Annotated in this window: 43 protein-coding genes, 1 tRNA gene and 3 pseudogenes (1 of these 47 running past the window's edge); 24 read left to right on the top strand and 23 right to left on the bottom strand. The window is 54.4% G+C overall.

What is annotated here, in order from left to right:
* From HS105_09100 to HS105_09110, 3 genes are all read right to left on the bottom strand, one after another.
* A partial coding sequence (locus tag HS105_09100; GenBank protein ID MBE7516749.1) for a phage integrase SAM-like domain-containing protein occupies nt 1-554 on the bottom strand: 554 nt, incomplete at its 3' end.
* Between the two features lie 4 nt (nt 555-558).
* Nucleotides 559-813, bottom strand: a complete 255-nt coding sequence (locus HS105_09105; protein ID MBE7516750.1) for a helix-turn-helix domain-containing protein — start codon at nt 811-813, stop codon at nt 559-561.
* 408 nt (nt 814-1,221) lie between these two features.
* A complete protein-coding gene (locus tag HS105_09110; GenBank protein ID MBE7516751.1) occupies nt 1,222-1,704 on the bottom strand; it encodes a MerR family transcriptional regulator in 483 nt (160 codons plus the stop codon).
* A 67-nt stretch (nt 1,705-1,771) separates the two neighbouring features.
* On the opposite strand from HS105_09110, the gene thiL reads away from it, so the two are divergent.
* The 3 genes from thiL (at nt 1,772) to HS105_09125 (ending at nt 5,079) form a co-directional block, all read left to right on the top strand.
* Entirely contained in the window at nt 1,772-2,719 is a 948-nt protein-coding gene (gene thiL, locus HS105_09115) for a thiamine-phosphate kinase (GenBank protein ID MBE7516752.1), read from the top strand.
* Nucleotides 2,720-3,011: 292 nt separating this feature from the next.
* Nucleotides 3,012-3,497 carry an HNH endonuclease gene (locus tag HS105_09120; GenBank protein MBE7516753.1) on the top strand — a complete coding sequence of 162 codons (486 nt, stop codon included), beginning with the start codon at nt 3,012-3,014 and terminating at the stop codon, nt 3,495-3,497.
* A 139-nt stretch (nt 3,498-3,636) separates the two neighbouring features.
* Nucleotides 3,637-5,079 carry a cysteine--tRNA ligase gene (locus tag HS105_09125; protein MBE7516754.1) on the top strand — a complete coding sequence of 481 codons (1,443 nt, stop codon included), beginning with the start codon at nt 3,637-3,639 and terminating at the stop codon, nt 5,077-5,079.
* Between the two features lie 2 nt (nt 5,080-5,081).
* Here the strand turns inward: HS105_09125 and HS105_09130 are convergent, their stop codons facing one another.
* Genes HS105_09130 through HS105_09140 form a run of 3 tightly spaced genes read right to left on the bottom strand, consistent with a single transcriptional unit; the run spans nt 5,082 to nt 9,147 of the window.
* Nucleotides 5,082-6,581 (bottom strand): glycosyltransferase family 39 protein, encoded by a 1,500-nt coding sequence (locus HS105_09130; protein MBE7516755.1) that lies wholly within the window; start codon nt 6,579-6,581, stop codon nt 5,082-5,084.
* Nucleotides 6,578-7,153: a cysteine dioxygenase family protein gene (locus HS105_09135; protein ID MBE7516756.1), complete on the bottom strand. Its 576-nt coding sequence runs from the start codon at nt 7,151-7,153 to the stop codon at nt 6,578-6,580. Before HS105_09135 ends, HS105_09130 begins: the two co-directional genes overlap by 4 nt.
* 50 nt (nt 7,154-7,203) lie before the next feature.
* Complete coding sequence (locus tag HS105_09140; protein ID MBE7516757.1) at nt 7,204-9,147, bottom strand: thioredoxin family protein; 1,944 nt, start codon at nt 9,145-9,147, stop codon at nt 7,204-7,206.
* A 381-nt stretch (nt 9,148-9,528) separates the two neighbouring features.
* Between HS105_09140 and pdhA the strand changes: the two genes are divergently transcribed.
* Genes pdhA through HS105_09170 form a run of 6 tightly spaced genes read left to right on the top strand, consistent with a single transcriptional unit; the run spans nt 9,529 to nt 14,495 of the window.
* Nucleotides 9,529-10,458 carry a pyruvate dehydrogenase (acetyl-transferring) E1 component subunit alpha gene (gene pdhA / locus HS105_09145; protein MBE7516758.1) on the top strand — a complete coding sequence of 310 codons (930 nt, stop codon included), beginning with the start codon at nt 9,529-9,531 and terminating at the stop codon, nt 10,456-10,458.
* A gap of 4 nt (nt 10,459-10,462) precedes the next feature.
* The gene (locus HS105_09150; GenBank protein ID MBE7516759.1) at nt 10,463-11,446 is read left to right on the top strand and encodes a pyruvate dehydrogenase complex E1 component subunit beta; all 984 of its coding nucleotides are present in this window, start codon (nt 10,463-10,465) and stop codon (nt 11,444-11,446) included.
* A 1-nt stretch (nt 11,447) separates the two neighbouring features.
* Entirely contained in the window at nt 11,448-11,849 is a 402-nt protein-coding gene (locus tag HS105_09155) for a GIY-YIG nuclease family protein (protein ID MBE7516760.1), read from the top strand.
* A 53-nt stretch (nt 11,850-11,902) separates the two neighbouring features.
* Nucleotides 11,903-13,195, top strand: coding sequence for a pyruvate dehydrogenase complex dihydrolipoamide acetyltransferase (locus HS105_09160; GenBank protein MBE7516761.1), 1,293 nt, complete (start codon nt 11,903-11,905; stop codon nt 13,193-13,195).
* 35 nt (nt 13,196-13,230) lie between these two features.
* Complete coding sequence (locus HS105_09165; protein ID MBE7516762.1) at nt 13,231-14,187, top strand: DMT family transporter; 957 nt, start codon at nt 13,231-13,233, stop codon at nt 14,185-14,187.
* A 26-nt stretch (nt 14,188-14,213) separates the two neighbouring features.
* Entirely contained in the window at nt 14,214-14,495 is a 282-nt protein-coding gene (locus HS105_09170; GenBank protein ID MBE7516763.1) for a hypothetical protein, read from the top strand.
* Between the two features lie 81 nt (nt 14,496-14,576).
* On the opposite strand, the gene HS105_09175 is transcribed toward HS105_09170, so the two are convergent.
* The 5 genes and pseudogenes from HS105_09175 to HS105_09195 form a co-directional block, all read right to left on the bottom strand.
* Nucleotides 14,577-16,850 carry a hypothetical protein gene (locus HS105_09175; protein ID MBE7516764.1) on the bottom strand — a complete coding sequence of 758 codons (2,274 nt, stop codon included), beginning with the start codon at nt 16,848-16,850 and terminating at the stop codon, nt 14,577-14,579.
* Nucleotides 16,851-16,928: 78 nt separating this feature from the next.
* Nucleotides 16,929-17,018: pseudogene (locus HS105_09180) on the bottom strand (energy transducer TonB).
* A gap of 621 nt (nt 17,019-17,639) precedes the next feature.
* Nucleotides 17,640-17,723 (bottom strand): annotated as a pseudogene (locus HS105_09185) (chitin deacetylase).
* Between the two features lie 1,605 nt (nt 17,724-19,328).
* Nucleotides 19,329-20,207: pseudogene (locus HS105_09190) on the bottom strand (hypothetical protein).
* A 338-nt stretch (nt 20,208-20,545) separates the two neighbouring features.
* Nucleotides 20,546-23,512 (bottom strand): InlB B-repeat-containing protein, encoded by a 2,967-nt coding sequence (locus HS105_09195; protein ID MBE7516765.1) that lies wholly within the window; start codon nt 23,510-23,512, stop codon nt 20,546-20,548.
* Between the two features lie 252 nt (nt 23,513-23,764).
* On the opposite strand from HS105_09195, the gene HS105_09200 reads away from it, so the two are divergent.
* Nucleotides 23,765-24,205, top strand: coding sequence for a hypothetical protein (locus HS105_09200; protein MBE7516766.1), 441 nt, complete (start codon nt 23,765-23,767; stop codon nt 24,203-24,205).
* Nucleotides 24,206-24,291: 86 nt separating this feature from the next.
* Here HS105_09200 and recA read toward each other — a convergent pair whose 3' ends face one another.
* Nucleotides 24,292-25,308: a recombinase RecA gene (gene recA, locus HS105_09205; GenBank protein MBE7516767.1), complete on the bottom strand. Its 1,017-nt coding sequence runs from the start codon at nt 25,306-25,308 to the stop codon at nt 24,292-24,294.
* Between the two features lie 329 nt (nt 25,309-25,637).
* On the opposite strand from recA, the gene HS105_09210 reads away from it, so the two are divergent.
* From HS105_09210 to HS105_09225, 4 genes are all read left to right on the top strand, one after another.
* Nucleotides 25,638-27,764: a carboxypeptidase regulatory-like domain-containing protein gene (locus HS105_09210; protein ID MBE7516768.1), complete on the top strand. Its 2,127-nt coding sequence runs from the start codon at nt 25,638-25,640 to the stop codon at nt 27,762-27,764.
* A 269-nt stretch (nt 27,765-28,033) separates the two neighbouring features.
* Entirely contained in the window at nt 28,034-28,963 is a 930-nt protein-coding gene (locus tag HS105_09215) for a lamin tail domain-containing protein (protein MBE7516769.1), read from the top strand.
* Between the two features lie 290 nt (nt 28,964-29,253).
* Entirely contained in the window at nt 29,254-32,019 is a 2,766-nt protein-coding gene (locus HS105_09220) for a carboxypeptidase regulatory-like domain-containing protein (protein MBE7516770.1), read from the top strand.
* Nucleotides 32,020-32,293: 274 nt separating this feature from the next.
* Nucleotides 32,294-33,205 carry a ChaN family lipoprotein gene (locus HS105_09225; protein MBE7516771.1) on the top strand — a complete coding sequence of 304 codons (912 nt, stop codon included), beginning with the start codon at nt 32,294-32,296 and terminating at the stop codon, nt 33,203-33,205.
* A gap of 56 nt (nt 33,206-33,261) precedes the next feature.
* Here the strand turns inward: HS105_09225 and HS105_09230 are convergent, their stop codons facing one another.
* The 3 genes from HS105_09230 to HS105_09240 form a co-directional block, all read right to left on the bottom strand.
* A complete protein-coding gene (locus HS105_09230) occupies nt 33,262-35,604 on the bottom strand; it encodes a S9 family peptidase (protein MBE7516772.1) in 2,343 nt (780 codons plus the stop codon).
* Between the two features lie 62 nt (nt 35,605-35,666).
* Nucleotides 35,667-36,101, bottom strand: a complete 435-nt coding sequence (locus HS105_09235; GenBank protein MBE7516773.1) for a YraN family protein — start codon at nt 36,099-36,101, stop codon at nt 35,667-35,669.
* A gap of 11 nt (nt 36,102-36,112) precedes the next feature.
* Nucleotides 36,113-37,771, bottom strand: coding sequence for a methylmalonyl-CoA mutase family protein (locus HS105_09240; GenBank protein ID MBE7516774.1), 1,659 nt, complete (start codon nt 37,769-37,771; stop codon nt 36,113-36,115).
* Between the two features lie 150 nt (nt 37,772-37,921).
* On the opposite strand from HS105_09240, the gene HS105_09245 reads away from it, so the two are divergent.
* Together HS105_09245 and HS105_09250 are read left to right on the top strand one after the other, a co-directional pair.
* On the top strand, nt 37,922-38,407 hold the full coding sequence (locus HS105_09245) for a hypothetical protein (GenBank protein MBE7516775.1): 486 nt from the start codon (nt 37,922-37,924) through the stop codon (nt 38,405-38,407).
* Nucleotides 38,408-38,473: 66 nt separating this feature from the next.
* The gene (locus HS105_09250; GenBank protein MBE7516776.1) at nt 38,474-40,981 is read left to right on the top strand and encodes an LPS-assembly protein LptD; all 2,508 of its coding nucleotides are present in this window, start codon (nt 38,474-38,476) and stop codon (nt 40,979-40,981) included.
* A gap of 75 nt (nt 40,982-41,056) precedes the next feature.
* Here HS105_09250 and HS105_09255 read toward each other — a convergent pair whose 3' ends face one another.
* Both HS105_09255 and HS105_09260 read right to left on the bottom strand, forming a co-directional pair.
* Complete coding sequence (locus HS105_09255; GenBank protein MBE7516777.1) at nt 41,057-42,016, bottom strand: branched-chain amino acid transaminase; 960 nt, start codon at nt 42,014-42,016, stop codon at nt 41,057-41,059.
* A 231-nt stretch (nt 42,017-42,247) separates the two neighbouring features.
* Nucleotides 42,248-44,878 carry a PD40 domain-containing protein gene (locus HS105_09260; GenBank protein MBE7516778.1) on the bottom strand — a complete coding sequence of 877 codons (2,631 nt, stop codon included), beginning with the start codon at nt 44,876-44,878 and terminating at the stop codon, nt 42,248-42,250.
* 218 nt (nt 44,879-45,096) lie between these two features.
* On the opposite strand from HS105_09260, the gene lpxB reads away from it, so the two are divergent.
* Both lpxB and HS105_09270 read left to right on the top strand, forming a co-directional pair.
* A complete protein-coding gene (lpxB, locus tag HS105_09265; GenBank protein ID MBE7516779.1) occupies nt 45,097-46,254 on the top strand; it encodes a lipid-A-disaccharide synthase in 1,158 nt (385 codons plus the stop codon).
* A 159-nt stretch (nt 46,255-46,413) separates the two neighbouring features.
* A tRNA-Phe gene (locus tag HS105_09270) sits at nt 46,414-46,489 on the top strand.
* Between the two features lie 72 nt (nt 46,490-46,561).
* Here HS105_09270 and HS105_09275 read toward each other — a convergent pair.
* From HS105_09275 to atpD, 4 genes are all read right to left on the bottom strand, one after another.
* Nucleotides 46,562-47,452 (bottom strand): EamA family transporter, encoded by an 891-nt coding sequence (locus HS105_09275; protein ID MBE7516780.1) that lies wholly within the window; start codon nt 47,450-47,452, stop codon nt 46,562-46,564.
* A 111-nt stretch (nt 47,453-47,563) separates the two neighbouring features.
* Entirely contained in the window at nt 47,564-48,604 is a 1,041-nt protein-coding gene (locus tag HS105_09280) for a 2Fe-2S iron-sulfur cluster binding domain-containing protein (GenBank protein MBE7516781.1), read from the bottom strand.
* Between the two features lie 188 nt (nt 48,605-48,792).
* Nucleotides 48,793-49,194: a F0F1 ATP synthase subunit epsilon gene (locus tag HS105_09285; GenBank protein MBE7516782.1), complete on the bottom strand. Its 402-nt coding sequence runs from the start codon at nt 49,192-49,194 to the stop codon at nt 48,793-48,795.
* 14 nt (nt 49,195-49,208) lie between these two features.
* On the bottom strand, nt 49,209-50,720 hold the full coding sequence (atpD, locus tag HS105_09290; protein ID MBE7516783.1) for a F0F1 ATP synthase subunit beta: 1,512 nt from the start codon (nt 50,718-50,720) through the stop codon (nt 49,209-49,211).
* A 188-nt stretch (nt 50,721-50,908) separates the two neighbouring features.
* Between atpD and HS105_09295 the strand changes: the two genes are divergently transcribed.
* The 3 genes from HS105_09295 to zwf all read left to right on the top strand — a co-directional run bounded on the left by HS105_09295 (nt 50,909) and on the right by zwf (nt 54,093).
* The gene (locus tag HS105_09295) at nt 50,909-51,877 is read left to right on the top strand and encodes a PhoH family protein (protein ID MBE7516784.1); all 969 of its coding nucleotides are present in this window, start codon (nt 50,909-50,911) and stop codon (nt 51,875-51,877) included.
* Between the two features lie 59 nt (nt 51,878-51,936).
* Entirely contained in the window at nt 51,937-52,428 is a 492-nt protein-coding gene (gene ybeY, locus HS105_09300; protein ID MBE7516785.1) for an rRNA maturation RNase YbeY, read from the top strand.
* 156 nt (nt 52,429-52,584) lie between these two features.
* Nucleotides 52,585-54,093, top strand: coding sequence for a glucose-6-phosphate dehydrogenase (gene zwf / locus HS105_09305; GenBank protein ID MBE7516786.1), 1,509 nt, complete (start codon nt 52,585-52,587; stop codon nt 54,091-54,093).
* Between the two features lie 28 nt (nt 54,094-54,121).
* Here the strand turns inward: zwf and HS105_09310 are convergent, their stop codons facing one another.
* On the bottom strand, nt 54,122-55,090 hold the full coding sequence (locus HS105_09310; protein ID MBE7516787.1) for a radical SAM protein: 969 nt from the start codon (nt 55,088-55,090) through the stop codon (nt 54,122-54,124).
* Nucleotides 55,091-55,301: 211 nt separating this feature from the next.
* Between HS105_09310 and HS105_09315 the strand changes: the two genes are divergently transcribed.
* The 3 genes from HS105_09315 to HS105_09325 are packed head-to-tail and all read left to right on the top strand — an operon-like array spanning nt 55,302 to nt 57,323.
* Complete coding sequence (locus HS105_09315; protein ID MBE7516788.1) at nt 55,302-55,463, top strand: hypothetical protein; 162 nt, start codon at nt 55,302-55,304, stop codon at nt 55,461-55,463.
* Nucleotides 55,464-55,465: 2 nt separating this feature from the next.
* A complete protein-coding gene (locus tag HS105_09320) occupies nt 55,466-56,776 on the top strand; it encodes an HlyC/CorC family transporter (GenBank protein ID MBE7516789.1) in 1,311 nt (436 codons plus the stop codon).
* A 43-nt stretch (nt 56,777-56,819) separates the two neighbouring features.
* The gene (locus tag HS105_09325) at nt 56,820-57,323 is read left to right on the top strand and encodes a biotin attachment protein (GenBank protein ID MBE7516790.1); all 504 of its coding nucleotides are present in this window, start codon (nt 56,820-56,822) and stop codon (nt 57,321-57,323) included.
* Here the strand turns inward: HS105_09325 and HS105_09330 are convergent, their stop codons facing one another.
* Nucleotides 57,324-57,671 carry the final stretch of an ion transporter gene (locus HS105_09330; protein ID MBE7516791.1) on the bottom strand. The gene runs 477 nt beyond the window's last position, so the window shows 348 of its 825 coding nt (coding positions 478-825); its start codon lies off the right edge, out of view; the stop codon is at nt 57,324-57,326.

Here is a 57,671-nt window from a genome sequence, read left to right on the forward strand (position 1 = left end):
AGGCGCTTTCTTGGTGGTGGCTCTGGTAGGGCCTTCACGTACTGCATTGGGTTGCGATCGAGAACGTCCTCTTCGCAAGCGAGACTGAAGATCTTCGACAAAGTCGACATGATCCTATTGATCGAGGACGGAGATATCGAACTTTTCTTTTTTCGCTGGTTTTTCCCGTATTGGAGTTTGTTCCTGCAATCGCGACAATCCTGTGGTGTGATGGTATGCAGAGGTTGATCTTTTAGGTGTTTCAAGAGCAGTTTTATGTAAAGTTTCTTCGCTCCCTTGTTGACATTGTTTTGCTCCACATATTTTCGATAGGTTGATTCGACAAAATCTCCGAAGGTTACAGTCGTATCTGCTTGTCCGAATGATCTGTCGAACAGTTGCTTGACCAGTTGTCGCTCGGCGAGTTCGGCTTCCTCCTTGGTACGAGCTGTCGGAATAACCTGATGAATGGTCTTATGTCCTTTGACGCGTCTGTAGACCCACCAACGAGCGGTCGAATACGCCGAGTGCTTCGCGTTTATCCGCTTACCGTTATATTTCTTAAAAACTGACATACGCTCAATAATTTGCTAACCAGGCATCCACCTCAGTCCTGTTGAAGGTTGGTCGGCCCACTCCATGAAACGGAAGGCCGTTGTATCTCATCCATCGATTGATCGTTGCGCTGGATTTCTTCAAGTACTTCGCGACTTCGGACTTCGTCATGATCTGCGGCGGCTGTGATGAATGAATAGCTTTCTCGATCGCTCCGGCGACCGAACTGTCAATCAAACGAATCAGCTCAGTTTTTTCAATCGTGATAATTTCAACCATTTCCCTAACCTCCGATTACCACATGGCAAAGGATGTGCCTTAGCCGATAAGCCTTAAAAATGGACTTTCTCGACGCCCAAAGTAGCGAAAATGCGCCACTCGGCGCAGTTTTGCACCAGCCCTAGAATTTTTATGAACCAGCGTGATCTAAAGTGATGATTTATGAGAGTTTTGAGCGGAAAAAAGAGGACAAAAAAAATACTGCAACCAACCTGCAACCAAGTCACAAAAATGGAGCTTCCAGCAATCGCTGAAAGCCCCATGTTTATTGGTCGGGACGGCGAGATTTGAACCAGCGACCTCTCGCACCCCAAGCGAACGCGCTACCAGACTGCGCTACGTCCCGGATTGTAATGATTTAGCTTAGGTTCGCGGCCGGCGGATGTCAACTTCGGCATCGCAGCCTCGTCATTGGCCGGATCGCTTCAACATATCACGAAGTTCCAAAACCTGCATTGCAAGCCGCTTCAGCACCTCAGCTTGAATGCCGTTCAATGGTTCGGCAGCCTCGGGTATGGGCGAAGTGTCGAAGAGCATCGGGGCCTTGCTGTCCCGCTTCGGAGCCGCAGCTTTCGGCGTTCGATCGGCAGCTACCGCAGGTGCCGGTACAACCGTCTTCGCTCCGGCGGCCTCACGGGCATCGATCTGCAGCTTCTTGCGTGCTCCGGCAATGGTGAACATTTCGTTGTAGAGGAGCTGCTTGATCTTGACCGCTACTTCAACATCCTTTTTCCGATAGCTCCGCTGGCCGGAAGAGTTCTTTTGCGGGGAGAGCATCGGAAACTCCGACTCCCAATATCGCAGCACATGCGCCTGAACACCGACGATTTGGCAAACCTCGCCGATCTTGAAGAATATTTTGTCAGGGATCACAACGTCAGATGGTGCCATCAGTTATCCGAATGTGTTAAAGTTCTCTGTAAGATCCTGGCTGTTAGTGTATGTATTTACAAAAGTTGTGTCAACTCCGATCATGCATTCTGAATTCGATCTAATAAATTACATTAAGGCCCGCCACAACCTTAATGCAATAGGTGACGATTGTGCGGTTCTGCCGATGAATTCAAAGAGCGATCTGCTGATCACAGCAGACATGCTTGTGGAAAACATCGATTTTCGACTCGAATGGGCGAAAGCTGAGGATATCGGGCATAAATCACTCGCCGTTTCCCTATCAGATATTGCCGCAATGGGCGGAACGCCGACTTTTGCCATGATCTCGCTTGCCATTCCGGAAAGCGTCTGGAAAACCGACTTTATCGAACGCTTTTATGAGGGCTGGCACGCTCTTGCCGGGAGTTTTGAAGTTGAACTTGTGGGAGGCGACATCTCAAAGACCGAGGGGCCGATCGTTATTGATTCAACGGTAATGGGCTCCTGCGATAAAGGGACCGCGATCCTCCGATCGACAGCAAGACCCGGCGACGGCATCTACGTCAGCGGCGCTCTTGGCGGCGCGGCCGGCGGCTTGAAACTACTCGAAGCCGGAAAAAGAGACGATGCTCTCAGTCAAAAACAACTTCGCCCGAAACCTCACCTCATATTAGGTAATATATTGCGAATACAGCAGTTAGCCGATGCAATGATCGACCTTAGTGACGGAATTTCATCTGATCTTACACACATCTGCCGCGCAAGCCGAGTCGGAGCAAAATTGTATGCAGAACGATTACCGATAAATAAAGGCCTCACGACGTATTTCGATGGTGCGACAGCCCTTGAACTTGCTCTAAGCGGCGGCGAGGATTTTGAGCTATTGTTTACAGGCAATAACGACAAGATCGCCAAAGCGTCGATCGACGGCGTTATTCGAATTGGCGAGATCACCACGAATGCGGGCGTCATCGAATGGGTAACAACCGGGGGCGTCAAGATGTTGAAGCCCCAAGGATTTGTACACTTCTGACAAGAAGGACTAAGTCATCATCAGAACGATTCGCATGCATCGCGGTTTCGCCTGGCCGAATGTTCGCACACGATCTTTCGACAATATGTGGAACCGGCAATATTTGTAACGACAAAATATTGTGCTTGCGTTTATTTCGTGTTTTGTTTAATACTACAAAGTGTATCGGTGTCAGCAGGTCGCGTCGGGGTAACGCCTTTGGGCACAGAGTGAGGATGTCGTGCTAACAGGAAGGGTCTTACTTTTGAATTTTTCCTACGAGCCGCTCGGAACGGTGGGCGTGGCGCGAGCTGTGTGCCTATGGTTTCGCGGAGCGATCTTTGTTGAGGAAAATGACGGCACGAACGTTCTTCATTCGCCTTCGACGACATTCCCGGTTCCATCGGTCATCCGGCTGCGCAACTATGTCCACCTCCGTCGCAACAATCGTGAGACAACGATGAAGCGGGCTCGGATATACATCCGCGATCGTTACCGCTGCCAATACTGCGGTGAACACAGGCATGCCAAAGACCTGACTCTGGATCACATCTTTCCCCGTGCACAAGGCGGCGAGAGCACACCGCAGAACCTCGTTACGGCGTGCGTGAAGTGCAATCAGCGTAAAGGAAATCGTACGCCTGAACAGGCTCGCATGCCGCTGCTGACATCGCAGAAGCTTCTTCGCCTAGGGCTCGACCACGTCCTGCTTTGTCATTACGCGGAAAGCCGTCCGGAATGGAGAAAGTACCTCTTCATTGACGACAGTGACGAAATCGCGTCAACGATCGCAGCGTAACTCATTCGATCACGACATCGGCGCCGAATACCGATCTACGCATTAAAGCGATCATAAGTGTTTTGCGTTCTGCCCTGCTTTGCGTAAAAATTTAAGCCATGCCGCAACAGAAGCCGCTTGGCAGCGGCGCGGCGTATTTATGCTCCGTTTTTTCAACACGTTATCGCGTCGGATCGAGGTATTCCAACCGCTTGAGAGCGGCAAGGTTCGCATGTACATCTGCGGCCCGACCGTATGGAATTTCGCACATATCGGCAATTTTCGCACATTCGTCTTCGGCGACGTTCTTCGGAGATATCTGAAATTCAAGGGCTACGATCTGACACACGTTTTCAACCTTACTGACGTTGATGACCGCATTATCAATGAAGCACACTCGCGCGGCATCACGATAGACGAGTTCACGGCGCCCTACATACAGTATTTCTGGGAAGACTCTGACGCCTTGGGCAATCAGCGCCCTGAGGTCAGCCCGCGTGCAACACAGCATATTGCAGAGATGATCGAACTGATCGCAAAGCTGCTTGCGAACGGCCACGCATACGAATCGGACGGCTCGATCTACTACCGAATTTCGGCATTTCCTGAGTACGGCAAACTATCGAAAATAAATTTTTCGGGCAATATCGCCGGTGCAAGTGAGCGGGTTGACAATGACAAATACGAAAAGGAGGACGCACGCGATTTTGCATTGTGGAAGTTGGTCGGCCCCGATGACGAACCGGGATGGGACGCTCCATTCGGGCGCGGCCGTCCGGGCTGGCACATTGAGTGCTCCGCGATGTCGATGAAGTATCTCGGCGAAACCTTTGACATCCACGCCGGCGGTCAAGACCTTCAGTTCCCGCATCATGAGAATGAGATCGCTCAGAGCGAGGGCGCGACGGGCCACCTCTTTGCAAAGTATTGGATACACAGCGAGTTCCTAAAGATCGATGACGTTACAATGTCGAAATCAAAGGGAAATTTCTTTACGTTCCGCGATCTGACGGCGCAGGGATTTTCTCCGCTTGCCATCCGATATCTGCTGTTGTCGGTTCCCTATCGGAAACAATTGAATTTTACCTTCGAAGGACTGCAGGGTGCGGAATCGACGGTTGAACGACTGCAAAATTTCCGCTCGCTTGTTCGAGAAGCTCGAACGATCGACGGACCGAACGGCAACGGGACTCCGGAGGACGTGACGAGCGAGATCGCCGCAACTTCCGCGATCGATATAGCGCAGCAGGCCCTTGAGCGTTTTGAGGATGCAATGGATGACGATCTCAACACCGCTGTTGCATTGGCTGCGGTGCATGACATGGTGCGGGAGATCAACACCGTGCTTGCTTCCCGAAAGATCAGCAATGAAGAGCGTCTCGCCGTTCTGGCCGTTACAGAAAAGTTCGACTCGGTGCTTGGCATCTTCGGCCCGGAAACGGTTCAGATGCTCGATGTCGAAATTGAAGCATTGATCGAAGAACGTCAGCAGGCCCGAGCGAGCAGAAATTTCACGCGTTCCGATGAGATACGTGACGAACTTGCCGAAAAAGGCGTCATCCTCGAGGATACGAAGGATGGCGTCCGGTGGAAGCGTAAGTAGGCCTACTGCTTACTGAGAGTTCCGACGGCGTCGATCTCAAATTGGCTCGTCGTTGTACGCACGATGTTTACCTGAAAGCCTCTGTCGGCCAACGCTTTTCGAGGATCGCCGTTGCCGTTCGCAATAAGCGTTCGATAAAAGATCATTGCATTGTTCGGCGGCAGTTCGTCCAGATCGACACGGTGCACTTCTTCAAATCCGCGCGGAAGGAAAAATGCTTTATCCTCTGCGCTGTCGGGCAGTCCTTCGACCTTCACGATCCTCGGCCGTACCGCTCGATCCTTTGTTGCGTACCATAATTGGTATGCGATAAGATCTTCAAATACATAAACCGTGGCCGGCTCCTTCTCAGGGATCTCGTTCGCAAGGCCCTCCCAATTACACCATGGCATTTTTGGCTTTGGAGCAGATGCTTCCGTAATGAATCCAGCTCCTGCGAAAAGGATCAGGAAGGTCAGCGATGCCGTCAAAAGCCATTTTTGGGGCAGCGACGCGATCGCCAATGAGAACAACGCCAATGCCGGGCCGAAAATGATTATCAAATGCCGCGTGCCCCAGATCGAATACGAAAGGATCCAACTCAGCACAAACGCCAGCGTTACGGGTACGGCCACAAATGCAGAAAGCAAATAACGGGCGGTCTGCTCGGCCTTTCGTACAAAAAAAATGATCAAGGATACACTAATGATCAATAAAATGGGTATTGACCAGCGATAGGATGAAATAGGTTCGATACTGACCGCTTGGAAATAAAAAGGATCGACCAACCCGAACAGAAGCGTGACGATCTCACGAAGCGCCGGCCGGGACATCCACCCGATATTTTGTCCGATGCCGGAGCGAGAAGCACTCGTTATCACAACTACGACCCACGGCAGGAATGCCGAACCGACGATCGCTGTCATTTTCAACGCGGCACGCCACTTGATCCGCTGACGATGTACGATGACGGCAACCTCGGTCAAGACCACAAACCAGCCGAAATAGTGTGTGTACGTTAATAGGATATTGACGACGATCAGCAGATTGAGGTCCTTGCCTTTGTTAAAGTATCGCGTGAAGAGCCATAAAGAAAAAAGTGAGATGCACATCAAGGTACTGTACATCCTGACCTCTTGAGAATACTTTAACAAAGAGCCGTTAACTGTAAGTAACAAAAGGGTGATAGCTGATGTCCATTTAGGAAGGCTAAGCTCTTTTACCAGCATCAGCAGCGGAAGTAACGACAGGATCGCGAAGACGGCGGAGAACGAGCGAAGCCAGACGGCTGCATCACCTCCGATACCGATCCATATTTTAAGAATTATGTAGAAAAGTGGCGGATGGATAATGTCCAGGGCTACGAATCTGAGCAGTTCGATCCATTGGTGCTCGGCGGCATGGACGCTGAATATCTCGTCGAACCAGAGGCATTGATCACCGATACGCCAAAAGCGAGAAACGGCAAATGCGGCGGCCAACACTGCCGAAACCGCATATCTAAGCCGGCCCGCTCCCATCACTCAAGGCTGACGCCATTACACAGTTGGCCGTCAATACTTGTGTAGGAGAGAAGGATCTCCTTGAAGGAATTCGTTTCAGGCATGTAGATCCTGCATCGGTCGTACGGTTTCGAATAGATATGCACGCTTACGGTGCGATCGGTGTCCGAGGCGTTCCAAACTTGATGAACCGGCTCACCGAGATCGACCATTGCGGCCTGCTGCAGACTTAGCTCAAATGATGCTGTTTCGCTTAGGCGGCAATAGCCTTTCTCGACATCCAATTCGTCTATGGCAAAGTTTCTTCCTTTCAAGAGCCCCATCGCAACGGTCATCCAACACTTCTGATCCGAATGGTCATGTATTGTCGAAACCTGCCCTTTCTCCCAGCAGATCGCCATAACCTCAAATCGCTCATCTTTGTAGATGAGATTTCGCGTATAGTAACTGTCGCTCCAGAAGAGGTATTTTTGCAGTGAATCTATATCAACCGGGCGATCGTTCAAATATTCGTGAACATCCGCCGACCCGAAATCGTCGTCGCTTCGCTCGCGCAGTCCTCTAATAAGGTCTTGGATCGGAATTTGATTCATTGCTCAAACGTGGCGGAAGTATTGCAGACAAAATAACAGAGGCCGAAGATTTAATCAATTGCTCCCGTCAATAAGGTCGAAGCCGAACGTGAACGCTGAAGAAAAGCAAGGAATTCTGCTTTGTCACGCGTTAATCCCGAAAAGCTGGCAACGACGCGGCCATCAGGCTCGACTATCGCATAGAAAGGCAATGCAACAGTGCCGAACATCTCCTGCTCCATCTGCTGCTGACGCTGATACACCTCACCATCGCCGTCGGTATAAAGGCTCGTGAGCACGAATCGCTCCATCTCAGCCCGAACCTCGGGCTGTACGAACATATTTGCCTCCATCCAGCGGCAATTCGTGCAAGTGTAGCCGGTGAAATCTATCAGTATGCGCTTATTTTCCTGCCGTGCTTTTATGACCGCACCTTCATAATCGTTCACGATCCATTCGAGTTCACTTCTTCGGTCGCCGAGAATATTGAAGGCCGAGTCCTTATTCTTCGGCGGCAGGAATGATTCAAGCTCGCCCAGCTTCTTTCCGAGCAGGCCGTAGCCCATATAGACACATAGGACACCGAACAACGCAGCGATGGCGACGCGCGTCGGCGTTACCTTCTTTACCGGCGAGTCATTGCGAAACCGGAACATCCCCAGGACGTAAACGATAATCACCAAACCGATCACGATCCAGATCATCAGCACTACCTCGCGCGTCAGTAGCGTACCGAAGTTCAATGCTCCGCCGTCTCGCAAACGGGCGCCCCAGACGAGATCGACGTTGGAGAGAAATTTCATCGCTGCTGCGACCTCCAGAAGGCCCATTACGACCTTGACCGAATTCAGCCAGCCGCCCGAGCGCGGCAGCGACGAAAGTAGCCTCGGCACCGTTGCGATAACAAAGAAAGGTACCGCAAAGACCGTCGAGAAGACCAACATACCGAGGAGCGGCATCTTCCAGTCACCTTGCGCGGTAGATACAAGAATGGTACCGACAAACGGCGATGTGCACGTGAACGATGTAAGTGTAAAGGTCAGCCCCATCAGAAGCACCGCGATGTACGTGCCGCCTCTTCCCTGTTCCGCCCTTGATATTGAGTCCAGCTTGGTCAGCAGGCTTGCAGGCACCGCGATCTCATAAAAGCCGAGCAGGTTGAAGGCAAAGGCCAGAAAGATCGCGGCGATAACAAGATTGACCCAAGGATTTGCGGCAAAGAGATTTATCCCGGAGGCTCCAAAAAGCACTGCGAGCAGCATTCCCAGCATCGAAAATGTTGCAATGATGCCTACCGAATAGACAAATGCGAGCTTTATTGTGCGGGTATGATGCCCGTCAGAGCGTTTCATAAAGAATGACACCGTTATCGGTATCATCGGAAACACACATGGCGTCAGAAGCGAGATCGCACCGAATGTTGCGGCCAGCCAGATGAACGCCCAAACGTCGGTTGTTGCGTTCGATACCGTCGGCGGAGTTTGCTCCGGTGCATCTTGCACTACGGCTGCGACCGGCGCTTTATTCGCATCACGAAAACCCGCGGACGTAACGACAACGGTCTTCGGCGGCAGGCACATCGTGTCATTACAAACCTGAAAGCGAACATCCAGGGAAAGCTCCGATGCCGCAGCGTCCTGAGCGGCCGCAAGAGGCACCTTAAATACTGCGGTCTTCTCAAAGTACTGCGTCTCAAGCGGTTTGCCGTCAATAACAAAGTTCGGGTCTGCCTTTATCTTAGGGTTCTGAGACGTTGCTCTCCCTGCCGTGATGAACGGGCTTCCGGGACTGACCTTGATGGTGGTTGCATAAGGGCCGCCTTCCGCCTGCTCCAACGCGTAAAGGCTCCACGGCTCGGCGATCTCAGCATGGAGTTCTGCCGTGAGCTTTGCCGCCGCGGGAAAGCGATCTTTCGCAGGTTCAATTCTCAATCCCCAACTGACGGGTGATTGCGCGGCCAAGCCGGCCGCCATCGAGATCATCAATAAACCTGCCGAGATGAAAGTTCGGAGCATGATGTAACGTCCAATTACACCCTAACATATTCGGCCCCAAAAATGCCCGATCAGAGGCGTCCATAGGTGCTAAACAGCAGTTTAGAAAGTGTTTTTGCGGTTTCTGCTGCGGTTTCATATAATGTTGTTTTTACAACAATTGCGGCCGTGCGATCACTTGTGCGGCGGCGGAGGAACGTAACTTTGGCAAGAGCAGCTACGAGATCAAAAGCTACAGTAAAGAGCGCCGCGGCAAAAACAACGCCCAAGGCAATAACCGAAAAGAAGACCCCGACTGCATCGAAATTCCGCGATGTCGATCTGGAGATCAAGGAATATAACACCCGTAAGGCCTCACAGCTAAAGGTCATCAAGAAAACCGGCAAGGCCGTCCTTCAGGAGATGCTCTATCAGATGGTGCTTGGCCGCCATTTTGAAGAAAAGTGTGCCGAAGTTTACCGAATGGGTAAGATCGGCGGCTTTTGCCATCTCTACATCGGACAGGAAGCGATCGGCGTCGGGGCGATGACGGCTCTCGAAAAGAGCGATATGGTTATCACTTCATATCGCGATCACGTTCAGGCAATGGTCAAAGGAATGTCGCCTGAGAGCGTGATGGCCGAGCTTTACGGTAAAGAAGGCGGCTGTGTGAAGGGCAAAGGCGGCTCGATGCACATGTTCTCAAAGGATCTGGAGTTCTTTGGCGGCCATGGCATCGTCGGCGGTCAGATCGGCGTCGGAACAGGTATGGCGTACGCCGCAAAATATAAGAACACGGGCCAGGTCGTCCTGTGCTTCTTTGGCGAGGCGGCGGTCAATCAAGGCATTTTTCACGAATCGCTGAACATGGCACAGCTTTGGAAGCTTCCGTGCATCTACATCTGCGAAAATAATCAGTACGGCATGGGAACGGCCCAAAGCCGTGCAATGTCGGCACGCAGTATTGCGAGAAAGGCCGAATCCTATGAGATGGCAAATGAATTCGTTGACGGAATGGATGTAATGGCCGTTCGCGAGGCCACTCAGCGTGCCATCAAGCGTGCACGCGAAGAGGATCTGCCGACGCTTCTTGAAATGCGTTCGTATCGTTATATGGGCCATTCGATGTCCGATCCCGGCAAATACCGAACGTCGGAAGAAGTGAAGAAATATCAGGAACGTGACCCGATAATTCTTTTCAAGGACAGCCTAAAGGAAGCTAAGGTATTTAACGACAAGGAGTTCGAAGAGATCGAACGGCAGGCGGTCGAAGCGACAGAGCGGGCACTTAAATTCGCGGATGAAAGTCCGCTTCCCGACGGATCTGAACTTTTGACCGACGTTTTGGCTTAGAGATATGGCAATTTTAACTATCCGTGATGCGTTGAACCAGGCGTTGCGCGAGGAACTGGTCAGAGACGAGAACGTCTTTATAATGGGCGAGGAAGTAGCCGAGTACGATGGCGCGTACAAAGTTACTCGCGGCCTCTGGAAAGAATTCGGCGACAAACGCGTGGTCGATGCTCCGATCACTGAACTCGGTTTTGCGGGGCTTGGCGTCGGAGCCGCAATGGCAGGCCTTCGGCCGGTGATCGAATTCATGACATGGAATTTCTCGATCCTTGCCGCCGATCAGATCATCAACCATGCGGCAAAGATGCTTTATATGTCGGGCGGTGAATTCAAAGTACCGATCGTTTTTCGCGGGCCGACCGGTTCGGCTTTCCAAGTATCTTCGCAGCACTCGCAGGCACTGGAATCGCTCTATGCAAATTTTCCCGGACTGAAAGTCGTAATGCCGTCAACGCCGGCGGATGCAAAGGGCCTGCTCAAATCAGCGATCCGCGATGACAACCCGATCGTATTTATGGAGCAGGAGCGTATGTACGGCATAAAAGGCGAAGTGCCGGAGGATCCGGATCTGACGATCCCGCTTGGCGTTGCCGACGTAAAACGCGAGGGTACGGACTGCACCATCGTTGCCCGTTCGATGACCGTGCCGATGGCTCTTGAAGCAGCGGCAAAGATCGAAGAGCAGCTCGGCGTTTCGGTCGAAGTGATCGATCCGCGTACCATAAAGCCTCTCGATATCGACACGATAGCCGCATCGGTGAAGAAGACGAACAGACTCGTCATTGCAGAAGAGTCTCACGCATTTGCATCGGTCGGAGCAGAGATATCATTCCAGGTCATGGAGAATGCTTTCGACTATCTTGATGCTCCGATACGGCGCATCTCGACCGCTGAATGCCCGATGCCTTATGCTAAGAATCTCGAAACGCTTGCGTTGCCCAGCGTCGATAAGATCATAGATGCCGTAAAGGACGTTTGCTACTTATAAAGTGGATCGAAAACAGGCAATTCGTGAATACAAGCTGAATGCTCAGCCAATGGGCGTTTTCCAGATCCGCAATATCGCGAGCGATAAGGTATTCGTTGATTCGAGCACGAACGTGCCCGGGAAAATTAATCGGCACAAGTTCCAACTCAATGCGGGCGTGCATCCTGCCAGAGGCCTTCAGGCCGACTGGAACTTTCTTGGCGAGCAATGCTTCATTTTCGAGGAGCTTGAGGCCTACGAAGCACCGAAGGACCGAGTTGTGGATATCGCGAAGGAACTCGAAGTACTCGAAGACCTTTGGCTCGAAAAGATCGAGCCGTATGGGTCGCGCGGGTACAATACACAAAAACTCTCACGCGAGGAACGGCTGCGAATGATCGCGGCCAAAACCCGGAGTTCATAGTACGCCGTGCGTTGCCGCTATGGCAGGCTGCGTACGATTTTATAAGATCAAGTATGGCTGAAAAATTCTTAATGCCGAAATTGTCACCGACGATGGAAGAAGGGCAGATCTCGCGTTGGGCAATGAATGAGGGCGACTCCTTTGCTGCCGGAGACACACTGGCCGAGGTCGATACGGACAAGGCGACGATGGAGATGACCGCGTTATCGCCGGGCACCTTGCTGAAGATCCTAAAGCAGGCCGGCGATACAGCGTTGCTTGGCGAAGCCATCGCGATCACGGGCGAAAAAGGTGAGGATATATCTGCACTGCTAAGTGAGGCTGCATCCGCAGCAAGCAGCCCTGCACCGGAAGCGGAAGCGGTAGCGACACCTGCATCTGAGCCGGCAAAACCTGCTGTTCCGGCCGCACAACCCACGCAACCCACTTTAACAGCCAACCCGCCCGCGGCCCTTGCGGCAATAAAGCCTACTGACGGGAGGTTGCTCGTCTCGCCTATTGCCGCACGCATGGCAGCGGAGAACGGCCTTGATCTGAAGGCCATCGGCGGAAGCGGCCCGAACGGCAGAATAATAAAGCGTGACATTGAGGCGGCACTTTCGCATGGTACAACGGCTGTACATCCGGCAGCATACACGCCGTCACTGCAGGTCGGATCGGCCGGCTATCGCGACGAGGTCACATCGCGTATGCGGCAGGTGATCGCATCGCGACTTGCCGAGTCGATCGGCCCGATACCTACATTTTATCTAACTGTCGAGATCGAAATGGATGCCTGTCTGGAACTCCGAAAACAGGTCAACGCATCAGTCGGCGAAGATCAGAAGATCAGTGTCAACGATATTATCGTCAAGGCCGCGGCGATGGCCTTGATGAAGCATCCGTGGGCAAATTCGTCGTATCAGGACAAGACGGTGCGCTTCTACGATCAGGCAGATGTGGGTGTTGCAGTTGCCATCGAGGACGGCCTGATCACACCGGTCGTTCGCGGGGCCAATTACAAAGGTTTTCTCGATATTTCGGCCGAGATCAAGGATCTTGCCGCTAAGGCTAAGGCGAAAAAGCTCCAGCCGGAAGAATATACGGGCGCTACATTCTCGATATCGAATCTCGGAATGTTCGGCATAAAGGAATTCACTGCTATCATCAATCCGCCCGAAGCGGGTATCCTCGCGGTCGGTTCTGCAACTCCGACGCCGGTCGTTCGTAACGGCGAAGTGGTGGTCCGTAACATAATGAATGTTACGATGAGCTGCGACCACCGAGCGATAGACGGTGCGACCGGGGCAAAGTTCCTTCAAACCTTCAAACAGATGCTCGAACAGCCGGGCATGATGTCGGTCTAGCGAGGCACTTCTGAAGCAATTATTTGGGCGGCGCGATGCCGCCCACTTTTATAAAGGGTTCCTCTGCGAGTTGCGGCTTAATTCATACCATCGAAAAGGCTAAAGAAAATTCGTTCCTGCCGTTCGCTGCCCTGCTTGGCGTTCAGGCTTTGTTCGGTTCGCTTCCTGTGATCGCCAAGGTAGTACTTGCAAGCGTTCCGGCAATGAGCCTCGTCGGCCTGCGGGTTGCTATTACGGCGATCGTGCTGCTTGCCGTTCAGGCGTTTCGCGGACGCATCCGGCTAAAAGAACGCTATGATTACTTGCGCCTTGCGGTTCTGAGTATTTTCGGCGTTACGCTAAATCAGCTTTTCTTCATCGGCGGGCTTGCACGCACGACTGCATCAAATGCTTCGCTGCTCGCCGTTACGATACCGATATTTGCCATTACGGTCGGCGTAATTGCGGGTACCGAACGTCTGCGGATCGCAAAGGCGGCAGGTATTTTGATCGCGATGGCCGGAGTGCTGCTGATCATCGATCCGCGGAACGCCTCATTCTCGTCAGACACGACACGCGGCGATCTGATGATCATTCTTAACTCGTTCTGCTTCGGTACCTACGTTGCGACGTCAAAGAACGTTGTCCTTCGTAACGGGCCTTTTCGTTCAATGATGTGGGTGTTCATTTTTGCCGCTGTTGTCTGTGTTCCTTTGGGCATTTCGGCATTTGCGGAAGCGGCGCCCGCGGCGATATCGACGAAGGTTTGGGTGCTCGTCCTTTACATAGGCATTGGGGCCACGGCCGTCCCGTATCTGCTGAACGCATGGGCGATACAACATGTCGACCCCTCGACCTTGGCGATCTTCATTTATCTTCAGCCGATCATCGGCGTTCTGCTCGCTGCCGTCTTTCTTGGCGAAAGGCTCCGACCATCATTCATTTTGGCAACGGCTCTTATCTTTGCGGGCGTAGCTCTTGTTACCCGAAAATTCGTACCGAGTGAAACTTAATGCGCTCCAGTTCGTTTCAATACTGAATGCCGACAGAGATCACGCTGATCAATGAGGAAGCTGCACCGATATCTACATTTCGCATCAAGGGCGAGATGCTGCTGGCTGATGCGCGGCTCGTCGGGCGGATCGCGCTCAGCCACAAAGCCAAAACGGGCTACGGCGTACGGATCGACCTGGCAGACGTGGATCTTATTGACAGTGAGGCCGCCTCATATCTTCGCGGCCTTGAACAAGATAAAGAGATCACGTTGATCGGAGCCGAGATATTTCTTCAGCGGATCATCCGATCGATCGAAGGCTCGTAGCCGCATTCTTTACCGGCAATATAAAAGAGGCTTGAGTGCCGGAGCACTCAAGCCTCTTTGTTCGGCCTTTGCCGACCGCCGTTATTGCGGTACGGTCGTTGATGCGATCGGTATGTCACCGGGCAGGCCCCAATGCAGGCCTGTCATTGTGTTCGTTCCGCTTTGCAGCACGAACCAGTCTCCCAGCGACGGACGGAACACCGTCACATCCGTTGTGCCATCGGCATCATAGTCTGCCGGTGCCGGTATGTCCGTAGCCACACCCCAAGCAATCACCTGAGATGTACCTCGGAGCGATCCGAGTATCCACCACTTGCCGTTGCGATACACCGTGAGATCGGTCATGCCGTCGCCGTCGAAATCGCCCACAAGCGGCTTGTCCGTTGCGTTGCCCCAGCTGCCGACCGTCACATAGCCGCCGTTGCTCAGATGTATCCACCATGCACCGTCGCGGTAGATGGCAACGTCGGTCTTGCCGTCGCCGTCATAGTCGCCCGGTACCGGCGTATCCGTCGAAATACCGAAGATTTCTTGTGTCGTCGTGCCGTCGGCGATCGAGTACATCGTCCACATTCCCGTTGCGGGATGATATGTGGCAAGGTCTGTCACACCGTCGCCGTTATAGTCCGCCGGAACAGGCTTGTCATTCGGCGAGCCTACCGTCAGCCCCTTAACGACACCATCGGAACTTCTAAGAACGTACCATGTCGAAGTGGATGCGCGATACACTGCAATATCCGCCTTTCCGTCGCCGTCAAAGTCCCCGGTAACAGGCTTATCGGTACCGAGGCCGAAGTCCGCAAGAAACGCCGATATATCTGTCGATCTGCGTATGTACCAGCGGGCCTCACTCGGACGGAACACGCTGTAATCGGAGTGCAGGTCGCGGTCATAGTCCTCAGGATAGGCCCTATCCTCATCGACTATGATGCCGATACCCTGAAAGTTAAGGATCGTCGCTCCGTTCGTCGGTGCCGACAAGTTCAAGTAGAACACCTCGTTCGGCTCCTTGTTCGTGTCACCGACCACAGGCACCGATACGGTCTGTGTCTGATCCGAACCCGATGCCGGGAACGTAAGCGTACCGCTCGTTGCCGTGTAGTCAACACCCGCGGTCGCGGTACGGTTCCCCGTCCCATACGAGACACTTGCACCCGCTCCCTGTGTATAGGTTACGGTGAAAGTTGCCATTGTCGTTCCTGAGTTGCCTTCCCAAAGCCGTACATCATTCACCGAGAACGAATGGCTCGGCGTCGGCGTAGGCGTTGGCGTCGGCGTCGGCGACGGACACGGGCCGACACCTTCGATAATGATGTCGTCCACTGCCCAGTACCATATCCAGCCGCCCTGGTAGTGGAACCTTATCTGCACGTCAGGCTGTCCTGCGTATGCATTAAGGCTCACCGTCGCATTGGCGAATGCTGATGCCGTACCCTGGGTCGAACTATACGTCTGGATAGTCGTCCATGTACTGCCGCCGTCGGTCGATGCCTCGATCACCTGCGGATTGGTGAGATATCTCAGATAGTGCTTGAACTTCAAGTTGGCTCCTGAGAATCCTGCCAGCGAGAATGACGGTGATGTCAGCGTCGTATTGACCTGAACACCGCTACCGCCCGCATCGGCATTAGTGATAGCGAACTGTGCTCCGCCGCCGCTGTTGATGGTCTCACTGCTGGTGTGGCCCGGCGAATGCGGATTCGTTACCACTGTCCACGCGGTAGCATTCGGATCAGTGCCGCCGGTCGAATTGTTCGCCGTTGTCCAATCTCCGAATCCTGCCTCAAAGTCTTGTGAAACTATCGGACAGGTCTCAGGCGTCGGCGTCGGCGTCGGCGTCGGTTGGCCGCAGAGCTCGACATACTCGAACGAATCGATACCGATGTAGTTCGAGCCACTGCCTGTCGGACCGCCATCCTGTACGAAGTAACGGAATGCAAAGCGTCCGGTCGTCGGCGTCGGAACACCCGTTACCGTTACCGTGTACTGCGTCCAAACCTCAGGATATTGACCCGTCGTCTCTGTCGGGTTGATCTCCAGCAGCAGATTGGTGAAGTCACCCACATCCGTTGCCGAGGTACCGACGTTCGTTGACGAACCGTTGGTGCTCATCCTCACCTGCAGGCGATCCGGATAGAGATCCTGATCGATCGATCTCGTCCAGAACTTCATCACTGAACCGTTCTGGATCGTCACTTCCGGCGTCAGCAGCCAGTTGCTTATCATTCCGGCTCCCGCAGTGTTGTTGAAGTTTGCACCGATGTACGATGTCGATGGCCCTGCCTGTGCCGGGAATACCGTATCGTTGCCCTGGAACCAACCCGTGGTGCCGACCGGTGCACTGTTGTTCTGCATGAACCAGCCGCCGGGAACCAACGTCGTGATGTCGTCGAACCCTTCCGTGATCAGCGACGGGCTGCACGAAGGTGTCGGACTCGGTGTCGGTGTTGCCGTCGGCGTTGGCGTTGCCGTCGGTGTTGCCGTCGGCGTCGGCGTCGGCGTAGGTGTAGGCGTCGGTGTCGCACATCCGCCGGTTCCCTGGATAGTGAACGCAGCATCCTGCGCCGTATTGTTGCCCGTATCGAGAGTGGCACCCCACGCCGTACCGTTCCACTGGATACTGTTCGAACCGGTCTTCTGCGTCTGTCCGAGCACGGTTACAGGAACCATCCACGGGCCGGAAGCGAGCGAACCGCCGAGCTGATAGTCAACCCAATACGTTCCCGCCGGAAGCGTCGTATTGATCGTTGCTACCACTTGCATGATCGGACGTTGATTATTGGTCAACCCCGTATCAAGCACGCGATAGATGTTCGTGAACGATGTCGAAGCCAAACGGTTCGTCGTCGTATCTCCGAACACAATCGTACCGCCCGCATTCGGTGCACCATTCCATATCTGTACACGTACGTCGTTGATCGTACTCGTTGTTGTCGAGCCGGTCTGATACGTATAGAACGTGATGGTAGCTATGTTGGCTCCGCCGGCAGGTATCGTAAAGTCATCTGCAATGCGGTATCCGCTCGACACAGCAACGCCGAATCCATACGTACCATTACCCAATCCGGTCTGTACCGCACTTGCGTCGGCACCGCCGGCGCCGCCTGCCGGATGCGTAACCATCGGCCCGTTATCATAACTGAAGGCGGGCGTACACGTTGGCGTCGGACTCGGTGTCGGAGTTGCCGTCGGAGTTGGAGTTGCCGTCGGTGTCGGTGTCGGAGTTGCCGTCGGTGTCGGTGTTGGCGTTGCTGCCATCACCTCATCAGCGCCGATATCATATGCAGTACCTTGCGGCCTTGCGTCACCGTCTATGTCATCCGTGACAGATGCGATCGCGGCTCCCGCGTCGTACTCAGGTGCAGCACTCGAAATATGCAGATCGTCGGCACTCGTGAACGGCACTGCTCCCGTTGACTCGATCGAAGCACCGTCATTCGTAGCATTGCCGAGCGTACTTGTATATGCCTTCAGCAGTGCGAGGTTCGTAAAGAAGTTGGTCCCCGCTGTCGTTCCGGCCTGGCCTGCTCCCGCACTGGCGGCATCCGTACCGTAGTAGTACGAGTTGCTGTCATCGAGCAGGTTCATTGCCGCCGTGCCGCCTGACGGGAAATAAACGGCAACGTGAGCGATCGAGGTCGTACCGCCTGTGATGTTGTTCGCAAATATGTTGTTGCGTACATCAAGCCCCGTCTGCGTCGTTCCGCTCACGGCAAATGCCGCTGTCAAATGGCTTGATGTAGGTGTACCAGGCATCGCTCCATACAGGTTGACCGAGTTGTTGTAAACCTTATGGTCCGTTCCGCCTTCGATCTGTATGCCGAATACGCCGTAGGTCGGCGAGAAAGCGATACCGCCCGACATATCGTGATTGACATCGCTGACGAAGTTGTTCTTTATCACGACATTCGACGTTCCTGTACCGGTACTTATATCGATACCAGTCGCACCATAGGTTCCCGTGTATATCTGCTTGATGTCACGAACACGATTCTTCTCGATCGTGCCGCCGTTGACGACAAGGCCGATCTGTATGCCGGTCATCTTCGCGGTGCTTGTCGGCGTTGACACAACACCCGCGATCGTATTGCCGCGGATAACAAACCCTGTCGTGTTACCGACGAATACTCCTCTGAACGTGTTCTTATCCGCTGCAACCGTTGAGCCCACATCATTGCCTTCGATAAGAAGCCCCGTATCGCTTCCGGCAACCGTGCCGCGAATGTATGCACCATTCTGGACACGGAACAATGCATTGTTGCGGATCGTGATGTTATTATTCGGTGCCGTCGCATCGGCTCCGAGCGACGCCCCGCTGCTCGCAAGGATCGCGCTAACCGCCGTAACACCCGTGCCGCCTGAGATGATGCAGTTCTGAATTGTCGTGTTATTCGCGCCTACACCACCGTTACTTGCGATCCAGATGACAGTGCCGCCTGCAGTGCCGTTGGTGATCGTCAAACTCCTGTCCGTCCCGCCCGAAAGCGAACCGTCGATCGTAACATTATCAGTACCGTTAAGCTTGATCACTCCGCCGGCAGAAGAGCCGCTGATCGTACGTGCCGCACCGGACGGTTTGATAACCAGCGTGTAGCCGCTGGTGAACGAATTCAGAGCCACCGCACCTGTTTCGCCCGTTAGGTCAGCCGCGATATTGATCGTGATGTTGCCTGCGAGGCCGGACAGGTTGATCGCCTCAAATATGCCGCCGGCATTTGTGAGTGACGGATAGTCGCCCGGGATGTTATAGCTTCCGCTAAGCGGCGGAGGCACGTCCGTGATCGTAACCGTTGCGGGGTTGTTCGCCCCGATCGTCGCTCCTCCTGTTACGTTAGATAGTGTGAAGTTAAATGTCTCGCCCGGATCCGGCATGGCATCGGAACAAAGCTGGACAGCAACGATCTTAGCAGTCATATCTTGATCGGCCCAGTTGAGTGTGCCGCTTGCCGCTACATAGTCGCCGCCGCTGCCGCAAGTGCCTGCGGTCGCCGTGCCGCCGCCGGTCGCATAATCGACCGAAACGGCACCATCCATACCGCCTGTCCTGTTGACCTGTACAGAAACAACGGTTCCTTCATTTCCGGAATAGGCGTTCGAACTCAGGTCTATCGTACCCGGCCCTGAAGGTACGTTGTAAACGAACTGGATATTGGGTCTGTTGTTCGAACGGGTACCAACGCCGGTCGGCGGGCTATTATCCGTCATCCAGTATTGATGTGCATTGGCCGCTGTCGAGTACCGCAGCAGCTTAGCCGCACTGCCCTCGCCGCCGGTGCCGCCGTAGTTGGTCTCAACAAGGACTTCAAGGTTGTCGGAGGTGTAGGAAAACGCCGTATCCAATGTAAAACAGTTCCAAGCGTTCGCCGTAAGGCTTGCCGCGGGTACCGTCTGCGAGAAGACCTGCGTCGCACCCGCGATCTCACTGGCGAACGTCGTGGCCGCCGGAAAGTCCGCGGCCGTTGTCGTCTTAAAACGAATGACGACGGGTGTATCAGCCGGCGTTGAGAGCGAGTTGATATACCAGCAAACGCCTGTGATACTCGCGCCGCTTGTCATTCCGTGTTCCGCCGCGGTATAGATCGCAGCACTGCGCTCGTAGCCAAAATATGCCCCAAGAGGGTACCGTTGACCGCCGCCATTGGTGTTGGCTGACGGTATCGTAACCGTCGCCGCCGTAACCGTGCCGGCGACAAGCGCCAGCGCCATCATCATTGCAAAAACAAGTCTTGATATTCTCCTCACAATTTCCTCCAATTACGAACAAAAACACGCCAAGCCATAGGCCAAAATGCCTATCACCCGCGTGTCAGCAACTCTCTTATTTGTTCCATCCTCATTGCATTACAAAATGCAAGCGTGATGTCAGCAATGCGGCATTACCGCAAAGGAACTCAGGTTTCAATCGAATTGATCGCCGTTAGTATCTACCCAAAGTGCCTTCAAAGTCAAGCCCCATTTTTCAACGAAACGTTCGGAGCGTATGCAGTCCGCCCGCAGAACGGCTCCGAAGGCCTTTCGTCTCGCTCTTACGGGAACGATAGAATGCCGCGCTAAGGCTCGGCAATAAAGTCGATATCCGTTACGCTGTCATTGACAGTTACCACCCGCGTAGGCGCCGCGAAAGTGTAGCGCTTTGCGTTTACCATCACGACGTAAGTATGGCCGGCCTCCAGCCCTTCAAGACTGTAATAACCGAAGGACGACGTCCTCGCTGTCACGCGCTGCACCAGATTTCCGCCGGTTACCGACACAACCGCATTCCTGATACCGTAGCCGTCAGCGGTCGTAACTCGCCCTGAGATCGACGCGGGTGCCGCCGTTGTACAATCAGTTCCGTAACGCGCAAGAGCAAAATCGAAGTCCGCCCCGCCATAGGCAAAACCTGCGGCCACGATCCTGCCGTCACCCTGAACCGAAACCGCGCTCGCCATGCTGAATGAGACCAGAACCGGCGTTATTACCTTGCCGGTGCCGTTGAATGACGTGTCTAGTGAACCGCCGGCGTTATATCGCACAAGTGCAAAGGAAGCGCCGGCGCCATTATCCGTCCATCCGGCAGCTACGATCTTGCCGTCTGGCTGAATGGCAACTCCGTTCGCCTGATCGGACGCGGCAAGTATGGCGGTTGTCACCATTCCGGTGCCGTTGAATGACGTATCGAGGGAACCGTTGCTGTTATATCGTGCCGCTACGAAATTTACATCAAGGCTGACGCTTGCCGATCCCGCAACAACTATCTTGCCGTCGGGCTGCAGGGCAGCCGCAAAACCATAGTCCTGTGAAGTCGCGACATCTGTTGTTACGATGCCGGAAACGCCGAACGAGGTATCAATGGAGCCGTCCGCATTGTATCGAACGAGCGCGAGGTCGTAGTCACTAACGCCGTCCCACGCAAATCCGGCAGCCACGAGCCTTCCGTTCGACTGAATTAGCACCGAAGTGGCGCGAATGTCGCCGCTTCCGACAGCCGTTACGACCATGCCTGTCCCGTTGAACGAGGTATCAAGCGAGCCGCTCGCATTGTAACGTGCAACCGCTACCTCAAAATTGGTACCGTCAAAACGATACCCCGCCGCCACGATCTTACCGTCCGGCTGGATCGCCACTGACTGTACATAGTCGTCAGCAAAACCAAGATCCGTCGTTACTATACCCGTTAGGTTGAATGACGTATCGGGCGTTCCGTTCGCATTGTAGCGGGCCAAAGCAAAATCCGAATTCGAGCCACTGAAGGTCGAACCCGCCGCCACGATCTTTCCGTCCGGCTGGACAGCGACCGAGTATGCAATATCGCTTGAACCGGATGAAAATGCAGTGGTCACTTTGCCGGTACCGTTAAATGACGTATCGAGCGTGCCGTTCGTGTTGTAGCGTGTGAGTGCAAAGTCGTCGTCTGAGCCGTTCGACGCAACACCTGCGACCACGATCTTGCCGTCAGGCTGCAATGCCTGCGCGTAGCCGTAGTCCTGCGAACCGGCGATATTAGTACCGACTTTGCCACCCGTTCCGAACGAGGTGTCGAGGCTGCCGGTCGGATTCTGCATAAAGCAGAGGCTCTGCGTCCATTGCGCGTAGAGAGTTGTATCGGCCGTTACGGCAAAACTCTGGCCCGGCATATAACGTGTTCCGCTGCCGTCCGCCGCCGTGTTCCACGACCCGAAGATGTTTCCGCTTTTGACCAGCGTCGAAGGCCCGGCAACGCCGGCCCAATCGCCGGAATTGTAGGCATTGCCGTCAACCGGCGGCGTGCCGCCGGTATTGGAGTTGCCGTTATACGTAACGCTGTATGTTGCCAGAACGACGCGAAGCACAAGCTGTCCGCTGCTGATCACCAAACTCGCACTACAGCCCGAACATATACCGTCGCCGGTGATCGTCGGCGCCGCCGCCGGGGCGGTGCCGGTTACTGCGATAGTGTTGCTTGAACCTGAGCCGATCAGCGGATGATCGCCGAGTCCCAGTGGTGTGCCTCCGTTGCTGACGTTGATCGCAGCGGTATTTGTCGATGCGAGAACGATACTGCCGCCTCCGTTGACCTTCAGCGGCGGTGCGGAGCCGCCGTAATTCGGGAACTGCAGGTCCGTATTCGCTCCGGTTGTAAGCAAGCGTGTCGAACTCGTGTTCACAAAACCGGCGAGGGATGTTGATGACGACCCGATCAGGTCTTGGTCGGCTGCAAGCGTATAACCTGCGGCATTCTCGCTGACATCAAAATATCCGCCGCCTTGGATCTCAAGAGAGCCGGAATTTGCGATCGATCCGCCCGCCAATATTGACAATGCTCCGTTATTCTGTATTACCGTTGTTCCGCTGTATGTATTTGCCCGCGACAAGCGCAAAAGATTTAGGCCGGCACCGCGGATCGTGAGGTTCCTCGAAGCGCCGGTGATCACGCTCTCGATCCTGATGTCACCCGCACCGTCAACGCTGACCACGTTCTCGGTGGGATTGCCAAGAGCGACATTCATCGTCTTTCCGCTGCCGGTATCGTAATCGCGAAGCGTCAATCGGTTACCGCTCGCATTCCGAAGGATCACATTTGCCACAGAGTTGACCGTCTCGCCGTTCAGCGTGAGTGTTCCGGCGGCCGCTGTCGAACTATTTCCGATAGCAAGATCGCGTGTGCGGGCCGACGTAATTTCGATCGCCCCGATCGACAATTGGGCCGTATTCATATTGATACCGGCGATCGTTGCACTGCCCGTATTATTGAATTGAGCGATGTCGGTCGTTAGCCACTGAACCGCAGAGGTATTCGGCGTCCAGTTTGCTGCTGTGTACCATGCGGTGCTCGAGCCCGTATTTGTCCAAGCTATAGTCGCGCCGAGGATCGCAGTGTCAAACTTTGCATCTCCCGCCGCGCGCGATCCGGCCGCACCGTTCAATTCTTGTGCCGATGCCTCTGCACCATGTGTAAATAAATGTATGCCGCCCGCTGCGGCGATCGCGATACCGAGAAATGCCGTTAAAGTAACGGCCAACGTGAGCCGACGAGATGCGATGCTTGTCTGTGCCATGGTTAGAATTCTCCTTACATTAATAGGCTTCCGGAATACCAATGGCGGTAACAGCAGCTAGCGAACTGTTAGGACCCGTGAATACCCGGGAACTGTTAAACTGAGTGATCTTCGGGAATAGTACGTCCGCTGTTTCTCGGCTGTCAAGCTTTTTTTAGTTTGGTCATCGGTCGTATGTTTGCCGCCTTTCGGTTCACGCCGGCATATCCTAGACTGTTGTTATTAAGAGCCGGCTCATCCAAGGAAGATATAATGATGAGATATGTTTTTGTTTTGATCTTGGGAGCGATAATAGCTGCGGCATGCGGCGGTGCGGCGGACAGCAACGCGGCGAATGCGAATAAGCGGGCGAACGGCGCCGCGATACTCGATAACAGCAACCTTCCGCCCGGCATATCGGTTCAGCCGATCCGGAACGCCAATGTGAACGTTCCCGGCATTCCGACCGTAACCGCCAACTCGAATATGCCGAAGGGCGCGACGCCGACGCCGGGCATCCCAAGCCCTGAAGAGATCCGCCGCCAACAGAAGGCAAAACCGGGAGCGACGCCGACGCCGGGCATCCCAAGCCCCGAGGAACTGCGGCGGCAGTCGTCGAACTCGCACCCGAATGACCCTTCGACCGCGGCATCGACCGACCCTATACCTTCAAAAAAACGAGCGGCAAACTCGGCTGCAAAACCGGCTCAATAAAGCTGCTGACAGCAAACACCGCTATACGAACTTAGCCGCGAATCTGCGCGGCTAAGTATCGTTTCTCTTTGATCGTTGCTCGGCGGTTACTGTGCCGCTTGTGCGCTTTCGGCCTTTACAAAGCCGAGAGCCGCTTTTACATCGTCCTCGATGCGTCCGAGAAGTTCCTGATTCTCTTTCAGCATCTTCTTGACGTTATCGCGGCCTTGGCCCAGGCGTTCGCCGCTGTATGAGAACCACGCACCGCTCTTTTCAACGATATTGTGATTGACCGCAAGATCTAGCAGGTCGCCCTCACGCGAGATGCCTTCGCCGTACATTATGTCGAACTCGGCTTCGCGGAACGGCGGCGCACACTTGTTCTTCACGACCTTGACGCGGGTGCGGTTGCCGACGTTCTTGTCGCCCTCTTTTATGGCGCCGATGCGGCGAATGTCGAGCCTGACGCTTGCGTAGAATTTCAGTGCCTTGCCACCCGTCGTCGTCTCGGGCGAGCCGAAGAACACGCCGATCTTTTCGCGAAGCTGATTGATAAAGATAAAGCATGTGCGCGAATTCGCAACGATGGCGGTGATCTTGCGAAGAGCCTGCGACATCAGCCTTGCCTGCAGGCCGGGGAGCGAATCGCCCATTTCGCCGTCGAGTTCGGCACGCGGTACGAGCGCGGCCACCGAATCGACCACTATCACGTCTATGCTGCCCGAGCGTATAAGCGTTTCGGCGATCTCAAGTGCCTGCTCGCCCGAATCGGGCTGCGAGATGAGCATATCGTCGATGTTGACGCCGAGCCGCTGTGCGTACTCCGGGTCCATTGCATGTTCGGCGTCGATATAGGCACAGATGCCGCCCATCTTTTGTGCGGATGCCGACACTTGCAGTGCCAGCGTCGTCTTGCCTGAGCTTTCCGGGCCGTATATCTCGATGATGCGGCCGCGCGGAAAGCCGCCGACGCCTATCGCGGCATCGAGGCTCAGGCAGTTGGTCGAGATGGTGCCGGCCTCTTCGTGCGGACGTTCGCCGAGCCGCATTATGGCTCCTTTGCCGAACTTCTTTTCTATCTGCAGCAGTGCCGACTCGATCGCCTTGCTTTTATCCGTACTCATTCTTTTATTCTCCGTTACGATCCTCTACCGCTGAAATGTATCATAGCTGAAACACTGAAACAAAACTCGCAACACAGCTTCTCGGCCGCCCGCTATCCCACTAATAACATCGTCGGAACGTCAATGAGTTTAAGACAATATAGTATGCGGTTGCAATGCTGAATCCGATCGTTCATACGAGGCTTCTTAAACAGTCTGTATTGTGTGCGCATCTGCATTGACCGGCAAAAGGTTTCTGCTACTCTATTAGAGGAAGTAAGATCACGACAAAGAGCCGGTCAGAATAACAGACCGCCTATTATTTTAATAAAGGGAGCATTTCGCAGATGATGAAGAGATTCTTTAGTGTGAGCAGTGTTTTGTTTTTGGCAATTGCTTTCGGCGCCGTGTCAAGTGTTTCGGCAGCTACATTTGTCGTTAATTCGACCGCTGACGTAAACGATGCAGCGCCCGGGGACGGAGTATGCGAGACCGCCGCGGGAAACGGAGTTTGCACGCTCCGCGCGGCGATCACCGAGGCGAACGCCTTTGCCGGTGCTGACATAATTACGCTGCCCGCGGGCACCTATACGATCACGCTGACCGGAGGGAATGAGAATTCGAACGTTTCAGGCGACTTTGACATTACGACCGATATCACGATAAATGGTGCCGGCTCGGGTAATACGATCGTCCAGGGGGCAGCATCGCGCGGCGTTGCGGCCGAACGTGTATTCCACATTCGTCCTGCATCCGGCCAAACGATCAATGTTGGGCTGAATGGTCTAACGGTCCGTTGGGGCCGCTATGCGAGCGGCGTATCCGGCGGCGGCATTAGACTTGATGTCGGAATTCCGAAGGTAACGCTTACAAATGTCGTGGTAACCGAGAACGATGATACGATCAGCGGCGGCGGCATCGCGATATTGAGTGTAGGGGCCGGCACGTCGCTGACGCTGAATAACTGTACGGTGTCGAATAACACGGCTGGTTCCGCTAATGCCGCAAATTCGATCGGCGCGGGCATCTTCAACTACTCAAGCAACAGCACGGTCAATATCACGGATTCGCTCATTACCGGCAACACCGTGTCAAACACCTCGTCTTCCGTAATTGCAATGGGCGGAGGTGTAGCCTCGGCGGGCGGTACGGTCAATATTTCAAACTCCATTATTTCTAACAACCTCGCGACATCGTCCGGGTTCCACGCATTTTCGGGCGGCGTGCATATCACGGGCGGGACAGCGACGATCACAGGATCGACCATCGCGAACAACTCCGCAACCGTTACGGGCGGCGGCGGAGCGGCACTCATCGGCGGCGTCTATAATGAGCAGGCGAGCGTAAGTATCATCGGGTCGAATGTTACTAATAACAGTGTTTCGAACAGCGCAAATCCCGGTAATGCATATCACGCGGGCATACGAACCCTCAGCGGCACAATTGCCGCCGTAACGACGATCACAAATTCGACCATAAGCGGCAACACAGCCGCTGATGAGGGCGGCGGTGTGGTAAATCTTGCAACGAGTACAGCGAATGCGACAACGAACATTACCGGTTCGCTGATCAGCGGCAACAAGGCGACCGGCGCACTTGCACCCGGCGGCGGGATCCAACAATTCCATGTTTCAGGCATTGCGGGCCTCGCTGTTGTAAATATCACGAACTCGACGATCGACGGCAACCAAGCGGGAATTGGCGGCGGCGTTTACTCGAATGGCCCAAATTCGACCGTTAATTTGAATTTCGCGACGGTTACGTCGAACAGTGCCTCCTCGGCAGGAGGCGGAGTGGCTCAAGACACTACCGGTACTGTCAACCTAAAGAACAGCGTTGTCGCTTACAATTCGTCGCCGTCCTCGCCTGACATCCTGGGCGTCATAACCTCGCAGGATTACAACCACGTTCAGGATACTTCGGGCGGCACGTTCCTTGTCGGCGGCAGCAAGGGCGGAACAAAACCGCAGATGACGAGCTTCAATGCCCTCGCGAACGACGTAACGGGAACGGATCCGCTGCTTGGCCCGCTGCAGAACAATTTCGGCCCGACATTGACGCGTTTGCCGGACTTAGCAAGCCCCGTGCTCAACACCATACCGTCGGGAACGAACGACTGCGGCACGACGATCACCACATCGCAGAACTCGATCACGCGGCCATACGGCGCCGGATGTGAGAAAGGAGCTGCGGAACGCTTTATTGTTACAGCGGCGCCGGCAAGCGTATCAGGGCGCGTCGTCACGGCCAACGGCAACGGCATACGCAACGTGCTGATCTCGATCACGGGCGGCAACACGCCTCAGCGGCTGATCGCACGGACAGGTTCATTCGGTTATTACCGGATCGACGGGCTTGAGGCGGGCAACACCTATGTGATCACCATCCAGTCGAAGAATTACACCTTCGCCGAACCAAGCCGTGTCATAACGGTCAACGATTCGCTGACCGATATCGACTTCACGGCCCTGCATTGAACAAGCGGGCGGCGGAAAGGCCGTTCTGACGTCCTTTCCGCAAACCGCCGCGGCCGGATCGCTATGATCCATTGAACCAAAGCTTCAGGCTTTAGGCGCACCCGATCACACTGTGAAAGGTATGGTCGGGTGCGGCTTTTCGAAGGCCTCATTGATGGCCGCGTATGTTATCACACAAGAATGCCCTTGTTTCCGGCCGCATTCTATGTAATTATTATTCGAAATTTGAAACTTGGAATGGCGCTTGGCAGCCGGCCCGTTAATTACGTATGAAAAATTCAAAAAATATTGCAGCGGCGGCATTCGCGGCCCTCGTTATCTGTTTGATGTCGGCATCAGCGGTTTTTGCGCAGCATGGCAGGGCATCGCGGCCGTCAGTCTCAACAACGATAGTCATTAACGAAATATACGGCGGGGCGGGCTGCGGCAGTCCCAACTGCTCGACCTATAAGAACGACTATATCGAGCTAAAGAATATAAGCGGCCTTCCGGTCGATATCAGCGGATGGTCGGTGCAGTACACTAGTGCCACAGGGCCATCCGGTTCCGCCAGTTGGCTAAAAACCGATATTCCTACACCCACGATCCTGCTCGCCGGCGATACATACCTTATTGCTGAAGCATTCGGAACCAATGGGATCAATGACCTCCCCACGCCGAATCTGACCGGAACTATTGCCATGGGGGCCACCGCAGGCAAAGTTGCACTGGTAAATAACACGACCGCGATGACCGGCACCTGCCCGACCGGAAGCCAGATCATTGATCTTGTCGGCTATGGAGCGACGGCGAGTTGCTATGAAACGGCGAGGGCGCCCGCCCCAAGTACGACGAACTCCATCTCACGAAATGCGAGCGGCACGGATACGGACGATAACTCGGTTGACTTCACTGCCGGTACGCCGAGTCCGATGGCCGCGCAGTACCCGACCGCTGCCGAGGCAAGCGTATCAGGGCGCGTCGTCACGGCCAACGGCAACGGCATACGCAACGTGCTGATCTCGATCACGGGCGGCAACACGCCTCAGCGGCTGATCGCACGCACAGGCTCATTCGGTTATTACCGGATCGACGGGCTTGAGGCGGGCAACACCTATGTGATCACCATCCAGTCGAAGAATTACACCTTCGCCGAACCAAGCCGTGTCATAACGGTCAACGATTCGCTGACCGATATCGACTTCACGGCCCTGCCGTAGCTCTGCTTCCTGAGCCTCCCCGAGCGGCATTCTCTCAAGGCGTGGGCACTCGTTGCCCACGCCTTTTTTTGTCGCCTCAGACCGCAATTTACTCTTGACATTATCGAGCATTGTAAGGAATACTACTGCCAATAAGGAATGACCCTATGCGGCAGAGGTGCGTATGAAACGCTTCACCTTTTTTGAGGATCGGCCGCGAATTTACCTGAATGTTTGCCGCTTCTGTTGAAGTGATCAGCATTCTCCCGGCTTATAAGTGCAAATGTTATTAAACGGAGGAACGAGTAGGAATGAGAAAACTTAGATATTTTTTTGGCGTAATGGCCGCATTGGCGGTGATGGCAGGAGCGGCATTAGCGGCAACCGTTACTATCCCGTCAGCCAACACCAATGGAGGCAGTCAACGGTACCCTCTTGGGGCATATTGGGGCTACGAGCGCAGTGCTGCGATCTATACCGCGACGGAACACGGAATGACCAGCGGTGCGAGTATCACAGGCGTTTGCTGGTATATCAACTCGCTCTCAACGCCGGCTGATACACCCGTCGTCATTCGTTTTAAGACGACAACGGCCGCGAACTTCGCGGCGGCCACGACGTTCGCCAGTGAGATCGCGGGTGCGACGCAGGTCTTCTCGCAGACGGTAGCCGGGGCAAGCCTTACGGCGAACGCTTGGAACTGTTTTACATTGGATACGGCGTTTTCCTACACCTCCGACAACCTTGAAGTCCTTGTTGAGGCAAACTACGGCGGCGGCGGCGGCGAGGGCAGTACGGCTAAGCAGGTGCGGTACTCGACAGCGACCAATGCACATCAAACATGGCTGGCGGATAATACCCCGCCGTCCGGTAACGGAAGCCGCAACAGCAGCCGGCCGAATATACAGCTTATTTACACCCCTGCCTCGGGTCCCGGCACGGTACAGATGAGCTCAACCGCCTATTCCGGAAATGAAGGAACCACCGTTCCGATCATCGTTACACGTACGGGCGGTATCGACGGAGCGATCTCGGTTGACTATGCAACAAGCGACGTAACCGCGACCGCAGGCACTTGCGGCAGCGGCGGCGACTATGTAGCCGCAAGCGGCACACTCAACTGGGCCGATCAAGATGGTGCCTCAAAGACCATTAATGTCACGCTTTGCTCGGATCTCGCTGCAGACCCGGGAGAGACCTTTGATTTCACGCTCTCGAATCCCGGCGGCGGTACCTCTATAGGCGCAAATAACCCCGCAACGGTTACGATCACGGACGTGCCTCCGCCGCTTAGCGGAAGCTACGACGTTCCGGGCGATTATCCGTCGCTTACAAATAACGGCGGCATATTCTCGGCGATCAACCTGTCCGGCCTAGCAGGCAACATCGTAATCAATATCACCTCTGACCTAACGGGCGAGACAGGAACGCATGCGCTCAATGAGTTTGCGGGCGGCTATTCGGTGCTTATCAAGCCGAGCGGCGCGGCGCACTCGATCACGGGTGCAAGTGGAACATCGTTGATAAAACTCAGCGGTGCCGATAACGTGCGTATCGACGGCTCAACGGCGGCGACGCTCTTCGACAGCAATGTGAAGGGCGGCGATAATGCTCAGGGCCTTATCGGCGGAACGCCCGCACTGCGTGAGCTTACGATCACAAATACCGGAACCGGTGCGATCATCTGGATCGCTACCAACGGTACAAGCGGTGCGACGAACAACACCATCCGCAACGCAAACCTCGTCGGCCCCGGCAGTTTCGGCGGCCAAGGCATCATCGCGGGCAGCGGTGCAACCTTTGGCGCCGCCGCTGAATCCGGCAGAGAGAACTCGAACAACACGATCCGCAACTGCAGCGTCAAGAGCGTGCAGAACGGCGTCTTCACATCGGGCGATGCGACGACGCCCGATCAGAACTGGACCATCGCTGAGAATAACTTCGGCTCATCCGTTACGGCTGAGAAGCTGTCATACCGCGGAGCTCTCGTACAGGGTGCAAAGGACACCGTAATCACCGAGAACCTCGTTAGCGGCGTCAATTCATCGACGAGTACGAGTGCTACGATGAGCGGTATCCTTGTAGGCGGCACGGTGCATGACGGTGCGACGGTTACAAAGAATATCATCCGCGATATCCGTCAGAACAGCACAATTGGCTGGGGCAGCAACGGGATAATGATCAATACCGGCTCCACCAATGCCAACATCGTCGTTGCGAACAACTTCATTTCGGATGTTGCTTCGTACGGCTATGCATCCGGCTACAGCCAGAGCGACAACGGCTACGGCATAATGGTCGAATCCGGCGGCGGCATCAAGATCTACTACAACTCGATCTCGATGGACACCGACCAAATGGGCGGCATCGGCAACACTGCGGCCCTTAATATCAACGACCTTGTAACCGCCGCCGGCGTGGATGTAAGGAACAACATCTTTTCGAACACGCAAACCGTCGGCAATCCCTTTGGCGTCATCGATCAGAATACAAGCAGCGGTATGTATTCGTTCCTTGACTACAACGATTACTGGGGCAGCGGTGCGGGCTTCAACTTCGGCCGTATAAACAGCGTCAATCACGCAACTCTCGGGGCATGGCAGACGGCAACGGGGCTTGATGCGAACTCGATCACGGGCGACCCGCTGTTCACATCGGCAACGGATCTGCGGCCGCAGTTCTTCAGCCCCGTGCAGGATAAAGCAACGCCTGTCTCGGTGCTTGACGACATCGACGGCAATACCCGCTCGCTCGTCGGCTTTACCGGCGGAACGCCCGATATCGGTGCCAAGGAGATGCTGACGCCGACAGCCTCAGCCGTGTCAGTCTCGGGCCGCGTAACAACGGCGAACGGCAACGGCATACGCAACGTGCTGATCTCGATCACGGGCGGCAACACGCCTCAGCGGCTGATCGCACGCACAGGCTCATTCGGTTATTACCGGATCGACGGGCTTGAGGCGGGCAACACCTATGTGATCACCATCCAGTCGAAGAATTACACCTTCGCCGAACCAAGCCGTGTCATAACGGTCAACGATTCGCTGACCGATATCGACTTCACGGCCCTGCCGTAGCTCTGCTTCCTGAGCCGCCCCGAGCGGCATTCTCTCAAGGCGTGGGCACTCGTTGCCCACGCCTTTTTTTTGTGAATTGCCGCGCTATTCACCGCAGCCTCACCACGGGCTAAAGACCGTGACTATTCGCAGAGCCGAAAATGCCATTTATTCTCGGTCACACCGAAAAGAAGCAGACGCAAAGCACGAAAAGCCTGCGGATCAAAGCTCAACCGGGCTGTGCCGCCGGTTGATGCGGCCTGTTTGGCTTTTTTTGTGATATCCTTTGCACGTTATGCTTCGTATATCTTTCGTACTCTTCACTCTTTCGGCGATCGTACTTGCGGCATCGCCCGCAAATGCACAGATCACGCTCAGCAGTGAGCAATATCGCGTGTTCGACGCAAAAGGCAACGCCGCCGGCCTCGACAAGATCATTGACGCGGCGGGCAATGCCGACGTCATCTTTCTCGGCGAGCAGCACGATGACGCGGTCGCGCACGCCATACAATACGAGATCTTCAAGCGGATCGTCGAGCGCTACGCCGCTGAGCGTCGCGTCGCCCTTTCAATGGAAATGTTCGAGCGCGATGTTCAGATCGTCGTCGATGAGTACCTCAGCGGGCTTATCAGCGAGAGCCACTTTCTGCTCAACTCGCGTCCGTGGGGCAACTATAAGACCGACTATCGGCCGCTCGTCGAACTCGCAAAGCAGAAGCACTTGCCCGTGATCGCCGCCAACGCTCCGCGCCGCTATGTCAATATGGTCTCACGCGGCGGCCGCGATACGCTGAACGCTCTTTCGCCGCAGGCAAAGGCATGGCTGCCAAAGCTCCCTTACGGACAGCCGTCGGCCGCTTACGCCGCAAAGTTCAAGGCGTTGATGGGCCCAAGCCCGGAGGCACAGCAAGGCATCGACAATATCCTCGCTTCACAGGCACTTTGGGACGCCGCAATGGCCGATTCTATCGCCCGTTTTTTGAAAAAGAATAAGAACGCGCTTGTCGTTCATCTGAACGGCGCGTTCCATACCGAGAGCCGCCTCGGCACCGTCGAGCAGCTCCTTGCCGAACGGGGAAAAACCCGCGTCATCGTCGTAACGATGCGCTATACCGATGACGTTGCGAGGTTCGATAAAGAAAAGGACACCGGCACCGGCGATTTTGTGATCCTTACCGATACCAAGGTGCCCCGCAGCAAAAGATAGCTGGCTGTTACCTGTCGGCCCGCGTGCAGCTTAAAGTGCATTCGGGCCGAACCGCATTACTCCTTCGCCCTCTCGGCAGAGAACGGGAACTCGCCAAAGCCCGGACTCGAAAGCGTGCCCGTGATCTTGTCGCCTTCCACCTTCGCCGTTATCTTGAAGTCAACGGCGTTGCCCTCGATCTGAGCCTGAAAGACCGCGGTGAAATTCGAACCGCTGACCTTGCCGTTGACGATCGTGCCGCCGCCGAACGGCGAGGCTGCCGTGCCTGAAAGCGCGGCTCCCGCCTGCTTGAACTCCGCCGTCATCGGCACAGCCTGCCCCATCGCATCCGCAACCATGTTCCACTTCCCTGTAACATCGACCGACGGAGCGGCCGTCATATCGACAGGCTTTGCGAGACGTACCGTCTTCGGATCGACCGTGATCTCAGCAAGACGCTTTGCGACCTCCGGCGACATCGACTCCTGGAACCGCCCGCCCAAGTACTTGGCAAGGAACTTCTCGGAGGCCGCAAGCATCGCCATATTGTTCACCGGCCGCGCAAAGCCGTGCCCTTCGTCGGGCGCAACGATGTACTCGACCGGGAAGCTGCGGTCGCGAAGCGCGATGACTATCTGATCTGATTCGCGCTTGTTCACACGCGGATCGTTCGCACCCTGCACAACCATCAGCGGCGTCCTGATCCTATCCGCCGAGAACAGCGGCGACTGGCGACGCATTTGTGCAAGGCCCTCGGGCGTGTTCGGGTCGCCCATTCGCTTATAGAAGGTTACACGTGCCGCTTCCCAATACGGCGGTATCGATTCGAGCAGAGTCTCGAGATTCGAAGGCCCGACGATAGAAACTGCCGCAGCGTAAACATCCGGCGTAAAAGCGACACCCGCCAGCGTCGCATAGCCGCCGTAACTGCCGCCCATTATGGCAACACGCTTCGGATCGACGATGCCCTGATCCACAAGGTACTTGACGCCAAATGTGAGGTCATCCTGCATCTTTTGGCCCCACTCATTGTTGCCCGCATTCAAGAACTTCTTGCCGTAACCCGTCGATCCGCGAAAATTCGGCTCCAGGACGGCGTAACCGCGATTTGCCAAGAACTGTGCAAAGCCGTTGTAGCCCCACGAATCGCGTGCCCAAGGCCCGCCGTGCGGAAAGACGACGAGCGGCAGGTTCTTTGCCGTCACGCCTTTCGGCAGCGTCAGATACGCGGGGATCTCCAGCCCGTCCGACGATCTATAACGAACCGATGTCATCGGCGCAAGTGCCTTGCGGTCAAGTTTTTCGCGTATTTGATAAAGTGTCGAGAGATTTCCCGTCTTGCGGTCGTAAAGCCAAACCGTCCCCGGATCGGTGTCGCTGTATGTGGCTGCGATGAACTTCGTTTCGTCAGCCGTACTTGAGTTGAAGCTGATCTCGCGGTCGCCAAGCTGTTTTTTGATCTTCTCGTAGTCCTTCTGATACGCCTTGTCCTTCCAGTACGTCCGCACCCTGTCATCATTGTAGCTTGTAAAAATGATGTCGTGCGTTACGTCCGAGAAGCTGACGTTATCGAGGTCAACCTTGCCAAGCGGATCGCTCTCGACCTTTTCCGTCTTTCCGGTCTCGACATCGAGCAGTTGAAGCTCGATCAGGTCAAGATCACCTTTGTTCGTCTGAATGTAAACGCGCTTGTTATCCTTGTGAAAATTAAGCGGCGAACACGTCTCAAAGACATCGCATTTGTAGATCACGGTCGAACTGCCGTCGGCGTTCAGCCGCAGTATCTCAGTATCGCCGTTCTGCGGTGAACGAACCGCAAGTCGGAGTTTGTCAGCATTGTCGAATTTTACCTCTTGCCGCCGATCGTTGTTCTGACTTACCAACGTACGTTCGCCTGTTGATATCTTGACCTTGTAAAGGTCGTGCCACGCCTTATCTCTATCATTTATCCCGACAAAGATCGTGTCCGGATCCGACTTCGGCACGGCTTGGATCACCGCACTGACGCCTTTACCCTCAGTAAGGTTGCGTGCCGCAGGAACGGGCGAACCATCGGCCGCCTTGGCTGACGGATCGACCGCAAAGACATTGAAATTCTCATCACCGCCATTATCCTGTACGAACAATATGTATCTGCTGTCCCGCGACCAGAAGTAGCCGCGTACCGGCCGCTTTTGATCGTTCGTCATTGGCCGCGCAGATGTAAACGGTTCATTGATGCCCTTTACCCACACGTTCATCGTGCCGTTGAGAGGCTTGATGAACGAGATGAACTTGCCGTCGGGCGAGATCTGAGCACCCGAGTATTCCGGATTGCCAAAGATCACTTCCCTGTCGATCAACCCCGGCTGTTGAGCGAATCCGTTGATCGCGATCAGGGATAATAAAAGCAATGCTGCTGTAAGTATTTGTAGTTTCATAATTTGTTAGAGGCCGTTCGGGATAGGTTACGTAACTGCAAAGCAAATTGTTCCAATGAAGATCATTCAAAGTTCTTCCGGCGCCTTTCACGAAAGGCGGATCCCGTGAAAAAGGCTCGTAAAAGCTCGACACGCGGCTTATCGATCTCATTCAGCAGGACCGTTACCGCGTCGTATCGCACAGGCGTCTCGAACAGGTCGAAAAGCCTTCGATAGACCTTTGACGTCCGTATTATCTGCCGCTGCTTGCGAAGATCAATATTCTTTGTGATCGGCACGAAACTTTCGGATCGCCGCGTCTTGACCTCAATGAAACAAAGCGTTTCGCCGTCGAGAGCAATGATGTCGATCTCGCCCGAGACCGATACGCCTTTCCGATTACGGCCGACCGGAACCTTAAAATTGCGGATAATGATGCGATAGCCGTTCTCATGCAGAAATGCCGCGGCGAGATCTTCGCCTCGCCTTCCGAGGAGTTTTGTTGAACGATCGTCGATCTTTATCACATCTAAAATGCCGGCTCCTCGTAAATCCCGTAAACATCACGCAGAGCAACGCTTATCTCTTCGACGGTCGCATACGCGGCGACGGCTTCAATGATCGCAGGCATCGTATTCTCACCAGATACAGCCGCTTTTTTTAGTTTATCGATCGCAATGCCGACCGCGCCGTTGTCACGCGTTGACCTTACATTGTCGAGACGACGCAGTTGATGATCGCGTACATTCTCGTCGATCTGAAGTATCTCAGGCTCTGCCTCGTCCTCCATCACGTATTTGTTAACGCCGACGATCGTTTGATCGCCACGCTCGACCGCTTTTTGATACAGATAAGCCGATTCCTGGATCTCACGCTGCGGAAAGCCGGCCTCGATCGCTTCGACCATCCCGCCAAATCCGTCGATCTTGTCAAAATACTCGAAGCATCCGTCGATCATCTTCTCGGTAAGGGCCTCGACATAATAACTGCCGCCAAGCGGATCGACCGTATTTGCGACACCTGTCTCTTCAGCAATGATCTGCTGCGTCCGGAGTGCGATCAAGGCCGCTTCATCCGTAGGCAAAGCGTGCGCCTCATCATAGGAATCTGTATGCAGCGACTGCGTCCCGCCGAGCACGCCTGCCAATGCCTGTATCGCAACCCGCGCAATATTGATCATCGGCTGCTGTACCGTAAGCGAGACGCCCGCCGTCTGTGTATGAAAGCGCATCTGCATCGTACGCGGATTCTTTGCACCAAAACGCTCTTTCATCGTGCGCGCCCATACAACACGAGCCGCACGGTACTTTGCGATCTCTTCGAAGAAGTCATTGTGTGCATTAAAGAAGAATGAAAGCCGCGGTACGAATTCATCTATGTCCATGCCGCGTTCCACGCCGTAGTGAACGTATTCGACACCGTCGCGTAGTGTGAACGCAAGCTCTTGCAACGCTGTCGCGCCGGCTTCGCGGATGTGATACCCGCTGACCGAGATGGGATTGTACTTCGGCACAAATTTGGTCGTGTACTCAAAGGTATCGATCACCAGCTTCATCGCAGGCTTGATCGGGTATATCCACTCCTTTTGCGCGATGTATTCTTTCAAAATGTCATTCTGAAGCGTGCCTGAGATCTTTTTGAGGTCGGCTTTCTGCCTTTCGGCGACAACGAGATACATCGCCAGAAAGATCGGAGCGGGTGCATTGATCGTTTGCGAGACGGTGACTTCTTCGAGCGGAATGCCGTCAAAGAGCACTTCAAAATCAGCAAGCGACGAAACCGCAACGCCGCATTTGCCTACCTCGCCTTCGCTGAGCGGCGAATCGGCATCAAGGCCCATCAGCGCGGGAAGATCGTAGGCCACCGAAAGCCCTGTCTGCCCCTGCTCCATCAGATATTTGAAGCGGCGGTTCGTTTCCTCAGGCGACGAGAAGCCCGCAAACTGCCGCATTGTCCACAACTTGCCGCGATAGCCCGTAGGATGAATACCGCGTTTATACGGATATTCGCCGGGAAAACCGACATCCGCCGTCGCGCTGTCAGCGGCAGTATAGAGTCGATCCACCGGCACTAAACTGACGCCCTCAAACGATGCCCGACGCTCGGGGGCTTTCTCGAGTACGGGAGCGAGCGTTTCTTTTTCCCAACGCTCGGTCTCAGCGGTCGATCTGGCGGGAATTCCGTTCATATCTGTGATCTTCATTTGCAAATTGTTTCAAGTGAACTAACTGAACAGTTTAAGTCGGACGGCGATGCCATGCAAGACGCTGAATGTGCAGTCTGTGCGGTGTGTGATCCGATTTTTGCAACAAAGCCGGAATACGGATACAATTGCCCGATGCTAAGAGCTTTTTTCGCGATCTTGACCGTTACGTCTGTTTTCGTCTTAGTTTCGTGCAGCACGAAGCCTTCGAACGCCAACGTACCGACAGCGAACATCGGTCGTGATCAGAAAGAAAACTCCGCAAAGACCAACTCAGAAGAGCTCGCGCTTTTGATAAACCTGCCATTTGAGACAGAGGATATTGCCTGGCAGGAAAGCCCCGACCACGCTCGCATAACAGCGGTAATGCGATTTTCGCCGGCAGATGCTGCCAAGATCGTTGCAGAGGCAGAGCGGATCAATGCTCCGACCCCGGTAAGGATTCCGATGGAAACGTGGTTCCCTACCGAGGTTATCGCACAAAGCGAGATCTCAGGCGACGATACGGTCTCAGGAAACTCGTATCCCGCAAATATGTTCTTTCAGCCGCCGTTCAGCACGGGAACGATCACGCATATTGAAAATTCCGACTATTTTGTACTGGAATTATCAACGAAATAGAACGTGTGACCTTACGAAAAGTTCGTGATTCGTGTTAGCATCAAGGCCAGATAACCTATTGATACGATGCGGTTTATAGCAGTCTTTTTAGTTCTATTTGCCCTCTCGCTGCTGCCGCAGGCCGTTACGGGACAACAAACCGACCCGGTGAGCCGCCAAGTGGCTGATCCGATCACAGATACGCCGAATATTAACCCGATCTCACCCGAACAGAGCATTGCCGCCCCAAAACCCGCAAAGAAACCGCTTGTTGAACCCGAAGGCGGCGACGGCAAGCTGATCGTTTATTCCGACAGGTCTGATGCTTCCGAGCAGAACGGCCGTCGGATCGTGGTGCACCAGGGCAATGTGGATGTGCGATACGGCATCTACCGGCTTCAAGCAGAAAAGGTAACCGTTTCGGAAACTGACTCAATGCTTACTGCCGAGGGCGATGTCGTTTTTGACCAAGGCGAGGATCAGCGTATAACTGGCGTAAAGGCAAAATTCAATTACAAGACAAAGGCCGGCATTTTCGAAGACTCGACAGGGTTTACGAATCAAACGAATGACGGAACGGTGATCTACTTCAAAGCGGACCGCGTCGAAAAGACCGGCCCCGAAATCATCGTGATCTACAATGCCGAGATCACGGCGTGCGAAGGCGCCGTCCCGATCTGGAGCTTTACGACGAAAAAGGCAACGATCAAGATCGGCGACAAGGTTAAATTCCATAATGCGAAGTTTCGCGTCAAACGGTTGCCGCTGCTTTACGTTCCCTACGGCTCGATACCCATCAAAGAACGCGACCGCAGCTCCGGCTTCCTCACGCCGACGTTCTCATATTCAAAGCTCAAGGGAGTTCGCCTGTCAGGTGCATACTTTCAGACGCTCGGGCGGTCGGCCGATGCCACCATCCGAATGGATCTTTTTTCGAGCCGCGGCCTCGGCTACGGTATTGACGTTCGTACGCGGGCCAACTCACGCTCATACTTCGACTTCGGTTTCTATTCAGTAAAGGACAGAATATTCGGTGCAAAAAAAGATGCCGCTCATCCCGACCAAGGCGGTACGCAGATCTATGCGAACGGCGTTCATTTCTTCCCGAACGGCTTTACCGCGTCGGTCGATGTTAAGTTGACGTCAAACCTCGCATTCAGGCAGGTGTTCACCGATGGGATCCAGCAGATAATCTCGCCGATCGAGGTTTCACAGGCTTTTGTCAACAAGAGTTGGAACAACTACACGATGAACATCCTTGCACGTTCGCAGGAGATATCTATCCCGAACGTGCATATAAAGGTCCGCAACTTGCCCAGCATAAGCTTCGAAAAAAGGCCCTCGCGACTTTCGTTCTTAAAAAACGTTTACTTTTCGTTCAAGACCAGTGCGGAAGGAATATCACGCCGTGAAACAGCCGACGATCGCACGCTTTACGGAATAATGACAGGAACGATCCCGCTGAAAACGCCCGCCATCGGCCAAAGATTCGATATTTACCCGGAATTGACGATGCCGTGGCAAACGAAATACCTCAATATCACAGCGACTGCGGCGGCACGTGTTACATACTATTCGAACTCCCTTGACGGCATCGGCCGGATCATTGGCCGCGACCTTATTCGCAAATATGGTGAATTCACACTCGACATTCGCCCCGTCGCTCTCGCAAAGAACTTTTACGGCAAGAAGAATAAATTTCGATTTCGCCACGTTATCGAGCCATTCATAACATATCGCCTTGTAAAAGGTATCGACAGCTTTGCGCGGATCATCAGATTTGATCAAATTGACACTGCAACCAACACGAACGAAATAGAGTTCGGCATCACGAACCGCATCTACACCCGCCGATACGGCGAAGCTGTGACGGGCAAAGCCCAAGGTGCCCTGCGCGAACAAGGTGCATCATCATCAGGTCAAGCGGGATTGTCGATCCAGCCTTACGAGGTATTCACGCTGACCGTAAGGGGCAAATATTTCTTCGACCCCAGATTTGGCGGAGCACTGACGCCCGGACGGAGAAATCAGATCGAACCGATGACGGCGCTGAGCTTCTATACCTTTGGCGGCGTGCCTCGGCGTTTCTCGCCATTGAACATCGACGCAACTTACCGGCCGCGAAAGAATATCTGGATCAACGCAAGAATGGATATTGGCGTGCAGGGCGACGGAATACGAGCCGTTTCATCATCTATCGGATACGACACAAAGCTGCTGAAGATCTTCCAGACGTTCTACTACACTCGGGCGGTTACGCTGATACCTTCGTTGTCGCGATATGCCGATGTGAACGGCAAGGAGGCCGGCACACTGCGTGGTGCTCAATGGTCGCCTTCTATCTTTGCGGGAAACCGCGATCGGGGAGTTTACGGCGGAGCGTCGTTCTTCTTCGATTTTGAAAGCAGGCGGGCGCAAGGCCTTTCGCCGCTTATTTCATCTCTCTACACGCTTGGATACGCGTACAACTGCTGTGCCTTGGCCGTTCAGTATTACCGCTTCGATCTCGGAGCCCGTCAAGAAAATCGCTTTGTCTTCTCATTTAGGCTCAACGGTATAGGTACATTCGGTACCGAACAGGTCGGAATCCGCTGAACATTATTTGCGTAAAAATGGCCGCCCGTTGAACCGAGCGGCCATCAGACCGGAGTATCAATGTGTACGAACAGCCTACGCGCTTGCGGTCGTTCGGCCGTCATTCACAAATGTAAGCCAATCGGCACCGAATGGAGCAGGCCGTTTTGCCGTGATGATGTTGAAGAATTCTTCCTGCAGCCGTGCTGTCAACGGCCCGCGATGCCCCTCGCCCACAGTGATCTTATCAACCGAGCGGATCGGCGTTATCTCAGCGGCGGTTCCCGTGAAGAATACTTCGTCAGCAATATAGAGCGCCGCTCGTTGGATATTTGTCTCAACGACCTCGATCCCAAGTTCGCGTGCGATCTGTATAACGGAATCGCGTGTAATGCCGGGAAGCACCGAGGCACCTAGCGGCGGCGTGAAGAGCTTGCCGTTATTTACCAGGAAGAGATTCTCGCCCGAGCCTTCGGAAACAAAGCCGCGGTCGTCGAGGGCAATGCCTTCGCTGTAGCCGCCAAGTATCGCCTCCATCTTGATGAGCTGCGAATTCATATAATTCGCCCCCGCCTTTGCCATTGCCGGCATCGAGTTCGTTGTGATGCGTGTCCAGCTCGAAACGCACACGTCGATCCCTGATTCGAGGGCCTCCTCACCCAGATATTTCCCCCATTGCCATGCCGCCACGTACGCGTCAATTGGTGCCGGAAAAGGATTAACACCAAAAGACGGCTTTTCATCACTAAGGCCGCGAAACACGATCGGACGCAGGTAGCAATGTTCAAGCCCGCTCAGACGCACTAGCTCGACCGCTGCATCGCAAAAGTCCTGTCGCGAGAAAGGCGTCTGCATCCGGTAGATCTTCGCCGAATTGATCAGCCGCTGCATATGCTCGGTCAGGCGAAACACGGCCGGCCCGTTTTCGGTCTCATAACAACGAATGCCTTCAAAGACACTCGATCCGTAATTGACCACATGCGCCATCACGTGGATTTTGGCATCCGCCCAATCGATGAACTCTCCGTTCTTCCAAACCTTTGGTGCGATCTTCATTGTACTAACGTCTTTTTCTGCCATAGTGTATCCGGCCACCTCCGTGGATAAAATAAAGTAATAAATGTTATCGAAATTTTCTTTGGACGAAAGGTTATTCGATTATAACTAAAGGATAATATAGATACGGGTTTTTATCAATTTCGTCACGCGCCGCCGGTCTCGTTGCGGATACAAAACAAAAGGGACGGGTTCTCGCCCCATCCCTTACGAATGAACGATCAAATTCGCTTAAACGATAAATATCCGGGACGCAGTATCATCAAACCGCGATGAGAAACTCACGCCGTCTATCGTAATGGTAACTATGACCGGCACATCGCCCGCACCCGCAAGATCAGGCGGCAGCGTACAGTCGATATACCAGATCCCAGTGTCATACTTTTTCGACTCGGAAACGACCGTCGTACCAATGGCCGATGTGGTGCCTATGCGGATCCGTGTGTTAGCCGGCAGCGACGTCATAATGCCGGTCATATAGATCCGCAGTACCGTCGCAGTACGGCCGAACGGACGGATGCGCCGCGTCGTAACCGTGAATGGTTCACCGGTCGCGGCCGTGTTCGTTACATTAAAGGCCCGAGTCCGCCCGCCGGGCACAGGCAGCATCTGCATATTGAATATATCAGGTCGCGCCGGCACGATCGTCACTCCGGTCGTCATTACCGTACCGTTGTTATTGATGATCATATCGTAGCGCGTACCGGCAGCGGCAGATGCCAGCCCTTCAGGCACAAGGAAGTCAATTCGAGTGCGGCTGACCCGTCTAAGCCCGCATGCCGCTCCGTTTATCGTCATGGTCACACCACTGAGTTCGATAGGCAGTTCAAATCGCCTCTCGATCGAGCCGGTAGTTGAACGTGCGACAACCGGAAATGAAGTTCCGGAGCCGAAATAGAGTGTCGCGAGCATTCCGGGAGCGATCCCGTGTACGGCAGGCGGCGTATTCGGCGGCGGAGTCGGTGTCGGCGACGGAGTAGGCGTTGGGCTGCCGGTCGGTGTCGGCGTAGGCGACGGTGTAGGTGTAGCGGTCGGCGTCGGAGTTGCGGTCGGAGTCGCGGTCGGACTTGGCGTGGGCGTTGGTGTTACTTCTGTCTGTGAGACCGGCATACCGGTCGCACCTGTCGCCATCGTAAAGTTGATCGGCGTCGAATGAATGGCCGTCGGCAGCAAATAGTAATAAACCTCGCTCTGTAGGTCGGGGTTACCAGTGCCTATCTCCGTCAACGCAAGGTTAAAGGTCATCCGCCGGATCGAATTGCTCGGCAAGGCCTGCGTTGAAGCAATGAATGTGAACGGCAGCGGCAACTTCGTAAGCCGCGAGAACCTTGCAGTAGCCGGCGGCTGATCCAGAGGATATGAATAGAGCTGTGTCGGACGCGCCGAATTCGGGTTAAGCCCCTCGGAATTCGTTGCTGCAACTGTTCCGTCATTTTTTATATTCAGCCGTGTCTCAAGGACCATTGTGTACGGCGTGCCATTGGCATCCGTATCGGTAAAGGCAGGATAGCGCACCACATCGCCGCCGGTCGCACTGCTGTCCGCGTCGCTGCGAGGCAGTATCCTTCGGAATGAGTTCGCGGTCGTATCATAGAGGTACAAGGCGAACGATGTATAATTCGTGCCGCTATTTTCGTTGGCAAGGTCTGCGTACGAATCGAACGCAATGTATTTGCCGTCGCGGCTCATTCGGCGGCCGAGGGAATAGATGTTGACAATATCACCCGGATTTGTCGGCGTCGTTACCGTCACCTGCTTCTTTACGGCACCGGGCGCACCCGTACTCGTCAGGTCGCAGTAGAAGACCTCCTCATTACGGCTGCTCGCAGGATTGTCGCCTCCCGTCATCCCTACGATCGGATTGTCGCCGGTACTGACAAAAGACACGCGCAAGCCGTTGCCTGAGATCGAGGGATTCTTGCTGTAGATCGGATTCGAGATCGGACCGCGCGGCGTCTTCGTTACTTGATTCAGAGTGCCCGATGGCCGCAAATAAACAAAGATCTCTTCGTTATCATCAGTTGGAAATGAATTACCTATCGCGGGAACAAGATCTCGTGTCGAACCGAAAGCGATAACCGAACCGTCATCGCTTATGCTTGCGTCGTGATTATCGTCGGCGATAAAGGCTCCTAACGTCGAACTCCCCGATCGCGGAAGCTGGCTTGGCACCGTATTCGTTACAGCAGTAAAAGTACCGACCGAAAGATCGGTTAGCGGAAGATCATCGCCGCTAGAAAGATCGCTGACAGCCGCGTATACCGGTATTTGATACAGCCACATCTCCAGATTGGCGTCATGAGTCAGAGCATTGTCACCAAGCGTGGGCGACGCACTCGGACTTGGACTTGGACTCGGGCTCGGACTTGGACTCGGCGTCGGCGTCGGCGACGTATAAGCATTGCCGTCAAAACTGCCCGGATTTGTCGAACTGATCACCGGCGGGTAGTTAACATCGCCCGGGTAAGCGATTGTCGCGTTCGAGCTGAATGCGATCCACTTCCCGTCATTGCTTATCACGGGACGCGTATTGGTTATCTCAATGCGCACGTTATCAAAGGTAGCCGCCTTTGTCGTATCGATGAGCACCGATTTGGTATCAGTTATCTGGAAGATCCGCCGTTGGGCATAATCAAATAAAAAGATCTCATTGTTACCATCCTCATTGCGAGGGTTGACGGTAGCCACGTTTCCGCGTGATTCGAAAACGACAAAGCGGCCGTCGCCGCTCATCGCCCCTGCGTAAGATTCGGCCGGCGAATTCGACACCTGCCCGATCACCGAATCAACTTGTGCAGCAACTGTGGCGGCCAAGAAAAGAAGTGCGACAAAAGAAAGAATTATATTAAAACGAAAGGTCACGAACGCCTCCGAACAACACGGTCTGAACTATATCAACAACGGCCCGTTTAGGACATCAAAACATTGAATTTTAAGTGTTTAGACTAGTTTCTGCAAGCAAGTGCGATACTGTCGCATCAAGTTTCCGATTTCTACGCTGCTTTGGATGCCTCCCACAGCACCTTGGGTTGTAATTTTTGCGATCGAATATATCATTTAGCTTTAAGTAATTCGGGACTATGAGCAAAGGTCTCAGCTTCTTTATTTCGGCCGGCGAGGTGTCGGGTGACGCTCACGCGGAAAGGCTCGTCCGTGCCGTTATGGAACGCGCCGGAGCCTCGAACTGCCATTTTTCCGGTGCAGCAGGACCGAAAATGCGATCCGCAGGGGTGGAAGCGGTAGTGCGCTCGGATGAAATGGCCGTCATGGGTGTCGCCGAGATCGCGGCGGCATTGCCGATGTTCATCCGTGCATACAGGTCGCTGAGGGATTCAGCGATACAGCAAAAGCCCGATGCTGCGATACTTGTGGACTTCCCCGACTTCAATCTCCGGCTTGCGCGTTCGCTTAAGAAGGCTGGCATTCCGGTCATCTACTATATTTCGCCTCAATTGTGGGCGTGGCGAAGCTACCGCAGCCGCACGATCGGCAGGTACGTCGATCTGTTGCTGACGATACTTCCGTTCGAAAAGGATTGGTACGCACAGCGAGGAATACACCACGTCGAATATATCGGCCACCCTTTGACGGGTGAAGTGCGGCCGAAAATGGACCGAGCGGCGTTTCGTGCGTCGCACGGACTGAACGACGAACGGCCGCTGGTCGCACTGCTGCCCGGAAGCCGTCATGGCGAGATCGAACGCCACCTTCCGATCATTCTTGACGCGGTTGATATCATCTCGGCAAAGCGGCCCGAGATACAGTTCGCTATTGCCGCTGCCGGCAGCGGCCAGCTCGGCCAGATCAAAGCGATAATAAGCCGCTGCGAACACATTGATATACCGATCGTTGAAAACGAGACCTACGACCTCATTTCCTCTGCCGACGCGGCCATCGTCGCCAGCGGAACTGCAACGCTCGAAACGGGCATACTCGGCACACCGATGGTGATAATCTATCGCGGGTCTTCCCTGAATTACCGATTACTAAAGCCCTTGATAAACATAGATCATTACGGCCTGATCAATCTCATTGCGGGGCAACGCATCGTCCGTGAACTCATTCAAAATGATCTCGATCCGACTTCCCTTTCCGATGAGCTGCTGTCGCTTCTTGAGCCGCAACGCAACGCTGCGATCCGCGAAGAATTGCTCAGGGCCGCTGCTTCGTTAGGCACCGCCGGAGCTTCAGACCGTGCAGCGGAAGCGATCCTGAAATTCATCTCTCGCGTTCCGTAGGCTCGTTCGGCTTCCCACACTGTGCCCTTACAGAAAATTCGCGTCTGCGAACTTTATTGGAGATCTAATGCGCCCCGGCAACTTTTTCGCTGTGATTTGACATCATCTTGGGGCTTCCCTAAACTTGTTTATTCGCTCGCTTCGGGCGGATAACATCGCGGCCAGGTAGCTCAGTTGGTAGAGCAGCGGACTGAAAATCCGCGTGTCGGCGGTTCGATCCCGTCCCTGGCCACCATTCAGATAGTTCAAGTCTGCTTAACCGGCAGGCTTTTTTATTATTGCTGTAAGGTAAAGAAGTGTATTGCTGTTATGCTGCGCCTGCGACTGGCGTTCGGTATTGGCGGATGGTGTGGATAAGGACCGTTGCTATTATTATAGCGCCGCCGAGCAGTGCCCAGTTCGAGGGCTGTTCTCCGATAAAGAGAAACACCCAAACAGGATTGAGCAGCGGTTCGACAAAGCCGATGATCGATGCGTCGATAGGCCGCGTACCGCCGGAAATACCCTTTATGAAAAGAATGTAACTTATGCCGATCTGCACTATACCGAGAAACGCAACCGCAAAGACATCCTTTGTTGTCATCACCGGCAATGCACCGATACCGCTCGGCAGCATCACAATTGCAAGAAGCAGATTGCCGTAAACCACGGTCGCTACGGGTGCGGCTCCGCGACGCCCGGCAGCATTCTCCTTCTCGGTCGAAAATGCCGGATGCTTTAGTAACATTATGTAAAGGCCGAGGCAAATGCCGCTGCCGAGAGCGGCAATGTTCCCGCTGTAATCGCTGATCTCGAGTTTGCCCACGAAAAAGAGTGACATCCCGATAATGCACAGCACCACGGTGATCAGATCGCGCAAATGAAAACGTTCGCGAATTACGAATGGGGCAAGGATCAGAATATAGATCGGTGCCGTATATTGAAGAAAGATCGCATTCGCAGCGGTCGTGTGTTTCGTCGCCCACACAAAGAGGAAGAGCAGTCCGGCATAGAACAATGAGCAAAGCAGGCCGAATGCGTTGATCCTAAGGCCTTCCTTCCGCATTACGATCAGGACGGTAAGGCCCGCCAGCAGGCTGCGAAAGAATGTAACCTGATACGCATCGAGCGCGGTCAGTTTTATCAAAAGCCCGCCCGTACTCCAGATGAGCACGGCAGCTATAACGAGCCAAAAGGCGTTCTTTGATCCTCTTATCACTGACGAAAGACCCTCCGATCTCAGGTAACGATATCACCGCACGAATCAAGAAAGAAGAAGAGCACGAAGCGATGCTTCGTGCTCCTATAAATGTCCGCGGTCGGCAGCCTGTCACTCACCGGACAAGGCTTCTTTTACGATCTCGCGCAGACGCTTTGCCGATGTTGTATTCGGCTCGAGTTCAACCTCTTCAACGTCGCCTCGCACTTTCTTTCCGAATGTGCCGTTCCACGGCGGCACGACCAGCGTCGCATTGCCGTAAGCTCTTACTTGGCACGCAAGCCGCAGGAAAGGCTTTTCGTCCTCGGGCTGATCGTAACCGAAGACCTTCATAGCACGGCGTTCACGCGGCGCGACCTCCGAGAGTTTCTCCTGCCCGCCGATCACACCAACCCAACAAAGCCCGCAAGTTGCAGCGATACACTCAACCGGAACCGGCCCGTTCCAACAACGCGGATCCTTCTCCTGCCACGCCTGCGACTTATCCTGTGCCGCTGCGTGTGTGATCTCTTGGTCATAGAGTACAGAGAACTTGCCCTCGTAATCACGAGCAAGCACCCTGACCGAGTATTTCTTATCAACGGTCTTGAGAAATCCGAACATACCTTGGGAGTCATCCTTCGATCGTTCGGCCACGATCGCGTCGGGCGATCTCGCCATAAGGCCTTTAGGCTCTTCGATCTCATCACTTGCGGCAGTGAATGTTTCAAGCCCGACCTGGCGCATCGTCGCCAATCCGACCGCGGCGATGGCATTTACCAGAGTGCGGTCGATTCCCTTCTTCTCGGCTACCCGTATTGCCACTTCCTTGATGATCTCGGTCAGCTTTGCGTCATCGGCATTGAACTCCTCGGCCTCTTTCTCGACCGAGCATTTAACGGCCTTCCAATATCTGTGGCCATAGAGGAAGTGGTGCGACCCGGCAATGTGCGTAGCAAGGTCGAAATCGCCTTGAAGCTCCAGCTCTTTGATAGCCGCAGGCTGATCCTCGGCATCTGCGAGATATTCTCGCAGCTCCAGCGGATAGAAGCGGAACCAAATTTGTACCGCATTACGATCGACCTCATGGATCGCCGGAAGCAGCTCCTCTACCGCTTTGCGCCAATCTTCCTCAGTGAAATTGGATAGTACTGTCTCAAGTTTTGATATCATTTACGACACCTCTGTATGCAGCGATCTTGATCGATGCTCCAAAATTCCAACTTATCAAAAATCACGGCCAGTTCCAAACATCTAGTCAAGCGAATTCTGAAAAGCGGCGTGTAAAGCGGACGCCGTGCACAAAATAAATGGACGCAGGCAATAACAGCCCGCGCCCACTGCACGATCAAACACGCCTGTTAACGGCCCGACGCAAGCGTCACGCGGGCACTGGCGGCTTCGATCTGGTTTCGGATCGCCTCGGTCTCTTCAACTGACGAGCTTGCAGCCTCGGCAAGCTCCTTTTCAGCGGCGTCGAGAGCACGGCGTGCCTCTGCCGCATCAATATCGCCGGCTTTCTCGGCGGCATCGGCAAGCACGGCAACCTTGTTCGAGTTCACCTCAACAAATCCGCCCGACACAGCAAGCTTTTCGCTGCTTCCCTTGACGACATACGACATGATGCCCGGCTTTAACGCCGATACAAGCGGCGCGTGTTCAGGCAAAATGCCCGCTTCGCCCGATGCCGTCGGCACCGTTACCATATCAACATCAGCGTCCAGGACACGCTTTTCCGGTGTTACTATTTCCAACTTCAGCATTATCGTAGATCAGCTTAAGCCGCTGCAGCCATTTTCTTGGCTTTTTCACGGGCTTGCTCGATGGTTCCGACCATATAGAACGCCTGCTCAGGCATATCGTCGCAGTTTCCGTCGAGGATCTCCTTAAAGCCCTTGATAGTATCTTCAACCTTCACGTATTCGCCCTTGAGACCGGTAAACTGTTCTCCGACCGTGAACGGCTGCGAGAAGAATCGCTGGATCTTACGTGCGCGTGATACGGTAAGCTTGTCATCTTCTGAAAGCTCATCGAGGCCGAGAATAGCGATGATGTCCTGCAGGTCCTTATACCGCTGAAGTATCTTTTTGACCGACTGAGCTGTGTTGTAGTGCTCTTCGCCGACGACATCCGGACTAAGAATCGTGGAGTTCGAAGCAAGCGGATCAACCGCCGGGTAAATTCCAAGCTCGACGATCTGCCGCGACAGTGCGGTAACCGCATCAAGGTGCGCGAATGTAGTTGCAGGTGCCGGGTCGGTGTAGTCATCCGCCGGCACATAAACGGCCTGAATAGAAGTGATGGCGCCGGTCTTGGTTGACGTGATGCGCTCCTGCATCTCGCCCATCTCGGTCGCAAGCGTAGGCTGGTAACCGACCGCTGACGGCATACGTCCGAGGAGTGCCGACACCTCTGAACCCGCCTGTGTAAAGCGGAAAATATTGTCAACAAAGAACAGCACGTCGTTGCCTTGGTCGCGGAAATACTCGGCAACCGTGAGTCCTGACAGTGCGACACGCAGACGTGCTCCCGGCGGCTCGGTCATCTGGCCGTAAACGAGCGACACCTTTGAATCCTTGATCGACGCCTTGTCGACCTTTGAAAGATCGAATTCGCCGGTCTCTTCCATATGCTCGTTGAATTTATCGCCGAATTTGATGACCTTTGACTCTACCATTTCACGCAGGAGGTCGTTGCCTTCACGCGTTCGTTCGCCGACGCCGGCGAATACTGAGTAACCGTCACGCCCCTTAGCAACGTTGTTGATAAGCTCCATGATGAGAACCGTCTTGCCGACGCCCGCACCGCCGAAGAGGCCGATCTTACCGCCGCGAAGGAACGGCTGGACCAGATCGATGACCTTGATGCCCGTCTCGAACATCTCCTTCTTTGTCGCTTGCTCGGCAAATGTCGGTGCATGACGATGGATGGGGTATCGCGTTTCCGAATCAACAGGTCCGAGCTCGTCCACAGGCTCGCCGACCACGTTCATAACGCGGCCAAGCGTCGGTGTACCGACCGGTATCGTTATCGGCCCGCCAAGGTCGATAACCTTCATTCCGCGTACCATTCCGTCAGTAGGAAGCATCGAGACCGCACGCACGCGGCCCTCGCCGAGATGCTGCTGAACTTCGGCAATGACGTCGATCTTCTCGCCGTCAAAGCCGTCGCTCGTGATGCGCATCGCCTGATAGATCGGCGGCAAATAATTGTCTGAAAACTCTACGTCAACGACCGGGCCGATGATCTGTACGACCTTTCCGACTTGCCCGTTTTCTCCGTTAGCCATGTTTCTTTTATAGGTTCTCCTGCGATATATTGTTGAAAATTCAACGTACTTACAAAAGAGCAAGGATAGCACAGTCGTTGTTTCGTGTCCAAAGCCGCAGGCAGTTGAACATTGACAGCGAAACGCAGTTCTTGTAGCCTCAAGGCATATACTATCAGCATCGGCGTTCACAGCCGCCTATTGCATATTTGAAGAAGCTCGAACTACCACCGCAGGGACTGAACACGCTTTTTGGCGTTCAGGACCAGAACATCAAATATCTCGAATCACTGCTCGATGTAAATATCGGCACGCGCGGCAGCGAGCTCGTCATCGACGGCGATCCGAAGGATATCGAGACCGTTCAGCAAATCCTGCACGATTTCGGCGAACTATTTGCCGACGGCAGCACGTTCACCGACAAGGAACTTAAAGACGCATTCAAGCAGATCGCAGAGGACCGCGCATATAGCCTCAAAGATCATTTTCAGAAGGCCAGATTTAACCCTTCGGGGAAGAAGACCGTCGCGCCAAAGACCGCAAATCAGCGTAAATACCTTGATGCGATCGCAAAGAATGACCTCGTTTTCGGGATCGGCGTTGCAGGAACGGGCAAGAGCTTTCTGGCGGTCGCGATGGCGGTCGATGCACTGTTCAAGAAACAGGTGAGCCGCATTATCTTGACACGTCCGGCGGTCGAGGCGGGCGAGCGGCTCGGATTCCTGCCCGGCGACCTGCAGGACAAGGTCGATCCTTACCTGCGGCCGCTTTACGATGCGTTGTTCGACCTTGTCGATTCGGAAAAGGTTACGAAGATGCTCGAAAAACGCATCATCGAGATCGCTCCGCTGGCATTTATGCGCGGCCGCACGCTCTCGGATGCGTTCATCATCCTCGACGAAGCTCAGAACACCACAAGCGAGCAGATGAAGATGTTCCTCACGCGCATCGGCTTTGGGTCAAAGGCTGTCGTTACCGGCGACAAAACACAGATCGACCTGCCGCGCGGCCAACGAAGCGGCCTGAAGGAGGCCGAGGTCGTCCTGAAGGACATCGATATGATCGACTTCGTCTATTTCGACGAGAAGGACGTCGTCCGCCATAAGCTCGTCCAGATGATCGTCAAAGCGTACGAAGCCCACTCAAATGAAACTATGAATGAGGATCTGAGAACGTAAAATGCGGTCCTCAACCCTTCGATCTTTCCTGTTCACTATTCACTGTTGACTTTCTTCGTATGATCGACGTCATCAATCTTCAACGCAAGGTCAAGTTGGACATTGTTCCCATTCGGGCATTCGCGGCAGCTCTCTCCGCGGATGTGGCAGAGAGCAAAGGCGGAGCTTTCTCGGTCGCTTTCATTTCCGATAAACGAATGCGTCAGCTGAACCAAACCTTTCGCGGAAAAGACACGACCACCGACGTGCTTTCTTTCCCGATGTCGGAACCGCCTGCGTTAGCGGGCGGCCAGTCTGTTGATGACGATCCGGCGAACTGGCCCTCCGCTCACGCAGAGGGTTCTGACTGGCCTGCGAACAATCTCGGCGACATCGTTATCTCCGCCGAACAGGCCGAACGGCAGGCGGCCGAGAACGGCCTTTCACTCGACACCGAGATCAAACAGCTCATCCTGCACGGCCTGTTACATCTTTGCGGTTACGATCACGAGATCGACGACGGCGAGATGAACGCCCGCGAACTCGAACTCCGCAAACGGCTCGGCATCTGATCCATCACGGTGCAGAGCAGCTTCCGGCGATTCAGATCCACTCCGAAGCGACGCAGCATCCTTTCAACACAGTTTGGTGTCGGCCGGCGATCGTCCTGAAGAAAGTCAGACGATATTCGCCTACATGAGCGTCATGTGTATGTTATTCTCGTAGTTATGGTTGAAGGAAATAAAACCGCTGACGCCTGCGTGATGATAATTTTCGGCGCGACGGGCGACCTTACGAAACGCAAGCTCCTGCCTGCTCTTTACAACCTCGCAAAGGGCGACTTTCTGCCGCACAAATTCGCGATCGTCGGCGTCGGCCGTCAGGAAATGAGTACTGACGAGTTTCGCGCGCACGTCGAAGGCATTCTCAAAGAGTTCGTGCCGAAAGGCCCCGAAGCCGACATTCTCAAATGGTTCACCGAACGCTCTTTCTACACCGGCGGCGACTTTGACGACGACAAGAATCTCTTTGGTGATCTCAAATCGATGCTCGCCGATGTTACCACGCAGCTTCAGATACCTGAGAATTACTTCTTTTATCTCGCAACGCCGCCGCAGCTGTTTGCCGATGTTACGCAAAAGGTTATCAAGAACGGCATCGGCAAGGAGGAGAACGGCAACTGGCGACGGTTCGTTTATGAGAAGCCGTTCGGCCGCGATCTCGAATCGGCAAAGCAGCTCAACCGCGACCTGCTGCGGCTCGTCAAAGAGGATCAGATCTACCGCATCGATCATTACCTCGGCAAAGAGACAGTGCAGAACATTTTGGTATTCCGCTTCGGCAACTCGATCTTTGAGCCGATATGGAACCGCAACTATGTCGATCACGTTCAGATCACCGTGGCGGAAACGCTCGGCGTCGAACAACGCGGCGGATACTACGATTCGGCAGGGGCGCTTCGCGATATGCTGCCGAATCACCTTTTCCAACTCGTAACGCTAACTGCGATGGAGCCGCCGGTTTCCTTCGCCGCAGACGCGGTGCGCGATGAGCAGTCAAAGATACTCCACGCGATCACGCCGTTCACCGACGAAGACGTGATCCGGAAGACCGTTCGCGGACAATACGGAGCCGGCAAGATCGGCGGCGATACCGCGGCCGCATATCGCGACGAACCGCTTGTCGCTCCGCATTCGAACACCGAAACGTACGTCGCCCTAAAGCTCTCGATCGACAATTGGCGTTGGGCAGGCGTCCCCTTCTATCTCAGGACGGGCAAGCGCCTCAACCAGCGATATTCGAGCATAATCGTACAGTTCAAGGCCGCGCCGTTCGTGCTTTTCCGCGATACGCCGATGGAGCGGCTCACCACGAACCGCATCGTCCTGCATATTCAGCCGGACGAGGGTATTACACTCCATTTCGGTGCAAAGATACCCGGCCCGATCGTTAACATGGGTGCGGTCGATATGGACTTCAATTATCTCGACCACTTTGGCGAACAGGTCGCGACCGGCTACGAACGGCTTTTGTATGACTGTATGATCGGCGATGCAACGCTTTTCCAACGTGCGGATCAGATCGAAGCGGGCTGGAGCGTTGTTCAGCCCATCCTCGACGTGTGGACCGCTCTCGCACCGCGTGATTTCCCCAACTATGCCGCCGGAACTTGGGGGCCCGGCGCCGCAGATACGCTCCTTCAGAACGACGGCCGCGTTTGGAAGAATGTTGAATAGGAAAAAAGGCCCCGAGAACAGCGATGCCTCAGCGGTTCCGCTTCACTGCGTGGCCCATCTTGTCTGAAAGGTCGTAGATCGTGCGCAGCGGCATTATATTGAATAGCTTGTAGTTGCCGACCGCAGCCAACCCGGCCGAAGCGATGCAGCCGCACTTCGAACAGTCGGGATCTCCGCCGAATTGACATGGCTTTACACGCGTTTTGAGATCTGCCGTGAGATTCAGCGTAGTTCTCGAAAAGATGCATTCGTCGGGCGAATTCGGCGGCCGCCTGTAACCTTCTGCGATCAGATCTGAGAAGACAAGCTTCGGGTAACTTTCACGAAGCCGAAGAAACTCGACGATCATTTTCTCCTTCAGTTCATCGCCCAATATCTCGGCATCATGCGCACCCATCTGCGGCGTAAAAAAGCTGATCCATATATGCCGCACTTCCGGCTGCTGCGACCAAAAACTCACGAATTCCTCGTAATAGCCTTCCCGCATCGCAGTTTGTGATGTTACCGTGCAGTGAACGGTTATCGAAGCATCTTTGATATTGCGCAATATACGCTCGTATGTCGCGGGCTTTCGGCGGGCATCGTGTTCGGGCTGCAGTCCGTCGATCGAGACCACGAGGTAGAGGCCGCCGATCTTTGCCCATTCCTTCGGTATTTCGCGCACCGCACTTGTTACTACTTGAACGGCGATACCGCGTTCGGACAGTTGCGGCAGAAGTGTGTTAAGTTCACGGAATCGAACAAGCGGTTCGCCGCCGACGATCGAAAGATGAAGCGGTTTATGGTGATCGACAAGATCAAGGACGCCGTCGATGAGGCTCTCGCCCTTTAGGTCGGAAAGTTCACGAAGAGGGCCCGCACCGTTAAGATGTTCCGGTTCATACGCGTAACAGCCCGGACAACGCAGCGGGCACTCGCGGGTTATTTCGATCGAAAGCGACGGATATTTGCCGGATAGAATTTTTCCCCAAGCCTTGACGACATCTAGTTTATTCAGAGACCCTCCTCAGCTTGGATAGTTCGGCGACACTTGCGGGAAGTGCACAAATCAATCGGCCGCATATCCAAGGATTATACGGGATGCACGAGACAATGGAAAGGTAGGCATACGGCAAGGCCGCCGCGTGAGTCGTTTAGCAATGCAGACCGTAGAAAAATGTGCCAATCAATTTCTAAAATGTTAAGATTTCACGAGAGAATCACGTAAAATGCCCGACAATACGGCGAACGACATCAGTATCCTTCTCAACGCGGCCGGCGATGGGAGCAATTCGGCCGGGGACGCGATGCCAAAGCCCGTTCATTTCAGCCGCTGCCCGCGAGCGGCGGATGTGTTGAATGAACGTTCCGATCATACGCTGCCGTTCTGACTATGGAGATCGAACTACTATTTGCCGGCATCCTGCTGATCATGTTGGTCTTTCTCTCGACCGTAGATATCGCATTCTCGCATCTCTCGGATGTCGGACTGCGGCGGCTGTCGTTTGATGAGGACTCGGCCGATCACAATAAGGCAGCCGTGTTCCTGCGCGAAGTGCTGGAGAATCGTTCTCAATTCCGCTTCCTTATCTCATCCGCAAACCAGGTCGTGCTGATGGCGTTTGCGATACTTATCACCCACATCCTGATCCGCGTCACCGAGCGCGAAACTCTGATATTCGCCGCTGCGATCGCCGCCGTGCTGCTGGTTGCAATAGTTTTCCGGCAGATCGTTCCGCGTATGATACTTAGAAGCTCGCCGGAAAAGAGGATCGTGATGCTGATCCCGATCGTCCGGCCGCTTTATAGCTTTTTGTCCTTATTCGTGAGGCCGTTCATATCGTACCAAAGTTCGCGTGAGACACGCCTTGATACAACGACCACGCCCGACACGTTCGATGAACGCGACGACGAGAATAACTCTGACGACCTGCAGGCTCTGATCGAGGTCGGCGAGGCCGAGGGCATAATCGAGAAAGAAGAGCGTGTGATGATCGAAACGATGGTCGAATTCAGCGAGACACGCGCGGGCGAGATCATGACGCCGCGAACCGAGATCGTAGCCGTTCCGATCGGAACGCTGATAAAGAATGCACGCGACATGATGATCGAAGAGCGCGTGTCGCGTCTGCCGGTCTATGGCGGTAGCATCGACAATATCGAGGGCATCCTGTACGTGCGCGACCTTCTTGCGGCCCTTGCCACCGGGCGTAAAGAACACACTGTCGAGACGATAATGCGTGACGCCTACCTCGTACCCGAGACAAAAACTGCAAGCGAGCTCCTTAAGTCAATGCAGCGTGAACACGTCCAGATCGCAGTCGTGATCGATGAATACGGCGGCGTCGCGGGCCTGATCACGGTGGAGGATCTCATTGAAGAGATCGTCGGCGAGATCGAAGATGAGGACATTGAACAGGATGAGGTCGTCGAGATACGCGAACTCGATAACGGCTGTTACGATGTGCTCGGGTCAACAGAGGTCGAGCGCGTCGAGGAGCTTTTTGACCTTGAACTCGAGGGCGACGACTATACGACCATTGCCGGCCTTGTCGTTACCGAGGCAGGTTATGTACCGAAGGTCGGCGAAAGGCTAAGCGTCAAGGGGCTAGACGTCGAGATACTGGAAGCGGACGAAAAGCGGCTAACGCTTCTCCGCCTTTGCCATTCATCGCCCGAAGATGAAGGATCGGCCGGCGGCTAGATCGGCTAATGCTTATTGTCGGTGCGCCTCTGATATACTCGGAATGTCGAATATGAAACTGCACGCAAATACAGACGATGGCACCGTCGAGATCGAGATCACGCGCGACGGCCGCAGCGTTACCGCAAAGGTGGATGGTCGTGAATATCAACTCGACGCCTCGCAGCCCGAACGCGGTGTCTATCTGCTGAAGCACGGCAGCAAGGTCTTTCAGGCGGCGGTAACATCGGATAGCGGTACGAGCATTGAGATCAACGGCAATAGCTACGATGTCGCGATCCACGATCCGCGAAAACTTCGCAGCAACGCAGGCGATGCGCAACAGAACGACGGGCGTGCGGAGATCAAGACCGCAATGCCGGGTAAGGTCGTCCGCATCCTTAGATCCTTGAATGAAACTGTCGCGAAAGGCGACGGCCTTATCGTTGTCGAGGCGATGAAAATGCAGAATGAAATGCGATCGCCAAAGGATGGTATCGTGGCCGCGATAAACACTTCCGAAGGTGAAACGGTCAACGCCGGCGAAGTTCTGCTTGTGGTCGAGTGATCATAACTTTGTCCCGCAGTACTTGCAATGAACAGCGTCCATATCATGCCCTTCGGCGTGGCACTCGGCACAGAGTTGCGTAGAAGCAGATTTTGACGCTTTGATCAATTCCCTTGTGAAAATGCCGGTCGGCACCGCAATTATTCCGTAGCCCATCACCATCACGATCGACGCAAGAAATTTCCCGAGCAGCGTTTGCGGTGAAAGGTCGCCGTAGCCGACGGTCGTCAGCGTTACGACCGCCCAATACACGCTTGTCGGCAGATCGACAAAGCCATGCTCCTCGCCCTCGACTACATACATCAGCGAGCCGACCACAATTGCGATCGAAAGTATCGCAACGACAAA

Origin of the sequence: Chloracidobacterium sp. (assembly GCA_015075585.1) — a bacterium.
GTDB lineage: Bacteria > Acidobacteriota > Blastocatellia > Pyrinomonadales > Pyrinomonadaceae > OLB17.

What these genes read in the sequence shown, in the direction of transcription:
- HS105_09105 (MBE7516750.1), bottom strand. Translation starts at nt 813, where the DNA reads ATGGTTGAAATTATCACGATTGAAAAAACTGAGCTGATTCGTTTGATT.
- HS105_09110 (MBE7516751.1), bottom strand. Translation starts at nt 1,704, where the DNA reads ATGGCACCATCTGACGTTGTGATCCCTGACAAAATATTCTTCAAGATC.
- HS105_09125 (MBE7516754.1), top strand. Translation starts at nt 3,637, where the DNA reads ATGCTCCGTTTTTTCAACACGTTATCGCGTCGGATCGAGGTATTCCAA.
- HS105_09135 (MBE7516756.1), bottom strand. Translation starts at nt 7,153, where the DNA reads ATGAATCAAATTCCGATCCAAGACCTTATTAGAGGACTGCGCGAGCGA.
- HS105_09140 (MBE7516757.1), bottom strand. Translation starts at nt 9,147, where the DNA reads ATGCTCCGAACTTTCATCTCGGCAGGTTTATTGATGATCTCGATGGCG.
- pdhA (MBE7516758.1), top strand. Translation starts at nt 9,529, where the DNA reads ATGCTCTATCAGATGGTGCTTGGCCGCCATTTTGAAGAAAAGTGTGCC.
- HS105_09150 (MBE7516759.1), top strand. Translation starts at nt 10,463, where the DNA reads ATGGCAATTTTAACTATCCGTGATGCGTTGAACCAGGCGTTGCGCGAG.
- HS105_09160 (MBE7516761.1), top strand. Translation starts at nt 11,903, where the DNA reads ATGGCTGAAAAATTCTTAATGCCGAAATTGTCACCGACGATGGAAGAA.
- HS105_09165 (MBE7516762.1), top strand. Translation starts at nt 13,231, where the DNA reads ATGCCGCCCACTTTTATAAAGGGTTCCTCTGCGAGTTGCGGCTTAATT.
- HS105_09170 (MBE7516763.1), top strand. Translation starts at nt 14,214, where the DNA reads ATGCCGACAGAGATCACGCTGATCAATGAGGAAGCTGCACCGATATCT.
- HS105_09175 (MBE7516764.1), bottom strand. Translation starts at nt 16,850, where the DNA reads ATGCAGAACAACAGTGCACCGGTCGGCACCACGGGTTGGTTCCAGGGC.
- HS105_09195 (MBE7516765.1), bottom strand. Translation starts at nt 23,512, where the DNA reads ATGGCACAGACAAGCATCGCATCTCGTCGGCTCACGTTGGCCGTTACT.
- HS105_09200 (MBE7516766.1), top strand. Translation starts at nt 23,765, where the DNA reads ATGATGAGATATGTTTTTGTTTTGATCTTGGGAGCGATAATAGCTGCG.
- recA (MBE7516767.1), bottom strand. Translation starts at nt 25,308, where the DNA reads ATGAGTACGGATAAAAGCAAGGCGATCGAGTCGGCACTGCTGCAGATA.
- HS105_09210 (MBE7516768.1), top strand. Translation starts at nt 25,638, where the DNA reads ATGAAGAGATTCTTTAGTGTGAGCAGTGTTTTGTTTTTGGCAATTGCT.
- HS105_09215 (MBE7516769.1), top strand. Translation starts at nt 28,034, where the DNA reads ATGAAAAATTCAAAAAATATTGCAGCGGCGGCATTCGCGGCCCTCGTT.
- HS105_09220 (MBE7516770.1), top strand. Translation starts at nt 29,254, where the DNA reads ATGAGAAAACTTAGATATTTTTTTGGCGTAATGGCCGCATTGGCGGTG.
- HS105_09225 (MBE7516771.1), top strand. Translation starts at nt 32,294, where the DNA reads ATGCTTCGTATATCTTTCGTACTCTTCACTCTTTCGGCGATCGTACTT.
- HS105_09230 (MBE7516772.1), bottom strand. Translation starts at nt 35,604, where the DNA reads ATGAAACTACAAATACTTACAGCAGCATTGCTTTTATTATCCCTGATC.
- HS105_09240 (MBE7516774.1), bottom strand. Translation starts at nt 37,771, where the DNA reads ATGAACGGAATTCCCGCCAGATCGACCGCTGAGACCGAGCGTTGGGAA.
- HS105_09245 (MBE7516775.1), top strand. Translation starts at nt 37,922, where the DNA reads ATGCTAAGAGCTTTTTTCGCGATCTTGACCGTTACGTCTGTTTTCGTC.
- HS105_09250 (MBE7516776.1), top strand. Translation starts at nt 38,474, where the DNA reads ATGCGGTTTATAGCAGTCTTTTTAGTTCTATTTGCCCTCTCGCTGCTG.
- HS105_09255 (MBE7516777.1), bottom strand. Translation starts at nt 42,016, where the DNA reads ATGAAGATCGCACCAAAGGTTTGGAAGAACGGAGAGTTCATCGATTGG.
- lpxB (MBE7516779.1), top strand. Translation starts at nt 45,097, where the DNA reads ATGAGCAAAGGTCTCAGCTTCTTTATTTCGGCCGGCGAGGTGTCGGGT.
- HS105_09280 (MBE7516781.1), bottom strand. Translation starts at nt 48,604, where the DNA reads ATGATATCAAAACTTGAGACAGTACTATCCAATTTCACTGAGGAAGAT.
- HS105_09285 (MBE7516782.1), bottom strand. Translation starts at nt 49,194, where the DNA reads ATGCTGAAGTTGGAAATAGTAACACCGGAAAAGCGTGTCCTGGACGCT.
- atpD (MBE7516783.1), bottom strand. Translation starts at nt 50,720, where the DNA reads ATGGCTAACGGAGAAAACGGGCAAGTCGGAAAGGTCGTACAGATCATC.
- ybeY (MBE7516785.1), top strand. Translation starts at nt 51,937, where the DNA reads ATGATCGACGTCATCAATCTTCAACGCAAGGTCAAGTTGGACATTGTT.
- zwf (MBE7516786.1), top strand. Translation starts at nt 52,585, where the DNA reads ATGGTTGAAGGAAATAAAACCGCTGACGCCTGCGTGATGATAATTTTC.
- HS105_09315 (MBE7516788.1), top strand. Translation starts at nt 55,302, where the DNA reads ATGCCCGACAATACGGCGAACGACATCAGTATCCTTCTCAACGCGGCC.
- HS105_09320 (MBE7516789.1), top strand. Translation starts at nt 55,466, where the DNA reads ATGGAGATCGAACTACTATTTGCCGGCATCCTGCTGATCATGTTGGTC.
- HS105_09325 (MBE7516790.1), top strand. Translation starts at nt 56,820, where the DNA reads ATGTCGAATATGAAACTGCACGCAAATACAGACGATGGCACCGTCGAG.